Origin of the sequence: Leifsonia sp. NPDC080035 (assembly GCF_040050925.1) — a bacterium.
Taxonomy (GTDB): Bacteria; Actinomycetota; Actinomycetes; order Actinomycetales; family Microbacteriaceae; genus Leifsonia.
This window is the reverse complement of sequence record NZ_CP157390.1, coordinates 3989015-4046442: the sequence shown is the minus strand read 5'-3', so window position 1 is coordinate 4046442 and position 57428 is coordinate 3989015. Positions and strand designations below refer to the sequence as shown.

The following is a 57428-nucleotide window of genomic DNA, read 5'->3' as shown; positions in this document are numbered from 1 at the left end:
CGAGGCCGTCGGCATCGAGCTGGTCGTGCTCGACCTCGCATCGACACCCGCCGATTCCCCGGAGCTCGCGGACGCGTTCGGTCTCTTCGTGCAGTACCCGGGCGCCTCCGGCCGGGTCTGGAACCCGGAGCCGGTGTTCGCCGCCGCAAGGGCCGCCGGTGCGATCGTGGTCGCCGCCGCCGACCTGCTCGCGCTGACGCTGCTCCGCTCGCCGGGCGAGCTCGGCGCGGACGTCGCCGTCGGCACCAGCCAGCGCTTCGGCGTCCCGATGGGCTTCGGCGGCCCGCACGCCGGCTACATGGCCGTGCGCAAGGGTCTCGAGCGGCAGCTCCCCGGACGCCTTGTGGGCGTCTCGCAGGACGCGATCGGCAAGCCCGCCTACCGGCTGACGCTGCAGACCCGAGAGCAGCACATCCGTCGCGAGAAGGCGACCTCGAACATCTGCACCGCCCAGGTGCTGCTCGCGGTAATGGCCGCGATCTACGCCGTCTACCACGGTCCCGTGGGCCTCCGGGCCATCGGCCGCCACGTGCACCTGTCCACCGTGGCCGTCGCCGACGCGCTGCGCGCGGCGGGGGTCGAGGTGCGCTCGCGCTCCTTCTTCGACACGCTGGTGGCCGAGGTGGACGACGCGGCGGCGGTCGTGGCGCGCGCGCATGACCACGGCATCCTGCTGCACGCGGTCGATGCGGGCCTGGTCTCGCTCAGCATGGACGAGGAGGCGGCCGCGGACCTCCGCGACGGCAGCTTCCCGCTCGCCGACCTCATCCGGGTGCTCGGCGGCACGGCCGAGGACGACGTGGAGGCGGTCTTCGGCTCCGACGTCTCCTTCGAGGCCGAGCTGACCCGCAGCTCCGACTACCTCACGCATCCCGTCTTCTCCACGCACCACTCGGAGACCGCGATGATGCGCTACCTCCGCCAGCTGCAGGACAGGGACTACGCGCTCGACCGCGGCATGATCCCGCTCGGCTCGTGCACCATGAAGCTGAACGCGGCGACCGAGATGGAGGCGGTGACCTGGCCCGAGTTCGCCGCGCTGCACCCGTTCGCCCCTGCACAGGACGTCGCAGGCTCGCTCGAGCTCATCGATCAGCTGGAGGCCTGGCTCGCGGACGTCACCGGCTATGACACGGTGTCCCTGCAGCCGAACGCCGGAAGCCAGGGCGAGCTCGCCGGCCTGCTGGCCATCCGCGGCTACCACCGTTCGCGCGGCGACGAGCAGCGCACGGTCTGCCTCATCCCGCAGTCCGCCCACGGCACGAACGCCGCGTCCGCTGTGCTCGCCGGGATGAGCGTGGTCGTCGTCGCCACCGACGAGCTCGGCAACGTCGACCTCGACGACCTGCGCGCGAAGATCGCCGAGCACGCCGACGACCTCGCCGCGCTGATGATCACTTACCCGTCGACGCACGGCGTCTACGAGCACGAGGTCGTCGCGATCACCGACGCTGTGCACGCCGCCGGGGGACAGGTCTACGTCGACGGCGCCAACCTGAACGCCCTGCTCGGCTACGCGCGCTTCGGCGACTTCGGTGGAGACGTCAGCCACCTGAACCTGCACAAGACCTTCTGCATCCCGCACGGCGGCGGTGGTCCCGGCGTCGGCCCGGTCGCGGCGAAGGCGCACCTCGCCCCCTTCCTGCCCGGGCACCCGCTCGCGCAGGACGCGACGCACCCTGTCGCGTCCGGGGGACGGATCGAGCACGGCGGCGGACCGGTCTCCGCCGCGCCGTACGGCAGCCCGAGCATCCTGCCGATCAGCTGGGCGTACGTCCGGATGATGGGCGCGCAGGGCCTGAAGGACGCGACCGGCGCCGCGGTGCTGGCCGCGAACTACGTCGCCGCGCGCCTGCGCGAGCACTTCCCCGTGCTGTACGCGGGGGAGAACGGGCTCGTCGCGCACGAGTGCATCCTCGACGTGCGTCCGCTCACCGAGAGCACCGGCGTGACCGTGGACGATGTGGCCAAGCGGCTGATCGACTTCGGCTTCCACGCGCCCACGATGTCGTTCCCGGTCGCGGGCACGCTGATGGTGGAGCCGACTGAGAGCGAGGACATCGCCGAGCTCGACCGGTTCGTCGCGGCGATGGTCGCGATCCGCGCCGAGGCGGACGCCGTGGCGGCGGGGGACTGGCCGGCGGACGACAACCCGCTGCGGAACGCCCCGCACACCGCGGAGTCCGTCGTCGCCTCCGACTGGACGCACCCGTACAGCCGCGAGCAGGCCGTGTACCCGGTCCCGACCCTCGTCCGCAACAAGTACTGGCCGCCGGTGCGCCGCATCGATCAGGCCTACGGCGACCGTAACCTCTTCTGCGCCTGCCCGCCCCCCGAGGCCTTCGCCTAGCAGGCAACCGCCGAGTACGAAGAAAATCGCCCCGAAACCGCCGAGTACGCAGAGGATCTGCGTACTCGGCGGTTCGTGGTCAGGCGAAGATGGCGGGCCAGAGGGCGACGGCGAGGGGGTAGCCGACGAAGGAGACGATGTCGATGACGACGTGGGCGACGACGAGCGGGGCCACCCGGCCCCAGCGCGTGTAACACCAGCCGAAGACGACGCCCATGATGGCGTTCCCCACGAACGGCCCGAAGCCTTGGTACAGGTGGTAGCTGCCGCGCAGCAGCGCCGCGGCCAGGATGATCGTCCACCGTCCCCAGCCGAGCTGGCGCAGCCGGGTGAAGAGGTAGCCGACGACGATGACCTCCTCCTGCAGCCCGGCCCGCAGTGCGGCGAGCACGAGCACCGGCACCGTCCACCAGTGCGTGTCCAGCGGCGAGGCCTGGACGGTCACCGTCACACCGAGCACCCGCCCGAGCGCATAGAAGAGGATGCCGGGCACGCCGATCGTCAAGAACAGCAGCATCCCGCCGCCGAGATCCCTCCACGGCCGGGTGAGGTCGAAACCGATCCGGCGGAAGCCGCTGCGCTGCGGCTGCCAGAGCAGGTAGATCACCAGGGCGACGGCAAACAGCGGGAACAGGTTGCCGAGCACCTGATAGAGGAAGTCGAACAGCTCCCGACTGGACTGGGACGCGTTCACCTGCGCCGTCTGGTCCGCGAGCGCCTTCCCGCGCGTCGACAGGTCGACGATGTTCACGATCGAGTAGATCGCGGACTGGCCGAGCGAGAGCCCGAGGACGATCGCGATCTCCCACCACATCCTGGCGCGCGCGGAGGGGGCGACCGGGACCTCGCCGGCCCAGGTCTGCTCAGTGCTCATATGTGCATCCTGCCAGGCCCGCGGCTCGGCCCCTGACCGGCGCGGGGATGCGCGCAGACGTGCATTGGAGGCGCGGAAGCGCTCGATCGGTTGCGTTGTATGCGCGAACACGTGCGTTCCGATCCTCCGCACGCAACAATCCTCCGACTGAGTTACCAGTGTGTAACGTTTTGGAGCCCCATTTTGCATTCACTGCTTTCCATACCTAGGGTCGGTGTTATCCCGCGCGGACCAGGGCTCTCGCACGCCTGGACCGTCGCACACTTCGCACAGGAGGAACATTGCACATCAAGGGAAGAAAGGTCAGGTACGCGGTCAGCGCCGTCGCCGTCGCCGGTGTCGCCGCGCTCGCTCTGTCTGCCTGCACCACGTCCGGCAGCACGGGCACCTCGACCGCTGCCAAGGGCGGCACCGTCACGGTCGCTGTCGTGAACGACTTCACCTCGTTCAACTCGCAGACGCCGCAGGGCAACCTCGACACCAACGGTCAGGTCGGCTACCTCAACGGCTCGTACGGAACCGGGTTCCAGTACATCGACAACAACTACAAGATCGTCCACGACGACAAGTTCGGCACGTTCAAGAAGACCTCGGACGACCCGCTGACCGTCAAGTACACGCTGAACAAGAACGACAAGTGGTCCGATGGTCAGCCCGTCACCGCTGACGACATGATCCTCGCCTGGGCGATCGCCTCCGGTCACTACGACTCGGCGAAGTTCGACGACAACGGCAACGTCACGAGCGGTACGCAGTACTTCTCGATCGCCGGTTCCACCGCCGGTGTCGACTCGACCGACTTCCCCGAGGTCAGCGACGACAACACCTCGATCACGCTGAAGTACGCGACGCCGTACGTGGACTGGGAGCTCGTCAACCCGATCGCGCAGCCCGCGCACATCGTGGCCAAGAAGGCGGGCCTCTCCTCGGCCGCCGACCTGACGAAGCTGCTGAAGACGCTGCCGAAGGGCGACCCCGCCGCTCCGGTCGCGCCGAACGCGACGCTGAAGAAGGCCGCCGACTTCGTCAACACCGGTTACGACGTCACCGCGTTCCCGACCGACAAGGACCTGCTGGTCTCCTCCGGCCCGTTCGTCGTGTCGTCGTGGACCCCCGGCCAGTCGCTGACGATGACGAAGAACAAGTACTACGACGGCGGTCTGAAGCCGAACGTGGACAAGATCGTCTTCCGCATCATCCCGGACGCGAACGCTCAGGTCACCGCTCTCCAGAACGGTGAGGTCGACATCATCAACCCGCAGGCCTCTGCCGACACGCTCACCGCGCTCAAGCAGACCACCGCCAAGGTGCTGACCGGCGACCAGGCGTCGTACGACCACCTCGACCTCAACTTCGGTTCGCAGGTCTTCGCCGACCCGAAGGTCCGCGAGGCGTTCCTGAAGACGATCCCGCGTCAGCAGATCCTCGACTCGATCGTCACCCCGGTGAACCCGAAGGCCAAGGTCCTCAACTCGCAGATCTGGCTGCCGAACCAGCAGCCGGAGTACGGCGACAGCGTGAAGAACAACGGTTCCGACGCGTACAGCAAGGTCGACATCGACGGCGCAAAGGCCCTGCTGGCCGGCAAGACCCCGACCGTCCGCATCCTGTACAACACGAACAACCCGAACCGTGTCGACGAGTTCCAGGCCATCCAGGCATCCGCTGCCAAGGCCGGCTTCAAGATCGTCAACGCCGGTTCGCCGGACTGGAGCAAGCTCCTCCCGGGCGGCAACTACGACGCCTCGCTCTTCGGCTGGATCAGCCCGGGTGCGGGTACGGCGCAGATCCCGCAGCTGTTCACCACCAACGGTGGCGGTAACTACAACCGCTTCTCCGCTGCGAACGACGACGCGCTGGCCACCCAGACCACGCTCGACAAGAGCAAGCTGACCGACCTCGAGATGAAGATCGACAAGACGGCCTTCTCCGAGGGTTACGGCCTGCCGCTCTTCCAGCTGCCTGGTGTCTTCGGCGTCAACGCTCGCGTCGACGGTGTGAAGTTCATGGGCAACCAGAACGGCCCGTTCTGGAACTTCTGGGAGTGGTCGGTCAAGTCGTCCACCGCGAAGTAACCAGCTCCAACAGTGAGAGTGCCCGGGTGAACCCCGGGCACTCTCCTGCGGCGGGGCGTCGGCTTCGTGCTGGCGCCCCGTTATCATGTAGTCGGCGGTCGTGACCCGTCCCGCCCCCTCGAATCGCGCCTGGCGAGCCCCATGCTCGTCGCACACCCGTCAAGGCGCGCCCTGTCAGTGAAGGTTTTGAACCTATGGCGAGTTTCATCCTGAGACGCCTTCTCGTCTCAGTGCTCATCATCATCGCCGCATCGTTCCTGATGTACATGCTGGTCGCCTACAGCGCCGACCCGCTCCAGGATCTGCGGGCGAGTAATTCCCCCAACAAGACGCAGCTCATCAATGCGCGCATCCAGCTCCTGCAACTGGACGTCGTCCCGCCGTTGCGCTGGCTGCTCTGGCTCGGTGGGGCCGCGAAGTGCCTCATCCCGTTCGCCAACGCGTGCGACCTGGGCTCCACGATCTCCAACGCCAAGGTGGTCGACATCCTGCCTCAGGCGCTCGGCTCGACGATCCAGCTCGTCACCGTCGCCCTCATCCTCGCGATCCTCCTCGGTGTCACCATCGGCATCGTCACGGCTCTCCGGCAGTACAGCGGACTCGACAACGTCGTCACGTTCCTCAGCTTCTTCCTGTACTCGCTGCCGGCGTTCCTCGTCGCGGTGCTCCTCAAGGAGTTCGTCGCGATCGGGTTCAACAACTTCCTCGCCTCCCCGACCATCCCGTGGTGGGTGGCGGTGCTGATCGGCCTCGTCGCCGGTCTGATCTGGCAATCGCTCATCGGAGGCGACCTGCGCAGGCGGGCGATCACCTTCGTGGTCTCGGGCGTCGCCACCGCCGGCGTGCTGCTGCTGATGAGCGCGACCAACTGGTTCCTGCACCCGGGCCTCGGTCCGGTGGTGATGATCATCCTCATCGCGGCGGCGGTCATCGGCGCCACGGCGCTCACGGCCGGGCTGCAGAACCGACGCGCTCTCATCTCGGCGGCGATCACGGGCGCGGTGTCGCTGGTCTGCTACTTCGCCCTGCAGCCGCTGTTCAGCGTCTCGACGACCGGCACGATCGTCATCCTGGCCATCGTCGCCATCATCGTGAGCCTCGCGATCGGCTTCTTCGTCGGCGGCTACGACCGCGGCCAGAACATGCGTGTCGCGGTGATCGTCGCCGTCGTGTCCGGCTTCTTCATCCTGATCGACCGCTTCATGCAGGCGTGGCCGACCTACTTCCAGGACACCAACGGCCGGCCGATCGCCACCGTCGGCTCCTCGACTCCCGGGCTCGAGGGCGACATGTGGGTGACAGGTCTCGACACCTTCACCCACCTGTTCCTACCGACCATCGCGCTGCTGCTGATCTCGTTCGCGTCGTACACCCGGTACTCCCGCGCCGGAATGCTGGAGGTCCTGAACCAGGATTTCATCCGCACCGCCCGCGCCAAGGGCCTGCCGGAGCGCACCGTCGTCGTGCGGCACGCGTTCCGCAACATGCTGATCCCGATCACGACGCTGGTCGCCTTCGACGTCGGCGCTCTGCTCGGTGGAGCGATCATCACGGAGAAGGTGTTCGCCATCCCCGGTATGGGCTCGCTGTTCAACGCGGGACTCGCGCGTGGTGACCTGAACCCGGTGATGGCGTACTTCCTCGTCATCGCGGCCATGGCCATCCTCTTCAACTTCCTGGCCGACCTGGCCTACGCCGCACTCGACCCGAGAGTGAGGGTCCGCTGATGTCGACCACCGAACCCATGATCGCCGACGAGCTGCAGGAGCCGAGCTCCCCGCCCGTCAGCCAGGGGAAGCTGATCTGGAAGCGCTTCCTCTCGAACAGGATCGCGGTCGCCTCCGCGATCCTGTTCATCGTCATCCTCGTCTTCTCGATCACCGCGATCGGCATCGGTCCGATCCACGGCTGGTGGAAGTACGACTACAAGGAGCTGAACGACCAGGTCGCGCAGGGCACACCCACCTGGGAGCACCCGTTCGGCCAGGACCGCATCGGCAAGGACTACTTCGCGCTCACGATGCGCGGCGTCCAGAACTCGATTCTCGTGATGGTGGTGCTCGGCCTGATCGCGAGCGTCGTCGGCGTGGTCGTCGGCGCGATCGCCGGGTACTTCCGCGGCATCGTCGACGCGATCCTGATGCGCATCACCGACGTGTTCATCGTCATCCCCGCGCTGGTCATCGGCTCCGTCGTCGGCCACATGTTCGGCGGACTGGGCGCGTTCTTCCTAGCCCTGATGCTCGGCTTCTTCTCCTGGATGGGCATCGCCCGTCTGGTGCGCGGCGAGTTCCTCTCGCTCCGCGAGCGGGAGTTCGTGGAGGCGGCCCGTGTCGCCGGCGCGTCGGACATGCGGATCATCTTCAAGCACATCCTGCCGAACGCCATCGGCGTCGTCATCGTCGCCTCGACGCTGATCATGGCTTCGGCCATCCTGCTCGAGACGGCGCTGTCCTACCTCGGCTACGGCATCCAGCCGCCGGATGTGTCGCTCGGCCTGCTGATCAGCTCGAACCAGTCCGCCTTCCAGACCCGGCCGTGGCTGTTCTGGTGGCCCGGTGCGTTCATCGTGACGCTCGCGCTGCTGGTGAACTTCGTCGGCGACGGTCTGCGTGACGCGTTCGACCCGCGCCACCGCCGGTTCAACCTCCGCAAGATGCGCGAGCAGGAGCCGGAGGAGGGCGAGGGCGGAGACGGCGGAGCCCGCACCGGCGTGGCCATCGCGGAGGACGTGCTGTGACCACCGGCCACGGCGTCGCGCAGCTCCAGGTCCCGGGCCTCGGCTCAGGACAGGAGCAGCGCGGCGACCGTGCCGGCCGCCAGCAGCACCAGGGCGACCAGGGTCAGCACATGCCAGCGGATCGCCACGGGCGTCTCGTCGGCCAGGCCGGTCTCGATCGCTCCGCTCTCCTGCTGGCCGAGCCAGCGGCGGCGCACGATCTCGGCCGCCGTGCCGGACTCGGTCGACAGCAGGTCGCCGGGACGGCGCACGCTGTCCTCGACGCGCGGCCGGCCGACCGCGCCCTTCGTCTCGCGGCGGGTGGCGCGCAGGGTGCTCGCGGTGCCGGGCGCCGGAGCGGACCAGACCGGGAACCTGTGGCCGGGCGTGTACAGCGTGAGCGCGTACTTCGTGTCCACGTGGATGAGCGCCTGCCACGGGATGCGGACGGTGCGCGACACGTTCACCACCTCGATGCCCTCGTCTCCGACGGTGAGCTTCGGTCGCCAGAGCATGGCCCAGCCCAGCAGGGCGAACAGGCCGCACGGCACGATGTACAGCACCCTGGCGTCGTGCACACTGACCAGCAGTCCGATCGACAGGGCGGCGGCGGCCGCCCAGATCAGGACGGCAAGGACCCGGTTGAACCGGGACACGAAAATCTCGCGCTCGGCGGGGGAGACGTAGGGCATGGGTCCATGCTCTCATCCCTCCCGATCGCCCCCGAAAGGAACCACGAATCATGACCGAGACCACCACCGGTCAGGCGGGCGTCGTCACCGACGCGCCCGTGCTGCAGGTCAAGGACCTCTCCGTCGACTTCGGCGTGGACAACGTCTGGATCCCGGCGGCCAAGAAGCTGAACTACGAGATCAAGGCCGGCGAGGTGCTGGCGATCGTCGGCGAGTCCGGCTCGGGCAAGAGCGCGAGCTCGATGGCGATCCTCGACCTCCTGCCCGAGAACTCCCGCGTGCAGGGCTCCATCAAGCTGGAGGGCCGCGAGCTCACCGGCCTGACGCCTCAGCAGATGCGTCGCGTCCGCGGCCGGCAGGTGTCGGTGATCTTCCAGGAGCCGATGACCGCGCTCAACCCCGTGTACACGGTCGGCTTCCAGATCATCGAGACGCTGCGCATCCACTTCGGGATGTCGCCGCACGAAGCGAAGGAGCGCGCCCTCGAGCTGCTCGACATGGTCGAGCTGCCGGACCCGGTGAAGGCCTTCAACTCGTACCCGCACCAGCTCTCCGGCGGCCAGCGTCAGCGCGCCATGATCGCGCAGTCGATCTCGTGCGACCCGAAGCTGCTCATCGCGGACGAGCCGACAACGGCGCTCGACGTGACGGTGCAGGCCGAGATCCTGGAGCTGATCCGCAGCCTCCGCGACCGGCTGGACAGCGCCATCCTGCTGATCACGCACGACATGGGCGTCGTCGCCGACCTGGCGGACAACATCGTGGTCATGCGCAAGGGCGACATCGTGGAGGCCGGGACGGTGGCCGAGGTGTTCGCCGCTCCGCAGCACCCGTACACGATCGCCCTGCTCGAGGCCGTTCCGCACCTCGGCCAGCGCGAGGACGAGGAGATCGACACGACCGCCGCCCTCGCCGCGGGCACGGAGCACCCGGACGCCGAGTACATCGAGCGCATCCGGGCCAACGAGCGCATCGCCGCCGCCGAGCACGAGAAGGCGGAGATGGACAAGCGGAAGGTCGTCGTCGACTTCCAGAAGGTCGCCATCGAGTACCCGAAGCACGGCCGGGTGCCGGCGTTCCGCGCCGCGACGGACATCGACCTCACCATCCACGAGGGAGAGGTCGTCGGCCTGGTGGGCGAGTCCGGCTCGGGCAAGACCACGCTCGGCCGCGCCGCGATCGGCCTGCTGCCCATCCACTCGGGCAAGCTCGTCGTCGCCGGCCAGGACATCAGCAACGCGGGCCGGGACGACATCCGCAAGCTGCACCGCAACGTCGGCATCGTCTTCCAGGACCCGTCGTCGTCGCTGAACCCCCGACTGCAGATCGCCGACTCCATCGGTGAGCCGCTGCGCCTGGCGAAGGGCCTCAAGGGCGCGGACCTGGCGAAGGAGGTGGACCGGCTCCTCGACAGCGTCGAGCTGCCGCGCGCATACCGCAGCCGTTTCCCGCACGAGCTCTCCGGCGGCCAGAAGCAGCGCGTCGGCATCGCCCGCGCGCTCTCGCTGAAGCCGCAGGTGCTCATCGCCGACGAGCCGACCAGCGCGCTGGACGTGTCGGTGCAGGCTCGCGTGCTGGAACTGATGCAGCAGCTGCAGAGGGAGATGCAGTTCGCCTGCCTGTTCATCACCCACGACCTGGCCGTCATCGACGTGCTCGCCGACCGCATCGCGGTGATGCACCACGGCAACCTGGTCGAGGTGGGAACGCGCGACGAGATCCTGCGCTACCCGAAGGAGGCGTACACGCAGCGCCTGCTCGCGGCCGTGCCGCTGCCGGACCCCGACCAGCAGCGCGCCCGCCGTGCCCTGCGCCTGGAGCTGCTGGCCGCGGGCTCGGACGAGGTGGTCCCGGTCAACGAGGGGCTGCCGCAGGAGCCGGAGCCCCCGGTGGCCCAGGGGCTGTAGTCCTCGAAAGCATCGCACGCAGGCGGCGTGGCCCTCGGGCCGCGCCGCCTGCGGCGTCTCCGGCGCGCTCATGGCGGTCAACGCCGGAGATTCGGGTACGCGGCGGTCGGAAGACCGTTGGAACGGAGGATTTCAGCGGTTGGACGAACTGTTCTCCGGAGTTGTTGCCGCCGGCCCCGGAGACGGTCAGAAGTAGGCCACGCAGATCGCGTGGTACTCGGGCTCGGCCGGACGCCCGTCATCATCGACGAATGACCACGTGAGCGTGTGCCGCCCGCTCGTGTAGGCGTGCGATCCGGACTCAGCGGGACGTACGTCAAAGCCGAATGCCTCCACCGTGTTTCCCTCGCGGACGACGAGACCGACGGGGGACTCGCTGCTCCAGGCGACCTCGACGACACCCGCCCCGCAGCCCAGCGTCCGACTCTCGCTGTCGGCGGCCGCTGGGGCCGCGGCTGGGCGTGCGGGGCGGGCCGTGTCGACGCTCCCGGCCGAGACGGCCAGCGACGCCATTGCACAGAACGCCGCGGCCACGGCCGGGATGATGTTGCTTTGCACGCCACTGACATATGGCATACGTTTTAAAAACATCGGACATTGTTTGAGATGAGCTGGGCATTCGGCTGCCGCGAACGAGGCTGCCCTCTCGCTGGGATAGAATGGACCGTTCCCCGAAAACCTCCTGACGAGAGTCGAGCCTTCACGCATGTCCGAGAACGCCGTCGCCCACCGCGACGATCTGCGCAATGTCGCGATCGTCGCCCACGTCGACCACGGCAAGACCACGCTGGTCGACGCCATGCTCCGGCAGACGAACTCGTTCGGCGACCACGAGCACGTCGAAGAGCGCGCCATGGACTCCAACGAGCTGGAGCGCGAGAAGGGCATCACGATCCTCGCCAAGAACACGGCGATCTCGTACAAGGGCAAGCACGCCCCGAACGGCCCGATCACCATCAACGTGATCGACACCCCCGGCCACGCCGACTTCGGCGGCGAGGTCGAGCGCGGCCTGTCCATGGTGGACGGCGTCGTGCTTCTGGTGGACGCGAGCGAGGGCCCGCTGCCGCAGACCCGCTTCGTGCTGCGCAAGGCGCTGGAGGCGAAGCTCCCCGTCATCCTCGCGGTGAACAAGACCGACCGCGGCGACGCACGCATCGAGGAGGTCGTCGGCGAGAGCCAGGACCTGCTGCTCGGTCTCGCGAGCGACCTGGCCGACGACGTGCCCGACCTCGACCTGGACGCGATCCTCGACGTCCCCGTCGTCTACGCCTCCGGCCGCGCCGGCGCGGCCAGCCGGAACCAGCCCGCCAACGGCGAGCTGCCCGACAACGACGACCTCGAGCCGCTGTTCGAGGCCATCCTCGAGCACATCCCGGCCCCGAGCTACGACCCGGAGGCGCCGCTGCAGGCGCACGTCACCAACCTGGACGCCTCGCCGTTCCTCGGCCGCCTCGCGCTGCTGCGCATCTTCAACGGCACGCTTCGGAAGGGCCAGACGGTCGCCTGGGTCCGTCACGACGGCGACGTGCACAACGTGCGCGTGACCGAGCTGATGATCACGAAGGCGCTCGACCGCTACCCGGCCGAGTCCGCCGGCCCCGGCGACATCGTCGCCGTCGCCGGCTTCGCCGACATCATGATCGGCGACACCCTGGCCGACCCGGACGACATCCGCCCGCTCCCGGCCATCCACGTCGACGAGCCCGCGATCTCGATGACCATCGGCACCAACACCTCGCCGCTCGTCGGCAAGGTGAAGGGCCACAAGCTGACCGCGCGCATGGTGAAGGACCGCCTCGACCGCGAACTGGTCGGCAACGTGTCCCTGCGCGTGCTCGACATCGGCCGTCCGGACGCCTGGGAGGTGCAGGGCCGCGGCGAGCTCGCGCTCGCCATCCTCGTCGAGCAGATGCGCCGCGAGGGCTACGAGCTCACGGTCGGCAAGCCCCAGGTGGTCACCAAGAAGGTCGACGGCAAGACCCACGAGCCGTACGAGCACCTGACGATCGACGCCCCCGAGGAGTACCTCGGCGCGATCACGCAGCTGCTCGCCGCGCGCAAGGGCCGCATGGAGAACATGACGAACCACGGCACGGGCTGGGTGCGCATGGAGTTCATCGTCCCCTCGCGCGGTCTGATCGGCTTCCGGACCGAGTTCATGACCACCACCCGCGGCACCGGCATCGCCAACGCGATCGCGCACGGCTACGACGAGTGGGCCGGCCCGATCGTCACCCGCAGCAACGGCTCGATCGTCGCCGACCGCGCGGGCGTCGTCACGCCGTTCGCGATCATCGCCCTTCAGGAGCGCATGAGCTTCTTCGTGAACCCCACCGAGGAGGTCTACGAGGGCATGGTCATCGGCGAGAACTCGCGCGCCGACGACATGGACGTGAACATCACCAAGGAGAAGAAGCTCACCAACATGCGCTCCTCCACGGCCGACACGTTCGAGTCGATGACGCCGTCCCGTCAGCTGACGCTCGAGGAGTCGCTCGAGTTCGCCCGCGAGGACGAGTGTGTCGAGGTCACGCCGGACGCCGTCCGCATCCGCAAGGTGGAGCTGGACGCGACCGCCCGAGGCCGCGCCGCCGCGCGTCTCAAGCGCCAGGACGCCTGACCCGCGACCACTCGGTCCACTCGGGCCACAGGCCGCCGAGCACAGGAAGAACGCTCCGAATCCGCGGGATCCGGAGCGTTCTTCCTGTGCTCGGCGGCCGATAATCGAGGTATGAGACGGTCGCGGTGGTCAGCGGTGCTGCTGGCGGGCGCGCTGGCGCTCGGCGGGACGGCCGCGCTCGCGGGGTGCAGCGTCCAGACCCTGGTCAAGGATGTGAGCGGCGGCAACGTCGACCTCGGCGGCGACACGGTCCCCGCCGGCTTCCCCTCGACGGTGCCCCTCTACGGTGGCAGGGTCGTCTTCGGCGCGTCCGTCGGCTCCGGTGACGGGAAGGTCTGGAACGTCACCGTGAAGGTCCCGGCCGCCGACGCGTACAAGCGGATCGCCGAGCAGCTCGCCGGCGCCGGCTTCGCCGGCCGGTTCGGCAGCACGGCGCCCGACGGCGGAGGGACCGGCGCCTTCGCGGACGACCGCTACGGTGTCCTCGTGGTGGTGACCGACGCCGGAAGCAACGGCTGGGTCGCCAACTACTCGGTCTCGAAGGCGGCCGTCCCGACGCCGACGCCCACCCCGACCCCGGCTAGCTGAACAGTCCCGCGCCCACGAAGGACCCCTCGCGGGCGCCAGGCGGCACAGCGAAGATCGCCGAGCCGACGTGCTTGAGGTACTCGTTCATCAGGTCGTTCTTGGCGAGCCGGTTCTGGATGGGGATGAACTGCTTCCGCGGGTCGCGCTGGAAGGCGATGAAGAACAGGCCGGCGTTCAGGCGGCCGAGCTCGTCGTTGCCGTCGACGAAGTTGTAGCCGCGGCGCAGCAGCTGGGCGCCGTCGTTCATCGTGGGATGCGCGAGCCGCACGTGCGAGTCCGGGTCGATCTTCGTGCCGCCGGTCCTCGCCAGCGCCAGGAAGTTCGGCTCCGTGAACTCGGTGCCGCCGGAGAGCGGGGCGCCCTCGCCCTTGTCGCGGCCGACGATCCGCTCCTGCTCGCCGAGCTGCTGCCGGTCCCAGGTCTCGATGACCATGCGGATCTTGCGCGCGACGAGGTACGAGCCGCCGGTCATCCACTCCGCGCCGTCGCCGGCGGACGCCCAGACCTGGTCGCGGACAACGCCCTCGTCCTCCGACTTGATGTTGGCCGTGCCGTCCTTGAAGCCGAACAGGTTGCGCGGGGTCGCCTGGCTGCGCGAGGTGGAGGAGGTGCGGCCGAAGCCGAGCTGCGACCAGCGGATGGCCGCACGGCCGAACGCGATGCGGGAGAGGTTGCGGATGGCGTGCACGGCCACCTGCGGGTCCTCGCTGCAGGCCTGCACGCAGAGGTCGCCGCCGGTGAGCGCGTCCAGCAGGGCGTCGCCGGGGAAATGGGGGAGGTCGACGAGGGCGGCGGGGCGGCGGGACGCGATCCCGAACCGGTCGGCGCCGCTCGCATCCACGAACAGCGAGGGCCCGAAGCCGAAGGTGAGCGTCAGGCCGCCCGGCGGGAGGTCGAGCGCCTCGCCGGTGTCGTCGGGGGGCGCGTCGGACGGGCCGGACGCCGGGCCGTACTTCCCGGCCGGCCGGCCCTGCGTCATCCGGGCGGCGGCAGTCGTCCAGTCCTGCAGCAACTCGATGAGGCCATCGCGGTCGAGCCCGGCGGCGACGTCGAAGGCGGCGAAGTGCAGCCGGTCCTGCACGGGAGTCGTGATGCCGGCCTGGTGGTCGCCGTAGAACGGGTACGTCGTCGCGGAGCCCGCGGTGCCGCCGACGACCGCCCGGTCGACGGCGACGCCGGCTCCGAACCCGACGACGCCCGCGCCGACCGCGGCCCCTGCCAGCCCGAGCATCCCGCGCCGGGAGAGGCCACTGCTGGGTGCGCCGGAGCGCCCGGTGGGACCGCCGTTCTCGGCGGCCTCCGGGCGCTCGGTGTCGTTGCTCTCGGTCACCGGCCTACTTGACCAGGATCGAGGTCAGCCGACTCAGCGGCTCGCTGACCGCGTTCACCGCGTCGGACAGCTCCTTGACCTGGGCGGTCGTCAGCTCGGTGTAGCTCACGTAGCCGCTGCCGGAGGTGTACTTGGCGAGCAGCCCGTCGATGGTCGTGAACTCGGTGTCCAGCGTCTTCGCGGCCGACTTCCCCGTGCTGCCCTTCTGCAGCAGGATGTCGCGGACGTTCCCATAGGCGACCTCCGCGCCCTCGACGTTGGCCTTGAAGTCCCACAGGTCGGTGTGCGAGAAGATCTCCTCCTCGCCGCTGATCTTGCTGCGCGAGACCTCCTCCATCAGGCCGCTCGCGCCGTTGGAGATCTGGTCGAGGGTGAGCGTGAAGTCCTTGGCGTAGACGAGGTCGTAGAGCTTCTGGGTGTCGGCGACGAGCCGGTCGCCGAGCTGCTTCCGGGTCGCCGCGTCGGACGGCGTGTAGCCCGCGGGTGCCCACAGGTCCTTCTCGATGCGGTGCCAGCCGGTCCAGTCCTGCCCCTGCTCGAGGTCCGCCTCGCGCAGGTCGAGGGCGGGGTCGATGTCCCCGAACTGCTCGGCGGTCGGCTCGATGCGCTCGTAGAACGCGCGGGCGGCGGGATACTGCGTCTTCGCGGCGGCGTCGTCGCCGGACGCGTAGGCGGCCGCGAAGGTCTTCGTCGCGGTCAGGAGCTGACCGGTCTGGTCCTTCACGTAGCTCGTGTAGTTGGTCACCGCCTGGTCGACCTGCTTGCTCTCGCTCGCGGTCTTGGTGTCGGCGGAGCCCTTGCTGACGGTGAACGCCTTTAGTGAGCTCGGGTTGCCGACCATCCCCTTCTTGCACGCGGTGAAGTAGTCGCCCTCGGTCAGCTGCACCACGTAGTTGACCGTGGTGCCGGGGCCGATGTTCTCCTTCTCGCCCGCGATGCGCAGCTTGTCGGAGGCGAGCACCTCGAACTCGTTGACATCGGATCCCGTGTTGGTCACCTGGAACGTGATCGGGCCGGCCGGGGCGGTGGCGGTGGCGACCGTGCAGGACGAGTCGGTGAGCGTCACCGCGATGGCCTCGGCCTCGGCGGTGGCCTTGTTCGGTACGCAGCCGGTCAGGGCGAGGGCGACGGCGGCCGTGCCTGCCAGCGAGACGGCGATGGTGCCGAGCGGGTGGAGTCGGGGCATGGGGATGCTGTGCTTTCTGTTCGTGCGGCGGGCGCTGCTGATGCGGTGAGGGTGCGTCCGCCGCGCTCAGGAGGCGACGGGAGTGTGCTGCGTCGCCACCGGTGCCGGTTTCGCGGCCGCCGGGCGGCGGGACGAGCGGTGCTGACGCAGGTAGAAGAACGCGACCACGACGATGTAGCCCACCCAGGCGACGACCTGGAGCCAGGTCGGCGACGGGTTGAAGTTGAGGATGCCGGCGAGCGCGGTGCCGTACCAGCTGGAGGCGGGGATGATCGCGCTGATGTCGTACGCGTGCACGTTGGCGCCGGGAAGCACGCCCGCCTCCTGCAGGTCGCCGAGGCCGTACGCGAGCACGCCGCCGGCGACGATGATCAGGAAGGCGCCCGTCCAGGTGAAGAACGAGCCGAGGTTGATGCGGACCATGCCGCGGTAGAGCAGGAAGCCGAGCACCGCCGCCGTGATCAGTCCGAGGACCGCGCCGAGCACCGGCTCCCAGCCGCCGCCGACGCTGGCGACGGTGGCCCAGACGAACAGGGCCGTCTCGATGCCCTCGCGGCCGACGCTGAGCATGGCGAGGATCACGACGCCCCAGCCGGCGCCCACCAGCACGGAGTCCAGCCGGCCCTGCAGGGTCGACTTCATCGTGCGGGCCGTCTTGCCCATCCAGAAGATCATCCAGGTGACGAAACCGACCGCGATGAGCGAGAGCGTGCCGCCCACGATCTCCTGCGCCTCGAAGCTCATGCCGTAGGGGCCCCAGGTGAGCATGGCGCCGATCCCGAGCGGCACGACCAGCGCGATGCCGACCCCGATCCAGAGCTTGGAGAGGACGTCCCGTCGTCCGACCTTCACGACGTAGGCGATCAGGATGGTGACGATGAGCGCCATTTCGAGGCCTTCGCGGAGGCCGATGAGGTAGTTCGCGAGCACAGGGGACCTTGTTCGGATCGGTGTGGGGGATTGGTAAGGCTAACCTTACCTGCTCGACTCTAGATCAGCGTCGTCGAGGTGTCCAGCTAGGATTCGAGAATGCTCAGCCGGATCCTGAACGTCGTCCTGCTCGTGCTCGCGGGTGCGGTCCTCGGCGCGATCGGCACGGTCGCCCACCAGATCGACGTCACCTGGGGCGTCAGTATCCCGCTCGGGCTGATCGGCTCCCTGATCGCGTACACCGCGCTGCTGGTCGGCCTGCGGCTGCTGGCGAGCAGCCGCGTCCCCGCCCTCCTTGCCGCGCTCGGGGCCATCGCCGCCATCCTGCTGTTCACGCAACAGAGCGCCGGAGGCTCCGTGCTGATCCCGAACAACCTGGCCGGTCAGATCTGGCTGGTGGCGCCCATCCTGATCGCCGCGGTCGTCGTCGCCTGGCCGGACGTCCGGCCGCGGACCGCGGCGGGCGCCAAGACGTCATAAGCTAGGGGAGAAGCTCCCGCTCTCGCGAAGGGATTGAAGAAGCACCGTGACCTACGTCATCGCCCTCCCGTGTGTCGATGTGAAAGACCGGGCCTGTATCGACGAATGCCCCGTCGACTGCATCTACGAGGGTGAACGGTCGCTGTACATCCACCCCGACGAGTGCGTCGACTGCGGCGCCTGCGAGCCGGTCTGCCCGGTCGAGGCGATCTACTACGAGGACGACCTCCCCGAGGAGTGGGCGGACTACTACAAGGCGAACGTCGAGTTCTTCGACGACATCGGCTCGCCCGGCGGCGCCGCGAAGGTCGGCGTGATCGCGAAGGACCACCCGCTCATCGCCGCCCTGCCCCCGCAGGCGCACTGACGTGGCGCTGAAGGAGCTCCCGGACTACCCCTGGGATCTCATGGCGCCCTACGCGGAGCGCGCACGCGCGGCAGTGCCTTCCGGTGCGGGCGGCGGCATCGTCGACCTCTCGATCGGCTCGCCGGTCGACCCGACTCCCGACCTCATCCGGGAGGCGCTCGCCGCGGCGACGGACGCGCACGCCTACCCGCAGACCGTCGGGACGCCCGCGCTGCGCGAGGCGATCGTCGACTGGTTCGCGCGCAGGCGCGGCGTGCCGGACCTGACCGTGGACAACGTCCTGCCGACCATCGGCTCCAAGGAGCTGGTGGCCTTCCTGCCGTTCATGCTCGGGCTCGGCGAAGGGGATGTGGTGGTGCACCCGCGCGCCGCCTACCCGACCTACGCGATCGGCGCTGCGATGGCCGGCGCGGACGCGCTCGCCAGCGACGATCCCGCCGAGTGGCCGGAGAACACGCGGCTGGTGTGGCTGAACAGTCCGGGCAATCCGGATGGCCGGGTGCTGTCGGTGGACGAGCTGCGGGCCGCCGTCGCTCGCGCCAGGGAGCTCGGAGCGTACCTGGCCAGCGACGAGTGCTACGCCGAGCTCGGCTGGGACGCGCCCTGGACTGATCCGGACGGTGGTGGTTCGCGTATCCCGAGCGTCCTCGACCCGCGCGTCATCGGCGACGATCGCCGGAACGTCCTCGCCGTGTACTCGCTCAGCAAGCAGTCGAACCTCGCCGGCTATCGCGCCGCGTTCGTCGCCGGCTGCCGCACCGTCGTCGGTCGTCTGACCACCGTGCGCAAGCACGCCGGGCTCATGCTCCCCGCACCGCTGCAGGCCGCCATGGTCGCCGCGCTCGGCGACGACGAGCACGTGCGCGCGCAGCGCGAGCGCTACCGCGCCCGGCGGGAGCTGCTGGTGCCCGCGCTGCGGGCGGCGGGGTTCCGTATCGACAACAGCGAGGCGGGCCTCTACCTGTGGGCGACGGAGGGACGCGACGCCTGGGACAGCATCGGCAGGCTCGCCGACCTCGGCATCCTCGCCGGGCCCGGCCACTTCTACGGGGACTTTTACCCCGAGCACGTGCGGCTCTCGCTCACCGCCACGGACGAGCGGATCGCCGCGGCGGCCGAGCGACTGCGCGCCTTTGGAGAGACCCTCTAACCGCATCCCCGTCCCTTTGCGCGATGCGACAGTTGCTGTGCTCGCCTACTAGGCTGTACTGGCACGACTTCATTTGCGGCGCTGCCACGATCGGCGCGCGAAGCACCCGACTAACCCCAACCAGGAGGCGTTGTGAGCGGACTCGGCACCGAGAAGGCATCGGTGGAGCAGGGCGGCCCGGCCCGCGAGGAGGCGGCCGTCGCCGAGCTGCGATACCCGGGCGGTGTCGCCGAGTTCCCGATCCTGCCGAGCACGCAGGGCGCCTCGGGCATCGACCTCTCGTCGCTCACGAAGCAGACCGGGCTCACCAGCCTCGACTACGGGTTCGTCAACACCGCGGCCACGCGCTCCGAGATCACCTATATCGACGGCGATGCGGGCATCCTGCGCTACCGCGGCTATCCGATCGAGCAGGTCGCGGAGAACTCCACGTTCCTCGAGGTGGCCTGGCTGCTCATCCACGGCGAGCTGCCGACCGCCGCGGAGCTGGCCGACTTCGACGACCGCATCCGCCGTCACACGCTGCTTCACGAGGACCTGCGCCGGTTCTTCGACGCGCTGCCGCACGACGCGCACCCGATGTCGGTGCTCTCCAGTGCCGTGTCCGCGCTGTCGACCTTCTACCAGGACTCGCTCAGCGTGCACGACCCGGAGCAGGTGGAGCTCTCCACCATCCGGCTGCTCGCCAAGCTCCCGGTCATCGCCGCGTACGCCCACAAGAAGAGCCTCGGTCAGGCGTTCCTGTACCCGGACAACTCGCTGAGCTTCGTCGACAACTTCCTCCGTCTCAACTTCGGGACGCTCGCCGAGCCGTACGAGGTGAACCCGGTGCTCTCCCGTGCGCTGGAGCGTCTGCTGATCCTGCACGAGGACCACGAGCAGAACGCGTCCACCTCCACCGTGCGCCTCGTCGGCTCCACGCAGGCCAACCTGTTCGCGTCGGTCTCCGCGGGCATCAACGCCCTCTACGGTCCGCTGCACGGCGGCGCGAACGAGGCGGTGCTGCAGATGCTCGCCGGCATCCGCGACTCCGGTGAGAGCGTGCAGAAGTTCGTCGAGCGGGTGAAGAACAAGGAGTCCGGCGTCAAGCTGATGGGCTTCGGCCACCGCGTCTACAAGAACTTCGACCCGCGCGCCAAGCTGGTCAAGCAGTCTGCGGACGAGGTGCTCGCCGCGCTTGGCGTCCACGACCCGCTGCTCGACATCGCCAAGGAGCTGGAGGAGGTCGCGCTCGCCGACCAGTACTTCATCGACCGCCGCCTGTACCCGAACGTCGACTTCTACACCGGCGTCATCTACAAGGCGATGGGCTTCCCGACGCGCATGTTCACCGTGCTGTTCGCGATCGGGCGCCTCCCGGGCTGGATCGCCCACTGGCGCGAGATGATGCTCGACCCGGCGACCAAGATCGGCCGCCCGCAGCAGCTCTACGTCGGCAGCGCAGAGCGCTCCTGGCCGCAGCGCTAGCCTCGGCCGCCCTCACCCCCCTCACCGGGTGAGGGTGAGCGTCTGCGAGGCGGCGGCGCGGACGGCGCGGGCGCTGAACGGCCACGGCCGGGCCGCGCCCTTCGCCCAGAGATCGGCCTGGTCGGCGTAGTGCGGGTCGAAGGCGTGGCCGGATGCTCCCGTCAGGTTCACCCAGGTGCTGCGGTCGAAGTCGGCCAGGTCGACCACCATCCGCATCGACGGCACCCGGTCGACCTGGTAGCCGACGGACGCATCCCAGCCCGTCGCGTCGACGATGCTCGAACCGCCGCCGACCGGGTAGGGGCCGCGGTTGAACAGCCACTCGATCGGCGCGACGCCGGAGACCCCGAACGACGCGTTGGTGAGCTCCAGCGTGTGCAGGCGGTCCCAGCGCCAGGATGACGGGTCGCCGCCCAGGCGGTCGCGGGTCTGGGCCCACGCCCGGTTCGCCGCGTACTCGACCATCTCGTCGAGGCCCGCGACGCCCAGCTTCGCGTCCGTCCACCACGCCGAGTCCGGCTCACGGACCAAGTCCGCGACGACCCGGAACCACCTGTCGCCTCCGGTCGGGGCGGTCGAGGCCGGCATCTTGCGGGCGAACGCGTCCGCGAGCAGGTTCTTCCAGAACACCGCGAAGTACGCCGCCGCGGCGCTGTCGGCGTCGTCGTGGAGGTCCCAGCTGGCCAGCAGCGCCGCGGCCTGGGCGACGCCGGAGCTCGGGTCCGCCTTCTCGCCGACCGCGACGATCAGCGGCGCGAGTGTCGCCGCGTTCGCGTCGTAGGTGTCGGCCTGGATGGCGGACATGTCCTTCGCGGTCACCTTCGTGCCGCCCGCGAGCAGCTTCTGCAGCCGCAGCTCGATCTGGTTGGCGCGGTAGCCCGCATCCCAGTCGCGGGTGATCATCTCCGGGTAGCCGGAGCCGACCGCCGCGTTGTTGGCGGTGACGATGTAGCCGGAGGGCGGGTTCAGCTCGCTCGGCAGTCGCTCGTACGGGATGGTGCCCACCCAGCCGTACGTGCTCGTCCAGCCCGGCACGGGGACGGTGCCGTCGCCCTTCGCGCGGACCGGGATGCTGCCGGGCGCCTGGTAGCCGATGTTCCCGTCCACGTCGGCATAGAGCAAGTTTTGCGACGGCACCTGGAACGCGGTGGCCGCCTTCCGGAAGCTCGCCCAGTCGTGGGCCGTGTCGAAGGCGAAGATCGCGCCCGCCGTCGGCCCCGGGGTGAGCGCCGTCCACTGCAGGGACAGCTGGAATTTCTGGGCGGGAACGCCGAGCTTGCCTGCCTGGTCCTTCGCGATGGCGCCGTAGCCGTCGCTGAGGTCGGTGACGATGGGCCCGTGTCGGGTGGAGCGGACCCGGAGCCGGACGTCCTTCCCGCCGGCGACCCTGATGGTCTCGGTCCGGACCGTGAGGGGCACCTGCGTGCCGTCGTACTCGTAGGTGTCGCCGGTGACCTTCTCGACGTACAGATCCGCGACGTCCGGCCCGAGGTTCGTGAAGCCCCACGCGATGCGGTCGTTGTGCCCGATGATCACACCGGGGAAGCCGGAGAAGCTGTAGCCCGCCACATCGAACGGGCACGCCGGTCCGACGGTCCGGCAGTGCAGGCCGACCTGGTACCAGACGGAGGGCATCGAGGCACCGAGGTGCGGGTCGTTCGCGAGCAGGGGCTTGCGGGTGGCCGTGTGGGCGCCTGCGACGACCCAGGAGTTGGATCCGATGTCGTCCCCGGCCGGGCCCATCATCGTCGGCAGGGCGTCGACGCTCTCGGCGACCTGCTGCAGCTTCGCGCGGTATTCGGCGACCGGAGCCGCGGCGAGCGCCGACGCGTCCGCGCCGGAGCCCTGGGACGAACCGGCGTCGCCGCCGCCGCGGACGGGCTTCGCGTCCTGGGTTACGGCCGACGTGTCGCCGCCGCCGAGCCCGGTGATCGTCGGGTGGCCGCCGTAGTCGTATCCCGGGTGCAGCTGCGCGACCTGTCCGGGCGTCAGCTTCGTCGCCAGCAGCGCGCGGTCGATCTCGTCCTCGAGGTTGGAGCGCAGGTCCCAGGCCATCGCCTTCAGCCAGGCCACGGAGTCGGCCGGCGTCCACGGCTCGGGGGAGTAGCCGGGGTTCTGGATGCCGAGGATCGCATACTCCAGCGACAGCTCCGCGCCGTGGTGGTTCTTCAGGTAGGCGTTCACGCCGTCGGCGTAGTCCTGGTAGTAGCGCAGCGTGGTGGGGTCGAGCAGCTTCACCTCCTGCTCGGCCACGCGCCGCCAGCCGAGGGTGCGGATGAACGTATCCGTCGGCACCTGGCTCGCACCGAACAGCTCGGAGAGCCGGCCCGAGGTGACGTGGCGGCGGAAGTCCATCTCCCAGAACCGGTCCTGGGCGTGCACGAAGCCCTGCGCGCGGAACAGGTCGTCGGCGGTGGTCGCGGTGATCTGCGGGACGCCGGCGGAGTCCCTGGAGACCGTCACCGGTGCGCTCAGGCCGGCGAGGCGGAGGGTGCCCGAGGTCTGCGGGAACGACCGGGTGACCGTCCAGACGCCCACGCCGCCGGCGATCACGACCAGAACCAGCACCGCGGCGAGCAGGATCCCGAACGCCCGCAGGATCCGGTGGTGCAGCCTCAGCCGGGGGGTGTCGTCGCCCACGAACGCTCCTCACGCCTCAACAATGAACGCATTCCTTTGGACTGTAACGTACGGCGGTGACGCGACCACCGGGCCCTCCGCGAGGCGTCAGCGCGAGGTGAGCGCCGACCAGGCCATCCGCTCCAGCACCGGGCGCACCGTCGCGGCCGCGGTGTGCGCCGTCCCGACCCGGGCGGAGTGCGGCGTGGAGTTGATCAGCCCGAAGGTGGCCTGCACGCGAAGCCGCAGCTCCTCCGGCTCCACCGCGGGATGCAGGGCGCCGAGCACGCGCATCCAGACCTCGATGTAGCGGCGCTGCAGCCGTCGCACCTCGCGGCGCTCGGCGTCCGGCAGGGCGTCGAGGTCGCGGTCCTGCACGCGGATCGTGTCCGCCTCGGTGAGGGCGAACTCGACGTGGAACGCGATGAGGGCGCGCAGGGCGGACGCCGCATCCGTCGCGTCCTCCTCCACGGACGTGCCGCCCGCGAGCAGGCTCTCGCTGACGCCGACGAGCAGCGCGGCGAGCACAGCCTGCTTGGAGGGGAAGTGCCGGTAGACCGCGGGACCGCTCACGCCGGCGGCGGCGCCGAGGTCCTCGATCGAGACGCCGTTGAAGCCGCGCTCGGCGAACATGCCCGCCGCCGCGACGAGCAGCGCGGCGCGCCGATCGGCCTTCGCCTGGCTGCGCTGCGTCGGCCGGGCGAGCGGCGCCTCCTCGGCGGTGGCGGGCTCGGTCATGGCGCTCTCTCCTGGATGGACGCATCGGGCGGTCGCGCCGGGTGCTGGACATTCGGGTTAATGAACACTAACCTAAATTCGAGTTAGCGACCACTAACTCATGTCGATGGAGACAGCAGATGCCAACAGCCACACGCACGGCGAGCGCGACCGACGAGCGCTTCGAGCAGAACGACGCCGCACAGCGCGCGCTTGTCGACGACCTGCGCGAGCGGCTCCGCGTCGCCGCGGCGGGCGGACCGGAGCGCGCCCGTGAGCGGCACGTCGCCCGCGGCAAGCTGCTGCCGCGCGACCGGATCGACGCCCTGCTCGATGAAGGCAGCCCGTTCCTGGAGATCGCGCCGCTCGCCGCGACAGGGATGTACGGAGACGAGAGCCCTGCCGCCGGGCTGATCGCCGGAATCGGGCTCGTGGCGGGCCGCCACGTGATGATCGTCTGCAACGACGCCACGGTCAAGGGCGGCACCTACTACCCGATGACGGTGAAGAAGCACCTCCGGGCGCAGGAGGTCGCGCTGGAGAACCGCCTCCCGTGCGTGTACCTCGTCGACTCGGGAGGCGCGTTCCTGCCGATGCAGGACGAGGTGTTCCCCGACCGCGAGCACTTCGGCCGCATCTTCTACAACCAGGCCCGGCTGTCGGCGGCGAAGATCCCGCAGATCGCGGCGGTGCTCGGCTCGTGCACCGCCGGCGGCGCGTACGTGCCCGCGATGAGCGACGAGACGGTGATCGTGCGGGGCCAGGGCACCATCTTCCTGGGCGGCCCGCCGCTGGTGAAGGCCGCCATCGGCGAGGTGGTCACGGCGGAGGAGCTGGGCGGCGGCGACCTGCATGCACGCACCTCCGGCGTCGTCGACCACCTGGCGGAGAACGACGAGCACGCGCTCGCCATCGTGCGCGAGATCGTCGCGACGCTGCCGCCGCCTGCCTCCCCGGCCTGGGACGTGCTGCCGGCTCGGGAGCCGGAGGCGGACCCCGGCGAGCTGTACGGCGTCGTCCCGGTCGACGTGCAGGCGCCGTACGACGTGCACGAGGTGATCCACCGCCTCGTCGACGCGGGCGGGTTCAGCGAGTTCAAGCCGGAGTACGGGACCACCCTCGTCACCGGCTTCGCGCGCATCCACGGCCATCCCGTCGGCATCGTCGCCAACAACGGCGTGCTCTTCAGCGAGTCCGCGCTCAAGGGCGCGCACTTCATCGAGCTGTGCGACCAGCGCGGGATCCCGCTGCTGTTCCTGCAGAACATCTCCGGCTTCATGGTCGGCCGCGACTACGAGGCAGGCGGCATCGCCAAGAACGGCGCCAAGATGGTGACCGCCGTGGCGACCACCCGGGTGCCGAAGCTCACCGTCGTGATCGGCGGTTCCTTCGGCGCCGGCAACTACTCGATGTGCGGCCGGGCCTATTCGCCGCGGTTCCTGTGGATGTGGCCGGCGGCGCGCATCTCGGTCATGGGCGGCCAGCAGGCCTCGAGTGTGCTCGCGACCGTCAAACGGGACCAGCTGGAGGCGCGCGGCGAGGACTGGAGCGCGGACGACGAGGCTGCCTTCCGTGCCCCGATCGCCGAACAGTACGAGGAGCAGGGCAACCCGTACTACTCCACCGCCCGGCTCTGGGACGACGGCGTCATCGACCCGGCGGACACCCGCACGGTGCTCGGCCTCGCCCTCGACGTCTGCTCCCGTTCCCCGCTCCCCGACACGGCCTTCGGCCTCTTCCGGATGTGATCGCGATGGCCGTCCCCTTCCGCACCGTGCTCGTCGCCAACCGCGGCGAGATCGCCTGCCGGATCATCCGCACCCTCCGCCGGCTGGGCATCCGCTCGGTCGCCGTGTTCAGCGACGCCGACCGCGAGGCGCCGCACGTCGCGCTCGCCGACACCGCCGTGCGGATCGGCCCCGCCGCCGCGCGCCGGAGCTACCTGGACGTGGACGCGATCGTGGCCGCCGCGCGCGCGACCGGTGCCGAGGCCGTGCATCCCGGCTACGGCTTCCTCTCCGAGAACCCCGCGCTCGCCCGTGCATGCGCGGACGCGGGGATCGTCTTCGTCGGACCCGGCGTGCACGCGCTCGAGGTGATGGGCGACAAGATCGCCGCGAAACGGGAGGTCGGCGGCTCCGGCGTGCCGACCATCCCCGGCATCGCCGAGCCCGGGCTCGACGACGCCGCGCTCATCGAGGCGGCGGACCGGATCGGGTTCCCGGTGCTGGTCAAGCCGTCCGCGGGCGGCGGCGGCAAGGGGATGCAGGCCGTGCGCGGTCGCGACGAGCTGCCGGAGGCGCTCCGTGCTGCCCGCAGGGTCGCGGCGGCAGCCTTCGGCGACGACACGCTGTTCCTCGAGCGCCTGGTCGACGCGCCCCGCCACATCGAGGTGCAGGTGCTCGCCGACAGCCGCGGCGGCGTCGTGCACCTCGGCGAGCGCGAATGCTCGCTCCAGCGCCGCCACCAGAAGGTGATCGAGGAGGCCCCATCGCCGTTGCTGGACGCAGCGACCCGCGAGCGGATCGGCGAAGCCGCGTGCCGCGTCGCGGCCAGCGTCGACTACGTCGGAGCGGGGACCGTCGAGTTCCTCGTCTCCGCTCAGGCGCCGGGCGAGTTCTTCTTCATGGAGATGAACACGCGCCTGCAGGTCGAGCACCCGGTCACCGAGCTCGTCACGGGGCTCGACCTCGTCGAGTGGCAGCTGCGTATCGCCGCGGGCGAGCCGCTCGGGTTCGGCCAGCGGGACGTGCGCCTCACCGGCCACGCGATCGAGGCGCGCGTCTACGCCGAGAACCCGGAGCGCGGCTTCCTGCCCGGCGACGGCACCGTGCTCGCGCTGCGCGAGCCGGCCGGCGACGGCATCCGCGTCGACAGCGGGCTGGCTGTCGGCGTCCCCGTCGTCACCGACTACGACCCGATGCTCGCCAAGGTGATCGCCTGGGCCGAGGACAGGGACACCGCGATCGCACGGCTGGACCGCGCGCTCGCATCCACGAGCATCCTCGGCGCCGTGAGCAACGTCGCCTGGCTGCGCGACCTGCTCGCCGATGAGGATGTGCGTGCCGGGAGCATGGACACGACGCTCATCGACCGCCGCTTCTCCGAGCTGTCCCCGGCCGGGGCCGGCACGGAGGAGCTCGTCGCCGCGGCGCTCGTCGCCCACCACGACCGCATGGCCCGTCCGCCCGCTGGCGTCGGGCCGCTGTGGGGCGCGCCCTCCGGCTGGCGCCTCGGCGACGCGCGCGCAGTCTCCTACGACGTCGACGGCAGCCGGGTGGAGGTGCGCGGCTCGACCGTCCAGGTGGACGGGATCCCGCACACCGCCTCGCTGCGTCTCCTCGACGGGGAGCCGGCGGTCGCCCTCCTCACCCTCGACGACGTCACGACGCGCTTCGACATCGCCCGCGACGGCGACACCGTGTGGCTCGCCGCGGGCGGCCGTGCCCGGCCGCTTCGCCTGCGCGACGCGGCCGCCCGCGTCGCCGACGCGCTCGCCGCGCTGGACCGCGCCGAGGCGGCCGCGCATCCCGAGGTCCACTCGCCCATGCCCGGCACCGTCGTCGCCGTCCCGGTCGCCGACGGCGCGACCGTGGAGGCGGGGGAGACCGTGGCCGTCGTCGAGGCCATGAAGATGGAGCACCGCCTCGTCGCCCCCGTCGCCGGCGTCGTGCGTCTCCGCGTCGCCACCGGCGACCTCGTCAGACTCGACCAGCTCGTCGCGAGCGTCGACGCCGAGGAGGACGCGACGGCGACCGCCGGCGACACCGACCAGAACGTCCCGCCCACCACGGCGGACACCCCCGAGCCGACACCATCGGCCACCGCATCCTCACGGACCGTCACCACAACAGACAGGAACCTCCCATGACCATGCAGATGTCCCGTCCCGCCTCCGACAGCGACGTCGCGGGCTTCGAGCTCACCGAGGACCAGCGCCGCCTGCGCGAGACGGTGCGCGACTTCGCCGACACCGTCGTCGCGCCGGCCGCCTACGAGTACGACACCAAGCGCAGCCTGCCGTACGAGATCATCGCCGAGATGGGCAGGATGGGCCTGTTCGGCCTCCCGTTCCCCGTCGAGTACGGCGGCCAGGGCAAGGACTACCTCTCGCTCTGCCTCGCGGTCGAGCAACTCGGCCGGGTCGACCAGTCGATCGGTGTCACCCTGGAGGCGGGCATCGGCCTCGGCGCCATGCCGATCTTCCGGAACGGCTCGGAGGAGCAGAAGCAGCAGTGGCTGCCGATGCTCGCCAGGGGCGAGGCGCTCGCCGGGTTCGGGCTGACCGAGGCGGACGCGGGTTCGGACGCCTCCGGCACGAAGACCACCGCGGAGCTGGTGGACGGCGAGTGGGTCATCAACGGGACCAAGCAGTTCATCACCAACTCGGGCTCGGAGATCACCAGGCTCGTCACGATCACCGCGGTGACGGGCGAGCAGCAGCGCGCCGACGGCTCGATCAAGAAGGAGCTGTCCGCGATCATCGTCCCGACGGGTACGCCCGGCTTCGTCGCCGAGCCCGTCTACGACAAGGTCGGCTGGCACACGTCGGACACGCACCCGCTCACCCTCACGGACGTGCGGGTGCCGGAGGCCAACCTGCTCGGCGAGCGCGGCCGCGGCTATGCGAACTTCGTCGCGACGCTCGACGAGGGCCGCGTCGCGTTCGCGGCGCTCTGCACGGGCGCCGCCCAGGGCTGTCTGGAGGAGGCGATGCGCTACGCCAAGAGCCGCAATGTCTTCGGCCGCCCGATCGGCTCCAACCAGTACATCGCGTTCAAGATCGCCCGGATGCAGGCCCGTGTCCACGCGGCGCGCCTCGCCTACTACGACGCCTGCTTCAAGCTGATGGCGGGCGTGCCGTTCAAGATGGAGGCCTCGATCGCGAAGCTGGTCGGCAGCGAGGCGGCGATGGACAACGCCCGCGACGCGACGCAGATCTTCGGCGGCTACGGGTTCCTCAACGAGAGCCCGGTGGCGCGGCACTACCGCGACTCCAAGATCCTGGAGATCGGCGAGGGCACCTCGGAGGTCCAGCTCATGGTGATCTCCCGCGCGCTGGGCTTCGAGTCCTGACCGCACCCCACCCGCCGAGTACGAAGAACATCTGGCGACTCGGCGGGATTCGGGCTATTTTTCGCGTACTCGACGGTTGGAGAGGGGAGAGGGACGGGTGATCGACAAGACGGTGGGGAGCGCGGGGGAGGCGGTGGCCGACATCGCGGACGGCAGCTCGCTGGCGGTCGGCGGCTTCGGCCTCTGCGGCATCCCGAGCGCGCTCATCCACGCGCTGCTGGAGGCGGGGACCACCGACCTCGAGGTGGTCAGCAACAACTGCGGCGTCGACGACTGGGGCCTCGGCCTGCTGCTCGCCGAGCACCGCATCCGCAAGATGATCAGCTCCTACGTCGGTGAGAACAAGGAGTTCGCCCGGCAGTTCCTCTCCGGCGAGCTGGAGGTGGAGCTGACGCCGCAGGGCACGCTCGCCGAGAAGCTGCGGGCGGGCGGTGCCGGCATCCCGGCGTTCTACACGCCGGCAGGCGTCGGCACGCAGATCGCCCTCGGCGGGCTGCCGCGCCGCTACGCCGCGGACGGCTCGGTGGCCGTGGCGAGCGAGGCGAAGGAGGTGCGCACCTTCGACGACGCGGAGTATGTGCTCGAGCGCTCGCTCCGCCCCGACTTCGCACTCGTGCACGCGGCGAAGGGCGACCGGCACGGCAACCTCGTCTTCCACGCGGCGGCGATGAACTTCAACCCGCTCGCGGCGATGGCCGGCCGGATCACGATCGCCGAGGTGGAGGAGCTGGTCGAGCCGGGCGAGATCGCACCGGGGGAGGTGCACCTGCCGGGGATCTTCGTCCAGCGCGTCGTGCACGCGCCGGACGTCGAGAAGCGCATCGAGCGCCGCACGGTCGCGGCGCCACAGGAGCAGCAGGAAGGGAGCGCACGATGAGCCTCACCCGCACCGAGCTCGCCGCCCGGGTGGCCCGCGAGCTCGAGAACGGCCAGTACGTGAACCTCGGCATCGGGATGCCCACCCTGATCCCCAACTACATCCCGGAGGGCGTCGAGGTCATCCTGCACTCCGAGAACGGCGTGCTCGGCGTCGGGCCGTACCCGGCTGACGCGGACGTCGATCCCGACCTCATCAACGCGGGCAAGGAGACGGTGACGGTCAAGCGCGGTGCGGCCTACTTCGACTCGTCGCTCTCGTTCGGGATGGTGCGCGGCGGCCACGTGGACGTCGCTGTGCTCGGCGCGATGGAGGTCTCGGCGTCCGGCGATCTGGCCAACTGGATGATCCCGGGCAAGATGGTCAAGGGGATGGGCGGGGCGATGGACCTCGTCTTCGGCGCCAAGCGGCTGATCGTGATGATGGAGCACGTCGACAAGGAGGGGCGGCCCAAGATCCTCGCCGAATGCACCCTGCCGCTGACCGGCACGGGCTGCGTCGACCGGATCATCACCGACCTGGCCGTCATCGACGTGACGCCGGACGGCCTCGTTCTGCGCGAACTCGCGCCGGGCGTGACCGTCGACGAGGTGGTCGCCGCCACCGGCGCGCCGCTCGCGGTCGATCCGCTCGCCGCCGGACCGGAGGAGGCGTCGTGAAAGAGGTCGAGCAGCGCGGGCTGTACTACGAGGAGTTCGAGCTGGACACCCGGTACCTGCACCGCCCCGGTCGGACGGTCACCGAGGCCGACAACGTCCTCTTCACCACGCTGACGATGAACACGCAAGCCCTGCACCTGGATGCGGCGTGGTCGGCCAGGCAGCCGTTCGGGGAACGGCTGGTCAACTCGATGTTCACCCTGGCCACCCTGGTTGGGGCGTCCGTGGCCCAGCTGACGCAGGGTACGATCGTCGCGAACCTCGGCTTCAGCGAGGTGGCGTTCCCGCATCCCGTCCATCACGGCGACACGCTCTACTCGGAGTCGGTCGTGACGGCCAAGCGGCTCTCCGCCTCCCGTCCCGGCCAGGGCATCGTCACGCTCGAGCACACCGCCCGCAACCAGGACGGCGTCGTCGTCGCGACGGCGACCCGCCAGGTGATGGTGTGGTGCAAGGACGCGCACGCCGAGGCGGCGGGGGCGTGAGCGGCTTCGCATACGGCCCCGCGCTGCTGTTCTGCCCGGCCGACCGGCCGGAGCGCTACGCGAAGGCGCTGGAGCGGGCGGATGCGGTGATCATCGACCTGGAGGACGCGGTGGACCCCGAGCGGCGCCCGGCGGCGCGCGAGGCGCTCGCCGCGTCCGGCCTCGACGCCGCGCGCGTGATCGTGCGCGTGAACCAGGCCGGGACGGACGACCACGCGGCGGACCTCGCCGCGCTCGCCGGGACCGCGTACCGCACCGTGATGCTGCCGAAGGCGGAGCGCGTCGACGATCTCGCCGCGCTCGCCGGCTTTGAGGCGATCGCGCTGTGCGAGACCGCGGCCGGCGTGCTCGCGGCTCCCGAGCTCGCCAGGCACGAGGCGGTCGTCGCGCTGATGTGGGGTGCGGAGGACCTGGTCGCCTCGCTCGGCGGCACGTCGAGCAGGCACGCCGACGGCGGCTACCGGGATGTCGCCCGGCACGCGCGCTCCGCGGTGCTGCTGGCGGCCGGTGCGGCGGGGAAGGCCGCGATCGACACGGTGCACCTCGACATCGGGGACACGGCCGGGCTCGCGGCCGAGGCGGAGGACGCGGTGGCGGTGGGATTCGCGGCGACCGCGTGCATCCATCCGTCGCAGGTCGTGGTCATCCGCGCCGCCTATTCGCCGACGCCGGAGCAGCTCGCCGAGGCCCGCGCGCTGCTCGCCGCGGCGGACGCCGCGGGCGGGGGAGTGTTCCGTCACGAGGGGCGGATGGTGGACGGCCCGGTGCTCGCTCACGCCCGCGCTCTGGTGCGCCGGAGCGCCGTTTCGGCTTCGTGATGAAACTGTGACCAACGGTTTCGGCGGCGTTCACCGATTCTGACTCGGCGTGTCGGAGGGATGCCGTACTCTGCAAGTAACGTCAGGGAACGCGACGTTCTCGAATCGATTCGATGAGCCGCACGAATCGGTCGGAGAGGGGCCGGTCGGAGAGGGGGGAGCATGCCACAGCTTCTTCCCCTGCGCCTGCTGGAGTCGGTCGGACTCCGCGCACCCGCTCCCGCGATCGTCGCTGACGATTCCGCTGGCGGTGAGATCACACCCCGTGAGTCGGCTGCAGAGTCGGCCCCCGTGGCACGCCCGGCTCCGGCCGTCGCCGTCCCGCGTGGCGAGGAGCCGTCCACCGACACCGGCGGCCCCCTCGACATCGACCCCGCCCTGGAACGCACCGGCCCGCTGTCGATCCTCGCCCCGCGCCGCATCGGCGAGAGCGACCTCGCGGTGTACCCGCTGTCGCTCGGCGCCAGTGTCTTCGGCTGGACCGCCGACGGCGACACGTCGCTCGCCATCCTCGACCGGTTCGCGGCCCTCGGCGGCGACTTCATCGACACGGCGGACAGCTACGTCGGCGGCCGCAGCGAGGTCCTGATCGGCAAGTGGATGCGCGAGCGCGGCAACCGCGACGACCTCGTCGTCGCCACCAAGGTCGGCCGCCACCACGAGAACCCGGGGCTCGGTTCCGTCAGCATCGTGCGCGCCGTCGAGGCCTCGCTGGAGCGGCTGCAGACCGACCGCATCGACGTCCTCTACTTCCACGACGACGACCCCGAGGTGCCGCTGGAGGACAGCCTGGCGACCGCGGAATGGCTGATCGAGACGGGCAAGGTGCGCTACCTGGCCGCCTCCAACTTCTCGGCGGACCGCCTGATCGAGGCGCGCATCCTCGCCTCGGCCGGCCTGCCCAAGTTCATCGCGATCCAGACGCAGTACAACCTGATGCATCGCGCCGAGTTCGAGAGCGCGCTGCGCATCGTCGCAGCGGCCCAGGGCCTCGCCGTCATGCCGTACTACGCGCTGGCGAACGGGTTCCTCACCGGCAAGTACCGCTCGAAGGCCGACCTCACGGCGGACGCCAGGAGCGTGCGCGCGTCGGCGTACGTCAACCGCAAGGGCATGCGCGTGCTCGCGGTGCTCGACCGCATCGCCGCCGAGCACGGCGTCACCCCGGCGAGCATCTCCATCGCCTGGCTGCTCGCCAAGCGCACGATCGTCGCGCCGGTCGCCAGCGCGAGCCGGCCGGAGCAGGTGGATGCGCTGATGGCCGCGGCGGGCATCCGCCTCACCCGCGCCCAGATGCTCGACCTCGACCGCGTCTCCGAGTAGCCCGGACGCCCCCGCTCGCGCACGCGCACGGCGAGGGGCACGTCGTTGTCGCTTCCGGGCGCCGAAAGCGACGACAACGTGCCCCTCGAACCGGGAACTACGCCTCGCCGAGGATGCGGTCGAGCGAGCGGTGCAGCGCCGCGCCCGCCGCGATCGGGTCGCCGACGTAGCCGCCAGCCAGGGCGCCGTCGCGGGCGAGGATGAGGTCGTCGGCGGCGTCGCCGGGCCGCGGGTGACCGATCTGCCGGAACAGCTCCTCGATGCGCTTCGCATACCAGTCGCGGTGCGTGGTGACCGCGACGCGGACCGGGTTGGTCTCGTCGGCGAACTGCGCTGCGGCGTTGATGAACGGGTCGCCGCGGAAGCCGGGCCGGACCGCCTCGTCGTTGATCCAGTCGACCAGGGCGCGGGCGATGTCGCGCGGGTCGGCGTTCTGCCGTTCTTGCTCGGCGAACCACTCGCGCACCTGGCGGTCGCGGCCCTCGACGTAGGCGATGATGAGCAGATCCTTCGACCGGAAGTGCTTGTAGAACGTGGCCTTCGTCACTCGCGCGCCGGCGATGATCCTGTCCACCCCGACGGTGTGGATGCCCTCCTGGTAGAAGAGCTCGTCCGCGGTGGCGAGGATCTTGAGCTTCGACGGCGCTGGCGGCCGGATGGTCGCTCGGGCACTTACGACCATCCGGCACGACTCCTTCGGTCAGGGGCGGATCACACGCCCTCAGTTGGTCACGAGAACCACCTGGGTCGGTCCAAGGGGGACGACCGACCCAGGCGGTGAGATCAGTATATAGGTAGACAGACCAGTCTGTTTGTCCTCATTTTCGTTCTCTCCGGGATTCCACAGCGTCTGGCGTAGGGTGGAGGGGATGAACAGCGCAGTCGACCTCCCTCTCGGTCTGGCCGACCTCACTTTCGCCGCATCCGGTGAGGCGCTGGTCAGGCGGACCGTGCTCCCGAGCGGCGTCCGCGTCCTGAGCGAGCAGGTCCCCGGCGCGCGCAGCGCCACCCTCGGCTACTGGGTCGCCGTCGGATCGCGCGACGAGACGGGCGAGGTGCCGGGCAGCCTCGGGTCGACGCACTTCCTCGAGCACCTGCTCTTCAAGGGCACGCCGACCCGGACGGCGCTGGACATCGCTGTCGCCTTCGACTCGGTCGGCGGCGAGCACAACGCGATGACGGCCAAGGAGTACACCTGCTACTACGCCAAAGTGCAGGACAGGGACCTCCCAATGGCCGTCGAGGTGATCGGCGACATGCTCACCTCCTCGCTGCTGGACCCCGCGGAGTTCGAGAACGAGCGCGGTGTGATCCTTGAGGAGCTCTCGATGGCGGAGGACGACCCCGCCGACGTCGCCAACGACCGGTTCTTCTCCGCCGTCCTCGGCGACCACCCGCTCGGCCGGCCGATCGGCGGCCGTCCGGAGACCATCCGCGCGGCCGAGCGCGACGCCGTGTGGACGCACTACCGCGCCAATTACCGTCCGCAGGACCTCGTCATCACCGCGGCGGGGGCCGTCGACCACGATCTGCTCGTGAGCGGCGTGAAGCGCGCGCTCGCGGCGGCGGGCTGGGACCCGGAGCTCGCCGCGAGCCCCGTCGAGCGCCGCAGCACCACCGCGGTCCCTGTCGTGCGCGGCGCCGAGGTCGTCACGGTCGAGCGTCCCACCGAGCAGGTGAACCTGCTGATCGGCGTGCCAGGCATCCTCACCACCGACGAGCGCCGCACGACCATGAGCGTGCTCAACTCGGTCCTCGGCGGCGGGATGTCGAGCCGGCTGTTCCAGGAGGTCCGCGAGAAGCGCGGCCTCGCCTACTCCGTCTACTCGTTCTCCGGCGCCTACTCGGACGCCGGAGTCTTCGGGCTCTACGCGGGCTGCGCGCCCGCGAAGGCCCGGCAGGTCGCCGAGCTGATGCTCGACGAGCTGCGCCGCCTCGCCGGCGACGGCGTCACCCCGGAGGAGCTGCGCCGCGCTGTCGGCCAGCTGTCGGGAGGCGCCGCGCTCGCGTTGGAGGACTCGGACACCAGGATGTCGCGTCTCGGCCGCGCCGAGATCAGCCTGGGCGAGTTCGCCGACCTCGATGAGAGCCTCCGCCGTCTGCACCTCGTCACCGCCGACGACGTGCGCGACCTCGCCGCCGATCTGGCGGGGCGACCGGTCTCCATCTCCGCGGTGGGGAGCGTCACCGACGACATGTTCGCCGGTCTCGCGTCCTGATCCGCCGCCGAAACATCCCGATCCGAAAGGTCATACCCGGTGCCCCACTACCTCTACCTCGTGCGCCACGGCGAGCAGCAGGACGCCGAGCACGGCATGCCGGACGGCCCGCTCTCGCCGCGCGGGAAGCGTCAGGCGCAGCTCATCGCCGACCGGCTGAGCGGCGTCCCATTCACGGCGATGTACCACTCGCCGCTCAACCGCGCAGCGGAGACGGCCGAGATCATCGCCGAGCGCATGCCGGCGCTCACGCCGGAGCCGTCGAGCCTGCTCTTCGACTGCATTCCCTCGGGCCCGACGCCGGACATGCCGAAGGCGTTCGAGTCGTTCTTCGGCCCGGTGACCGAGGCCGAGATCGAGGCGGGACGCGCGCAGATGGAGGACGCGGTGCACGAGTTCCTGACGCCCGCGATGGGCGACAGGCACGACCTGCTCGTCACCCACAACTTCGTGATCGGCTGGTTCGTCCGCCATGTCTTCGACGCCCCGGCCTGGCGCTGGCTCGGCCTGAACCAGGCCAACTGCGGGCTCACCATCATCCGGGTGCGCTCGGCGAAGCCGCCGGTGCTCGTGGTGCACAACGACCTCGGCCATCTCCCTGTGGAGCTGCGCACCGGCCTCCCGGAGCTCCAGCCCGTCTGAGCCCCGACCTCCTGCTCCGTCCGCATAAACCGGTCGGTCTGGTACCGACGGGTGGGGTTTCGGCCCTGAGGGTTTCTCTTCGTCGATGCGGACACGAAGGCGCGCTTCCGATGGCATTTGTAGAATCGGCCCATCGTCGCCTAAGTCCCGCACCGTCCCGTCGGGCAACAACCTCGTGAAGCGTGGCAGCCCGTTGGAGTCGGGCCGGCGGAGGGCGGCCCGGGGCACGGCAGCGGTCAGAGGACCTTGCGGAACCAGTCGGTTGCGTTCGGGTTGTCGTTGTAGGGCTGGATGTTCTCGTAGCCGTGCGAGCGGTACAGGCCGCCCGCAGCCTCCAGGCTGGCGTTCGTGTCGAGGACGATCTCGGTCGCCCCGAACCCGCGGGCCCGGTGCTCAAGCTCGGCGAGGATGGCGCGGCCGAGGCCGCGGCCCCGGTGCTCCGGCGCGACCCAGAGGTGCTTGATCTCGTAGCGGACGGCGGGGGAGCCCTCCTCGGCGTCGGCGAGCGGCACGCGCAGTTCGCGGATGCCGCCGCAGCCGGCCTCGCCGTCCTCGTCGTATGCGAGCAGGAACACGCCGTTCGGTGCGACGAACTGGCCGGGGTCGGGGAACGTGGTGCGGTATGCGCCCTGCGCGGCAGGGAAGGTCGCCGCCCGCTCGGCGAAGTACGCGGCGAGCATCCGGTGGGCGGTCGCATCGGTGACGGAGACATCGGCAAAGGACACCATTCCCGTAAGCGTAAACCCGTGCGGGGCGTCGGGTCGCGCGGCATCCGCGCGAGGGCGCGCCGGGTAGGGTGGACGGGTGACTATTCGCGTGGCCGTCGCCGGTGCGACCGGCAAACTGGGCAGCGTCGCCGTGCGTCTGATCGAGCAGTCGGACGACCTGGAGCTCGTCGCGAGGCTGGACTCGCGCTCGCCGCTGGAGGACATGCTCGGCGCCGACGTCCTCGTCGACATGACGCTCCCGCAGGTGAGCCCGAGCATCGTCGCCTTCGCCGTCGACAACGGCCTGAACGTGCTCATCGGCACCTCCGGCTGGTCGGCCGATCGCATCCTCGACCTGGAGCGCCGCGTCGCAGCGCACGAGGGCAGGGGCGCGGTCGTCATCCCCAACTTCTCGCTCGGCTCCGCGCTCGGCACCGCGTTCGCGACGGTGGCGGCGCGCTTCTTCGACTCGATCGAGATCATCGAAGCGCACGGCGCCGGCAAGGTCGACTCACCGTCGGGCACCGCGGTGCGCACCGCCGAGCTCATCGGCGCCGCCCGCGCCGACCGCGGCCCGGTGGATGCGCCGCACACCGACCAGCGCGCCCGCGGCCAGCAGGTCTCGAGCGTCCCCATCCACAGCCTGCGGATGCGCGGGGTCGTCGCCGAGCAGCAGGTGATCTTCGGCGGCCCGGGGGAGACGCTGACCATCCGCCACGACACCGTCGGCTCCGAGGCGTACGAGACCGGCATCCTGCTCGCGCTGCGCGCGGCCGCCACGACCACCGGCGTCGTCGTCGGTCTCGACAAGCTCGTCGACCTCGGCATCGCCGAGCCCGACGGCGAGCCACCGCACGACACCGTGCGCGAGCGTTAGAGGAACGCCGTGCGCAACCGTCTCGCCGCCATCGTGATGGCGATCATCCTGCTCGTCTACCTCGTGCTGGTGTTCCAGCGTGCGATCCTGCTGATCGCCTCCGGGGAACCGGTCGGGATCGCGATGGGCATCGCCCTGCTGGCGCTGCCGGTGATCGCCGCCTGGGCGATCGGACGGGAGCTGCTCTTCGGCGCCCGCACCGAGAAGCTGGTCACGCTCATGGCCGCGGAGGGCACGCTGCCGGTGGACGACCTGCCGCACCGGGCGAGCGGACGCCCCCTGCGCGACGCGGCGGACGAGGAGTTCCCGCAGTTCAAGGCCGAGGTCGAGGAGCAGCCGGAGAGCTGGCGCGCCTGGTTCCGGCTCGGCCTCGCCTACGACGCGAGCGGTGACCGCCGCCGGGCGCGCGAAGCACTGCGCCACTCCATCCGGCTCTACCGCGCGGAGCAGCGGACCGCGGCCTGACCGTTCGGCCCCGCGCCGGCGCGGCGTGCCTCAGGCCGCGCGGGCGAGGAGGCGGGCGACCGCGTCCTGGACGGTCCGGTCGGCGAAGACGAAGCCGTCGGCGAGCAGGCGCTCCGGGACGACGCGCTGGTCGGAGAGCAGCAGCTCGTTGCCGGCCTCGCCGAGGCCGAGCTTCACGGCGAACTCCGGCAACGGCAGGCCGTATGGACGGTGCACGGCGGCCGCGAGCGCGCGCAGCACGGCCGCGGCGGTGGCGGGCGTCGGTCCCACCACGTTGACAGGGCCGGAGAGCTCGGAGCCGAGCAGGTGCACGATCGCCGCCGCCTCGTCGCGGAGGCTCACCCACGGCCAGTGCTGGCCGCCGCCGGCGATGGGGCCGAGCAGTCCGAGCCTCGCCATCGGCAGCAGGGGCGTCATCGCGCCGCCGGGTCCGACGACGACACCGGTGCGCGCGGTCACGACCCGGGTGCGCTCCGGCGCGAGGTGCGCCGCGGCCTCCCACGCCTCGACGACGTCGGAGAGGTAGCCCGTGCCCTTCGTCGCCTGCTCGGTGAGGGTCATCCCGGGCCGGTCGCCGTAGTAGCCGACCGCGGAGCCGCTCACGAACACCGAGGGTGGGTCGGCGGCCTGGCGCATGGCGTCCGCGAGGGTGCCCGTCGCCTCCAGGCGCGAGGCGAGAATGCGGCGCTTGTGCGCCGGTGTCCAGGGCAGCCGGTTGAGCGAGGCGCCGGAGAGGTTGACCACGGCGTCGGCGCGATCCATGAGCGCGACGTCGATCATCCGGGTCGACGGCGACCAGTGGAACTCGTTCGGCGCGGCCGGGTCGCGCCGGACGAGGCGGAGCACCTCGTGCCCCGCCTCGTCGAGCTGCCTGACGAGCTCGGTGCCGATCAGGCCGGACGCGCCGGCGACGAGCACCCGCATCGACTAGGCCAGCGTTGCTTCGATGGTGATCGGGATGCCGACCAGTGCGCGCGAGACCGGGCAGGTGCGCTTCGCCTCGTCGGCGAGGCGCTGGAAGTCCTCGGCGGCGAGCCCGGGGACGCGGGCGCTGACGAGCAGGTGGCTGCCGGTGATGCCCTGTGCCGGGTCGAAGGTGACGGCGGCCGTCGCCTGGATGCTCTCCGGCGGGGTGCCGAATCCGGCGAGCACGTTCGAGAAGGCCATCGAGAAGCAGGCGGAGTGCGCGGCGCCGAGCAGCTCCTCCGGAGTGGTGACCTCCGCGCCGCCCTCGGAACGGGCCTTCCAGTTGACGTCGAGGGATGCGGCGTGGGACGAGTCGAGCGAGACCGTGCCGGACCCGGACTTCAGATCGCCCGTCCAAACGGTGGTGGATTCGCTGGTGACTGCCATGGGACCTCCCTGTTCTCCGCCCGCGACCGCGCGCGGTCCGACCAGGATACTGGCGGCCCTCCGACGCTCGGCCGGCGTTCGGGGGATTCCCGGTTTTCGCGCGCCGGGCCCCGGATCAGCCGGTCGCCTCGCCGCGGCGGATGATGCGCGTCCGCACCAGCAGCACGTACAGCTGGCAGCCGAGGCAGTACCCGAACACGGCATTCAGGAAGGCGGCGACGAAGGCGAGTGCGGCGGCGACCGGCACGGCGACAGGCATGCCGGCCGCGGCCAGCACGAGGCCCGCTCCTGTCACGACGAGACCCACGCCCTGGGCGAACGTCGGCGGTGCCGGGTCCTCGGTCTCGGCCGGTGGCCCGAGACGGGGTCGCACCAGGCGCCGGTAGAGGACGCCGTACGGATGCCGCTGCACCCCGGCGAAGGCTCCCCAGGCGAACAGCGCCGCGATGGCGATCAGCAGCAGGATGGCCGCGATGGCCGCTCCGGTGAGCCAGAGGAACAGCACGACCAGCAGCAGCACGGCGGTGATGCCGGCGCCGAAGCGGGGGGAGCGCGGGTCGATCGCGCGCGGACGGGTGTCGGTCATGGCGTCTCCGTGAGGATGCGGTCTATGGCTCCGCGGACGTCCGCGGGGCGGGCGGGGCCGCCGATGCGGCCGCGCACGGTGCCGTGCGCGTCGAGCAGCAGCGTGGTCGGGGTCTGCAGCACGCCGAACCGGGTCGCGAGCTCGGGTCGCGCCGCGAGGTCGACGTCCAGGTGCTCGACGCCGGGATGCTCGGCGGCGATCCCGCTGAGCACCCGCGCGGTGCCGGGGCACTGCGCGCAGTACGCCGTGGAGAACTGCAGGAAGGTCGCGCGATCCCCGAACGCGGACGCTCCCACTTCGGACGGCGCGAGCCGTTCCGCGCGTCGGGCACGGCGCACCCGCCCGGCGGTGGCGCGCAGGACCACCCCCGTCGCGGCCGTCAGCGCGACGAGGCCGAGCAGGAGGAGCAGTGCGCCGATCGCCGTCATGGTGCGGGTGACACTACGCGCGGGCGGGCGGCGGCGCAGCGTTTGTGTCCGATCGTGACGCGCCGCGCAGGTTATCCCCACCGCGGCCTCCCTGGCCGAGCCCGCGGGGAGGCGGGGCGAGCGCCCGACCCGATAGCCTAGGAGCCATGGCTCAATCCGCGAATCCGTTCGGCCAGGTGCTCGTCGCCCTGGTCACGCCCTTCACCGCCGATGGCGAGGTCGACTGGGCCGGCGTGGAGAAGCACATCGACGATGTCATCACCGCGGGTGCGGACGGCATCGTCGTGACCGGCACCACGGGCGAGACCTCGACCCTCACCGACCCGGAGAAGCTGCGGCTCGTCGAGGTCGGCAAGTCGGTCGCGGGCGGACGGGCCAAGATCATCACCGGCGGCGGTTCGAACGAGACCGCGCACGCCATCCAGCTCTACCGGCAGAGCGAGAAGGCCGGCGCGGACGGCGTCATGGTCGTCACCCCGTACTACAACAAGCCGACCCAGGCCGGCATCCTCACCCACTTCCGGATGATCGCGGACTCCACCGACCTGCCGGTGATCCTCTACGACATCCCCGGCCGCACCGGCGTCCCCATCAAATACGAGACCATCCTGCGGATCGCCAAGCACCCGAACGTCCTCGCCATCAAGGACGCGAAGGGCGACTTCAGCGAGGTCAGCCGGGTGCTCAACCAGACCGACCTGCTCTACTTCTCCGGCGACGACGCCAACGTGCTCCCGCACCTGGCGATCGGCGCGAGCGGGCTCATCGGGGTCACCGCGAACATCGCGCCGACGCCCTACCGCCAGATCGTGGATGCGGTCAACGCGGGCGACCTGACCACCGCGACCGCTGCGCACAAGAAGCTGGAGCCGCTCGTGCGCGCCGTGATGACCCACGTGCCCGGCACCGTCGCGGCGAAGTACATCCTGCACGGCCTCGGCCGCATCCAGAGCCCGCGCGTCCGGCTGCCGCTGGTCGGCCCGGAGGAGTGGGAGGCCGCGCAGATCGAGGACGAGCTGGATCTGGTCAAGGACATCCCCGGCGTCGACTTCTCCAACTTCCGTCCCGACCGCAACGCCGCCGCGGGCGGCGCACTGCCGAAGATCGCCGGGACCACACGCTGACGGCCGAAGCGGCCGATACCATCGCGGGCGCCTGCGCCCGCACCGAACGACAATGAAATAGGAGGGCACATGCCCAACCTCGTCTCCGAGCCCCCGGCACTCGAGCCGGGAACGCTCCGGATCATCCCCACCGGCGGTCTCGGCGAGATCGGCCGCAACATGACCGTCTTCGAATACGAAGGCAAGCTCCTCATCGTCGACTGCGGCGTCCTGTTCCCCGAGCAGGACCAGCCGGGCGTCGACCTGATCCTCCCCGATTTCGCGCCGGTGCGCGACCGGCTGGACGACGTGCTCGGCGTGGTGCTCACGCACGGCCACGAGGACCACATCGGCGCCGTCCCGTACCTGCTCAAGCTGCGCGCGGACATCCCGCTGATCGGCTCAGGGCTCACCCTGGCGCTGGTGGAGGCGAAGCTCAAGGAGCACCGCATCCAGCCGTTCACCCTCACGGTGAAGGAGGGCCAGCAGGAGAAGCTCGGCCCGTTCGACCTCGAGTTCGTCGCGGTCAACCACTCCATCCCCGACGCCCTCGCCGTCGCGATCAGCACCCCGGCCGGGGTGGTCCTGCACACGGGCGACTTCAAGATGGACCAGCTGCCGCTGGACGACCGACTCACCGACCTGCGCGCGTTCGCCCGCCTCGGCGAGAAGGGCGTCGACCTGTTCCTGGCCGACTCGACCAACGCCGACGTGCCCGGTTTCACCCCGCTGGAGCGCTCGATCGGGCCGGTGCTCGACACCGTGATCGCTCGCGCCCCGCGCCGGGTCATCGTCGCGAGCTTCTCCAGCCACGTCCACCGTGTGCAGCAGGTGCTCGACGCCGCGGCCGCGAACGGCCGCCGCGTCGCCCTGCTCGGCCGCTCGATGGTACGCAACATGACGATCGCCGCCGAGCTCGGTTACCTGAAGGTGCCGGAGGGCGTGCTCATCGACTACAAGAAGGCCGCCGACCTGCCGGACGACGAGATCGTCTACATGTCGACGGGATCGCAGGGCGAGCCGATGGCCGTGCTCGCCAGGATGGCGAACCTCGACCACCAGATCGAGGTGGGCCACGGCGACACGGTGATCCTCGCCTCCAGCCTCATCCCCGGCAACGAGAACGCGGTCTACCGCGTCATCGACGGCCTCACCAAGCTCGGCGCCAACGTCGTGCACAAGGGCAACGCCAAGGTGCACGTCTCCGGGCACGCTGCGGCGGGCGAGCTGCTCTACTGCTACAACATCCTGAAGCCCAAGAACGTGATGCCGGTGCACGGCGAGTACCGCCACCTGGTCGCGAACGCGCGCCTGGCGATGGACACCGGGGTGCCCGAGCGGAACACGATCCTGGCCGAGGACGGCTCTGTCGTGGATCTGCGCGACGGCGTCGCCCGCATCGTCGGCCAGCTCGACCTCGGCTTCGTGTACGTCGACGGCTCCAGCGTCGGCGAGATCACGGACGCGGACCTCAAGGACCGCCGCATCCTCGGCGAGGAGGGCTTCATCTCGATCATCGTGGTCGTGGAGGCCGCGAGCGGTCGAATCGTCACCGGCCCCGAGATCCACGCCCGCGGTTTCGCGGAGGACGACGCGGTGTTCGATGCCGTGAAGCCGAAGATCGCCGCGGCGCTGTCGGAGGCCGCGCACAACGGCGTCCGTGACTCGCACGCGCTCTCGCAGGTGGTCCGCCGCACGGTCGGCCGCTGGGTGAACACCAGCTACCGCCGCCGGCCGATGATCGTCCCGCTCGTCATCGAGGCGTGACGCGGCGGTTCTGACATAGTGGATCGCGTGGCGCCGGGGGTCGGCGCCACGCTCTTCTGAGAGGCAGCACATGGGGGTCATGCGACGCTGGGTCTTCCCGATCGTCCGCATTCTGCTGGTCGCCGCGATCGCGGTCGCGCTGGTGAAGCTGGCGTTCTTCCCGTCGGGGGAGGCCGAGGCGGATCCGGCGACGCCGAGCGCCCAGCTCGGCGATCCGGTCACCGCCGTCGCCACCGGCACGATCGTGAACGACGTGACGGTGAGCGGCTCGATCGTCGCCGACCCCGCCGTCCCGGCGCGCGCGACGTCGGCGGGCACCGTGAACAAGGTCCAGGTCTCCGTCGGCCAGAAGGTGGCCGCGGGCGACATCCTCTTCGACGTGAAGATCGAGACGCCGCGGGAGCCGGTCGCGAGCACTGCGCCGGACGGGTCGCAGACCCTCGAGGATCGCGAGCCGCTGGTCCGCTACGAGGAGGTGACGGCTCCGATCGCCGGTGTCGTCAGCGAACTGCCGGTGCTGAGCGGGCAGGCGGTCGCGATCGGCGACACCGTCGGCGCCGTCGCTCCTCCCACCTTCTCCGCCACCGCGGCGCTGCCCGCCGAACAGCAGTACCGGCTGGTGAACCGGCCGACGGAGGCGAAGGTCACAGTCAAGGGCGGCCCAGCGCCGTTCACCTGCACCGGCCTGTCCATCACCACACCGCCGGCGGCCGCCTCCGACGCCGCCGGGCCCTCGGGCGGGGGAGCGGGCGGGGCGGCAGGCGGCGACGGCGCCCAGGGCGTCGCCGGCGCGGCGTCGAACACGACCGTCCGCTGCGCGATCCCGGCGAACGTCACGGTGTTCCCCGGACTCACCGCCGGCATCACCATCTCGGCGGGGAAGGCGGAGAACGTCCTCACCGTGCCGACCACGGCGGTGAAGGGCTCCGCCCAGACCGGCGTGGTCTACGTCCAGGATCCGAAGGGCGGCGAGCCGAAGGAGGTCCCGGTCACGCTGGGACTCACCGACGGCACCTCGGTCGAGATCCGCGCCGGCCTGAAGGAGGGCGACAACATCCTCGAGTTCGTCCCGGGTGCGCCTGCACCGGACGAGAACGGCTACACGGCGGTCGGTCCGTGAGCCTGCTCCGGCTCCGCGGCGTGACCAAGACGGTCCGCATCCCGGACGCCGAGCCGCTGACCATCCTGCACGGCGTCGACCTCGAGGTGGCGGCGGGGGAGCGGGTCTCCGTCGTCGGCCGGTCCGGATCCGGCAAGTCGACACTGCTGAACATCCTGGGGCTCCTGGATGCGCCGAGCGCCGGGGAGTTCGACTTCGACGGCGTGCCCGTGGCCCGGCTGGGATCCGGCGCGCGCGACCGCAGGCGCGGCGCCGACGTTGGCTTCGTCTTCCAGCAGTTCAACCTGCTCGCCGGGCGCTCTGCACTCGAGAACGTCGTCACCCCGCTGCTCTACGCGAGCGGCAAACGGTTCTGGCGGCGACGCGCGATCGCCGCCGAGATGCTCGAGCGGGTCGGCCTCGGCCATCGCCTTGATGCGCGTCCCGAGGTGCTCTCCGGCGGCGAGCAGCAGCGCGTCGCCATCGCCAGGGCGCTCGTACGGGCGCCGCGACTGATCCTGGCCGACGAGCCGACGGGGGCGCTGGATGTGGAGACCGGCGGCAGTGTGATCGACCTGTTGGAGTCGGTCGCCGCCGAGAACGCGTCCGCGTTGGTCGTCATCACGCACGACCCCGCGGTGGCGGCACGGGCCGCGACGCGCTACCGGCTGGACGCGGGACGGCTTGCCCCCGCAGCCGTGGAGACCGCGGCGTGAGGGCGGTCGAGGTGGTCTGGGGCGCGCTCGTCGAGGCCTGGCAGGAGTTGCGCATCCACCGCACGCGCGTGCTGCTCTCCCTGATCGGCGTCGGCGTCGCGGTCTGCGCGCTGAGCTCGGTGGTCGGCCTCGCGAACATCGCCCAGCAGTCGATCGTCGAGAACAACGACCGCTACGGCGGCCGTCCGGCGCTGATCGCGATGACCCCGTCCGACGGCGGCGCCGACCGCGAGAGGACGGCCGGTGCCTGGCGGACGGTGGTCGAGCGGCACGCCATCCGCTACACGTCGGCGGTGCAGCAGGCGGGGATGCAGGTGCAGTTCCGCGACGGCGCCGGCGAGGTGAGCACCACGCTCGTGGACCCGGACTACGCGACCATGCACCGCACGGTCGTGCAGGAAGGGCGCTGGTTCTCCGGCGCTGACGAGAAGCTGCTCGCGCCGACGCTCGTGGTCAACGAGCCGTTCTGGGACCGTCTCGGTGTCCGCTCGATCGACGAGCATCCGACCGTGACCGTCCTCCGCGGCGACCAGAAGGTCACGGCCGTCGTCGTCGGGATGGTCAGGATGCCCGACTACGGCGACATGCCGAGCGCCTTCGCGCTGGGTGCGACGGCTGGGCTGCTGGTGGACACCAGCTCGGTCGACTACGGGCCGCCGTGGTTCGAGGCGTGGGTGTCGCCGGAGCTCGGCGACTCCCTGGTGGCGGCGATGAAGACGGAGTTCGGTCAGCTGCTCGGCCCGGACGCGGTCTCCGTCGACCGGCGCGACTACCTCGCCACCCAGACCGAGGACCCGCTCGCGTTCCTCAAGCTGCTCGTGATCGGCATCGCGATGCTCATCCTGCTGCTCGGCGCCCTCGGTCTCGTCAACATCGCGATGGTGACCGTGCGCGGCCGGATCCGGGAGATCGGCGTGCGCCGCAGCTTCGGCGCGACCGGGGCACGGGTCTTCGTCGCGGTGATGCTGGAGAGCGTCGTCGCGACCGTCGTCGCGGGGGCGGCCGGGGTCGCGCTGTCCATCCTCATCGTCAAGAGCCCGTGGCTGGAGGAGCTGATCGGCCACGGGATGGTCACGGAACCACCGCCGTTCCCGGTGGAGGCCGCGGTGTTCGGGCTGGTGTCGGCGACCGTCGTCGGGGCGATCGCCGGGCTGCTTCCCGCGCTCGTCGCGGTGCGGGTGAAGGTGATCGACGCCATCCGCTACTGACCGCCGATTTCGCGGCTCCGTGGCGCGGGAACGCCGCGATGCCGGGGGTGCGAGTTACCGTGGTCGCTATGGCTACGAGCACCAAGTCGACATCGCGCGCCCGGAATTCCGGGCGCGGCGGCTCGACCGCGCGCAAGCCGGCCGCGAAGACCGCGACGCAGAAGACCGTCGCGTACCCGGCCGCCGACGGCGCGCCGAGCCCGCTCGTCCGCGCCTGGATGGGCCTGGCGCACCTCACCGGTGCCGCCTTCCGCGCGCTCGGACCGGAGAAGCTGAGCAAGGAGGAGCGCCGAGACGGCTTCCCCTTCTTCCTCGTACTGCTCGCGGTCGCCGGCGCCGTCGTGGAGTGGTTCCTGATCAACGACCAGGTCGCTCGGACGCTGGACGCGTGGACGTTCGGCGGCCTGTTCGGCCGCGTCGCCTTCGCCCTTCCGGTCGTGATGGTGCTGTTCGCGGCCTGGCTGTTCCGCCATCCGAGCTCCGTGCACGACAACACCCGCATCGGCATCGGGCTCGGGATCCTGCTGCTGATGATCTCCGGGCTCTGCCACCTGTTCAGTCACCATCCGACGCCGAGCGACGGCATGTCGTCGCTCGCCCAGGCGGGCGGGGTGCTCGGCTGGCTGATCGCCGCGCCGCTGTCGCTGCTCATCACGCCGTACGGTGCGGGCGCCGTGATCATCGCGCTGCTCGTCCTCAGTCTCTTCATCATCACCAAGACGCCGCCGAACAAGCTGCCCGCGCGCATCCGCGAGCTCTACTCCTACCTCTTCGGCGCGCAGCTGCCGACGGAGGAGGAGCGCCAGGAGGCGAAGGACGCCAAGACGCGTCAGGTGGAGCTGGACGGCGTGGACGACGAGCCGGAGGCGGACGCCGCGCTGCCCTGGTGGCGGCGTAACAAGTCCCAGCGCGAGGAGGATCCGGACTACGACGCTCCGGCCGACCTCACCGAGGTCTTCGGCGAGCCGAAGCGCGGCAAGGGCGAGTTCGCCTCGGCCCTGGAGCCCGACCCGGCGAGCGACCACTACAAGACCGAGGTGCTCGGCGAGCTGACCAACGCGGAGCGCGCCCTGCAGCGCTTCACCGGCGAGGTGCCGCCGACCGCGGCCGCCGCACCGCTCGCGCCCGCTGCGGCCGCCGCGGGCGCTGCGCCCGCCGTGCCGACCGCGCCCGCCGTACTGCCCGGCTTCCAGGCGGGTGCCGACGACTTCGATGCCACCGCGTCGGTCGAGGCGGATGCGCAGCCGGCCGCGCCGTACAACCTGCCGTCCGCCTCGATGCTCTCCGCCGGCACGCCGCCGAAGACGCGCTCGAGCGCGAACGAGGAGATCGTCGCGGCCATCACCGAGGTGCTGACGCAGTTCGGCGTCGACGCGAAGGTGACCGGCTACTCCCGCGGCCCGACGGTGACGCAGTACGAGATCGAGCTCGGCCCCGGCGTGAAGGTGGAGCGCGTGACGGCGCTCAGCAAGAACCTGTCGTACGCGGTCGCGAGCAACGAGGTGCGCATCCTCTCGCCCATCCCGGGCAAGAGCGCGATCGGCGTGGAGATCCCGAACTCCGACCGCGAGATCGTGTCGCTCGGCGACATCCTCCGCTCGCCGGCCGCTGCCAAGAGCACGCACCCGATGACCATCGGCGTCGGCAAGGACGTCGGCGGCGGCTACGTCGTGGCGAACCTCGCGAAGATGCCGCACCTCCTGGTGGCCGGCTCCACCGGCTCGGGCAAGTCGAGCTTCGTGAACTCGATGATCACGAGCCTCCTGATGCGCGCGAAGCCGTCGGACGTGCGCATGGTGCTCATCGACCCGAAGCGCGTCGAGCTGACCATCTACGGCGGCGTCCCGCACCTCATCACACCCATCATCACGAACCCCAAGAAGGCCGCAGAGGCGCTGCAGTGGGTCGTGAAGGAGATGGATATGAGGTACGACGATCTGGCGAGCTTCGGCTTCCGCCACATCGACGACTTCAACAAAGCCGTCGTGAACAACGAGATCGTGCTGCCGGAGGGGAGCGAGCGCAAGCTCAAGCCGTACCCCTACCTGCTGGTCGTCGTCGACGAGCTCGCCGACCTGATGATGGTCGCGCCGCGCGACGTCGAGGACTCGATCGTCCGCATCACCCAGCTCGCGCGCGCGTCCGGCATCCACCTGGTGCTGGCGACCCAGCGGCCGTCGGTCGACGTCGTCACCGGTCTCATCAAGGCCAACGTGCCGTCGCGCCTCGCGTTCGCGGTCACCAGCGTCACGGACTCGCGCGTCATCCTCGACCAGCCCGGCGCCGACAAGCTGATCGGCCAGGGCGACGGGTTGTTCCTGCCGATGGGCGCCTCCAAGGCGCTGCGCGTGCAGGGCGCCTGGGTGAACGAGGACGAGATCCAGAAGGTCGTGGAGCACGTCACCCGTCAGGCGCGGCCCGAGTACCGGCAGGACGTCACAGCCGGAGCCGAGAAGAAGCAGATCGACTCGGACATCGGCGACGACCTGGAGCTGCTGCTGGCGGCGGCCGAGCTGGTCGTCTCCTCCCAGTTCGGATCGACCTCGATGCTGCAGCGCAAGCTTCGCGTCGGCTTCGCCAAGGCCGGTCGGCTCATGGACCTGCTGGAGTCCCGGGAGATCGTCGGTCCCTCCGAGGGGTCGAAGGCGCGCGACGTGCTCGTGACGCCGGAGCAGCTGCCGGACGTGATGGCACGGCTGCGCGGCGAGGAGCCGCCGTCCGGAGGCGCTGCGTCTGCGGGGACGGCCGCGCCTGCCGGCCCGAGTGCGCCCGCGGCGCCGGCTGGTGCAGTGGCCGTTCCTGCGCCTTCCGTCCCGTCCGACGGCGGTGACCGGTACGGCGACGACCCGGTCGCCGCGATGACCGAGGGTTATCCTGAGGTGGACGGCGACTCGGACGAGGACGCCTGGCAGCTGACCGGCAGGGAGTAGAGGGACGCGATGTCGGCCTCGGACACACCGCCGCCGGCATCGGCGGGGGGAAGCACCCGGCGGGTGAGCAACTGGAACCTGCCCAACGTGATCACGGTGGTGCGCATCCTGCTCGCTCCCGTGTTCGTCTGGATGCTGCTCGCGGACGCCGGGCACGACGGCCCCCTGCGGTGGGCGGCGGCCGTGCTCTTCGTCCTCGCGATCGCGACGGACGGCGTCGACGGCGCCATCGCGCGCAGGAACGACCTCGTCACCGACCTCGGCAAGCTCCTCGACCCGATCGCGGACAAGGTGCTCACCGGGGGAGCGCTGATCGCGCTGTCCATCCTCGGCGAGCTGCCGTGGTGGGTGACGGTCGTCATCCTGGTGCGGGAGATCGGTATCACCGTGTACCGCTTCGTCGTCATCCGTCAGGGCGTCATCGCGGCCTCGCGCGGCGGCAAGATCAAGACCATCGTGCAGTCGGTCGCCATCTCGTTCGCGCTGTTCCCGCTCTGGACCGTGCTGGGGGACTGGATCTTCTGGGTCAACGGCATCCTGATGACGGCCGCGGTGATCCTCACCGTGGTGACGGGCTTCGACTACCTCTGGCAGGCGTACCGGGGCAGGAAGGCCAAGCGTGCCGCGCGCTGACCCCACGGTGCTGCTGGTCCGCGCGCTGATCGAGCGCGGGCTGACCGTGGCGGTCGCAGAATCGCTGACCGGCGGCGGCCTCACCGAGGAGCTGACAACCGTGCCGGGCGCATCGGCCGTCGTCCTCGGCGGCGCGGTCGTCTACGCGACCGAGCTGAAGCACACGCTGCTCGGAGTGGACGCCGACCTGCTCGCCGCGGAGGGGCCGGTGCATCCGGAGGTGGCGCGCCAGCTGGCCGCCGGGGTGCGCGAGCGTCTCGCCGTCGGCGGCAGGGCGGCCGATCTCGGCCTCGCGACGACCGGGGTCGCCGGTCCGGACCCGCAGGGCGGCCGCGCGGTCGGAACGGTCTACGTCGGGATCTCGTCGCCCGCCGGCACCCGGGCGGTCGAGCTCGCGCTGGCCGGCGACCGCGCCGCGATCCGCGCGCAGACCGTCGAACGGGCCGTCGCCGAGGCGCTCGCGGAGCTCGGAATCGGTGCGCCGGACGCCCCCGGATGACGCGGGAATACGCGGCGTTACGGTCTCGTTACACCCGTTTGCATTAACAACAAAAGCCCAGTCGTCACGGATATCGTGAGTGTCACGGATGCGGTACATTGGCATCCACCATTGGTCGGCAGGGTAGAAGAAGGAGGCTCCGAATGATTCTTGTACGTCAGGAAATCGGCGACGTGCTCAGGGACTTCCGCCTGCAGAAGGGCCGTACCCTCCGCCAGGTCGCGAGCAAGGCGAGTGTCGCCCTCGGCTACCTGAGCGAGGTCGAGCGGGGACAGAAGGAAGCGTCGAGCGAGATCCTCGCCTCGGTCGCCGACGCGCTGGACACGCCGGTGTCGGTCATCATGCGCGAGGTCGGAGACCGCATCGCGGTTCTCGAGGGCATCGAGCCCGTCATCCCGGACACGGTCCCGGATGAGTTCGTCTCGGCGCTCGACGCCAACCTGGTCGCCCGCTGATTCCCATAACAAGCTCACGGACGCCCCGCCTCGTGCGGGGCGTTCGTCCGTCTAAGGTGATGTCATGAAGCTCAGCGAGTTCCAGCGCGCGATGGCCGACGAGTTCGGCACCGGCTACGGACAGGCGCTGCTGTCGGACCTCGTGCTCGGTGAGCTCGGGGGCAGGACGGGGAAGGCCGCGATCGACGCCGGCATCCCGCCGCGCGAGGTGTGGATCGCGCTCTGCAAGGAGATGGGCGTGCCGCAGTCGCACTGGTACGGCGCGGGGAAGCCGGCGCCGAAGCGCTGAGACGGCGACACGCCGTCCGAAAATGTCTCGAAGATATGTTCGGACACTGAGTAGACTCCTGCACAGCGGCAATCGAAAACGAGTTGTCCACGAATCGGGCATCCGACTCTTCGGGTGTCGGACGTTCCCCATACAGTCGAACTCGTCAGCGAAGCCCACGAAGGAGAACCGCAATGCCATCACCCGCAGACCGCGAGAAGGCGCTCGAGACCGCGCTCGCGCAGATCGATCGTCAGTTCGGAAAAGGCTCGGTCATGCGACTGGGCAGCGACGAGCGCGCCCCCGTCGAGATCGTCCCGACCGGGTCGATCGCGCTGGACGTCGCGCTCGGGATCGGCGGCCTGCCGCGTGGCCGCATCGTGGAGATCTACGGCCCGGAGTCCTCGGGTAAGACCACGCTGACGCTGCACGCCATCGCCAACGCGCAGCGGGCCGGCGGCATCGCGGCCTTCATCGACGCGGAGCACGCGCTCGACCCGGAGTACGCCCGCAAGCTCGGCGTCGACATCGACGCGCTGCTCGTCTCGCAGCCCGACACCGGTGAGCAGGCGCTCGAGATCGCCGACATGCTGGTGCGCTCCGGCTCCATCGACCTCATCGTCATCGACTCCGTGGCCGCGCTCGTTCCCCGCGCCGAGATCGAGGGCGAGATGGGTGACGCGCACGTCGGTCTGCAGGCCCGCCTCATGTCGCAGGCGCTGCGTAAGCTGACCGGTGCGCTGAGCTCCACGAACACCACGATGATCTTCATCAACCAGCTCCGCGAGAAGGTGGGCGTGTTCTTCGGAAGCCCGGAGACCACCGCCGGTGGTAAGGCGCTCAAGTTCTACGCGTCGGTGCGACTCGACATCCGCCGCATCGAGACCCTGAAGGACGGGACGGACGCCGTCGGCAACCGCACCCGCGTCAAGGTCGTCAAGAACAAGATGGCCCCGCCCTTCAAGCAGGCCGAGTTCGACATCCTGTACGGCATCGGCATCTCCCGCGAGGGCAGCCTGCTCGACTTCGGAGTCGAGCACGGGCTCGTGAAGAAGTCGGGTGCCTGGTACACGTACGAGGGCGACCAGCTCGGCCAGGGCAAGGAGAACTCGCGCAACTTCCTCATCGCGAACCCGGACATCGCCGCCGAGATCGAGACGAAGATCAAGATCAAGCTCGGCATCGTGCCCGACCCGAACGCCGTGGCGGAGACCGACGCGGCGGTGGGTTCCATCGAGGAGAAGCTGCAGGCCCGCAAGGGCGCGTGAGTCGCCGAGTGACGCGCACGAGGAGGTCTTCATGGTCGTGAGGTTCCCGTCCGGGTCACAGGGGGATCCGGGGGAGGACGCAGCAGACGCGTCCTCCTCGGGCCCCGACGAGCGTCTGGCGCCGGTGACTCCGTTGCGTCGTGCCACAGGCGCGGGGGCCGCTGGCCGTGGCTCGCGTGGCGCTTCGGTGCCGAGGCCGGTGGCGGAGCTGCCGTTCGCGGGCGCAAGTACCGGAGCGTTAAGCGGCGACGGTGACCGTGGCGCAGCGCCCGGTGCCGCCGGCTCCGCGCGCGGCGCGGCCGCGAACCGCCGGGCGAAGGCGGCGGATGCCGAGAGCGCGCATCCCGCCGGTCGTGGCCCGCGGTGGAACAACACCTGGGGCGACGAGGATGCGGCGGCGCCGGCCGTTTCGGAGCCCACCGACGAGGAGACCGAGCGGCAGGGCCGCAAGGCTAATGCGGTGACGATCCGTCAGCTTGCGCGCCGGGGGATGTCCCGGTGGGAACTCGAGCGGGTGCTGCTGAAGCGGGAGATCGAGCCGGAGGTCTTCGGTCCGGAGCTCGACCGGCTGGAGGCGCTCGGGGTCATCGACGACGCGTCGCTCGCGACGAGCCTCGCCTTCACGCAGCACAGCAGGAAGGGGCTCGGCCGCTCGGCGATCGAGCTCGACCTCAAGCGCAGGCATATCGCGCCGGAGCTGATCGAGGCGGCCCTCGCCGACATAGAGGACGAGGACGAACTGGAGATGGCGACGGAGCTCGCGATCAAGAGGATCGGTCAGCTCTCCTCGTACGACGACGAGACGGCGCGGCGCCGGCTGCACGGCTTCCTGGCGCGCAAAGGCTACGGATCGGGCATCGTCCGGCAGGCGATGGACGCGGCCTTCGCGACCCGCCGTCGCCGGGGCGTCCGGTTCGAGTGAGGCGTACGCGGCGGCGTTCACCGGGTGGGAGACGGCGCCCACGAGCTGGTTCATCCACTCGGAGGGGCGATAAGTAGAATTGTCCGCATCATGAGCATCATCGAACAGCGCAGCGTCATCGAACCGTCCTCCGCGGCGGTCGCGCCGGACGGGCGTGCCCGCACCTACGAGGTGCGCACGTTCGGGTGCCAGATGAACGTGCACGACTCCGAGCGGCTGAGCGGCTCCCTCGAGGCGGCGGGCTACGTGCCGGCCGACGGCGCGGAGCCGGACATCGTCGTCATCAACACCTGTGCCGTGCGCGAGAACGCGGACAACAAGCTCTACGGGAACCTCGGCCACCTCGCCGGTGTCAAGCGGCGCCACGAGGGGATGCAGATCGCCGTCGGCGGCTGTCTCGCGCAGAAGGACAAGAACGTCATCCTCGAGAAGGCGCCCTGGGTGGACGTCGTCTTCGGAACGCACAACATGGGCTCGCTGCCGAGCCTGCTCGAGCGTGCCCGGCACAACGATGCGGCTGAGATCGAGATCCTCGAGTCGCTGGAGACCTTCCCGTCGACGCTCCCCACCAAGCGCGACTCCTCCTACTCGGGGTGGGTGTCCATCTCGGTGGGCTGCAACAACACCTGCACGTTCTGCATCGTGCCGTCGCTGCGCGGCAAAGAGAAGGACCGTCGCCCCGGCGACATCCTCGGCGAGATCCAGGCTCTAGTCGACGACGGCGCGATCGAGGTCACGCTGCTCGGCCAGAACGTCAACTCCTACGGCGTCGAGTTCGGCGACCGGGCGGCGTTCTCGAAGCTCCTGCGTGCCGCAGGCGAGATCCGCGGCCTCGAGCGCATCCGCTTCACGAGCCCGCACCCTGCCGCCTTCACCGACGACGTGATCGACGCGATGGCGGAGACGCCGAACGTCATGCCGCAGCTGCACATGCCGCTGCAGTCCGGCTCCGACCGCATCCTGCGGGCGATGCGTCGGTCCTACCGCTCGGAGAAGTTCCTCGGGATCCTCGACCGCGTGCGGGCGAAGCTGCCGGACGCCGCGATCAGCACGGACATCATCGTGGGCTTCCCCGGTGAGACCGAGGAGGACTTCCAGGAGACGCTGCGCGTCGTCGAGGCGGCGCGGTTCGCCTCCGCCTTCACCTTCCAGTACTCGATCCGACCCGGCACCCCGGCGGCGACGATGGCCGACCAGGTGCCGAAGGAGATCGTCCAGGACCGCTACGACCGGCTGATCGCCCTGCAGGAGCGGATCTCGCTGGAGGAGAACGAGAAGCTGGTCGGCCGCGAGGTCGAGCTGCTGGTCGCCAACGGCGAGGGACGCAAGGACGCCGACACCCGTCGCCTGAGCGGTCGCGCCCGCGACAGCCGGCTCGTGCACTTCGAGCTGCCCGCGGGCTCGGAGACGCCGCGCCCCGGCGACGTCGTGACGGTGCGGATCACCCAGGCGGCCCCGCACTACCTGATCGCCGACTCCGACGGCACGCCGCTGGCGATCCGGCGCACCTCCGCGGGCGACGCCTGGGACCGTGCCGAGGCCGAGTCCTGCGCTGTGCCGACGCACGGCTCTGGGCAGGGCTCCGCCGCCGGCGGTCGCGTGTCCCTCGGCCTGCCGACGCTGCGGACGCGTGAGCCGCTCACCTCGCCGGGCGTCGGCACGATGCCGATCTACGACCCGACGGACGGGCAGCGCTGACCGCCGAGCGGTCCGGCGGGCCCGCGGGCGACGGCCGGCCCGACGGCACGTCCGCAGGAGCGGACGACGGCCGCGGTGGCCCTGGCGTCGTCGTCGTCGTCGGGGCGACCGGCACCGGCAAGACCGAGCTGTCGCTGGGGCTGGCGGAGGCCATCCGTCGGCGCGGCGGCGAGGTCGAGATCGTGAACGCCGACGCCATGCAGCTGTACCGCGGCATGGACATCGGCACCGCGAAGCTCCCGCGGTCCGAGTGGCGCGGCATCCCGCACCACCTCTTCGATGCGCTGGATGTCACCGACGAGGCAACCGTCGCGTGGTACCAGCCGGAGGCGCGCGCCACCATCGACGCGATCCGCGGCAGGGGCGCGACCCCGATCCTGGTCGGCGGCTCCGGCCTCTACGTCTCCAGCGTCGTCTTCGACTTCCGCTTCCCCGGCACCGACCGCGAGGTCCGCGCTCGGCTGGAGGCCGAACTCGCCGAGGTCGGGCCGGGGATGCTCTACCGCCGACTGCGCGACGTCGACCCGGAGGCGGCGCGCCGCATCGGCTCCAGCAACGGACGGCGGATCGTCCGGGCGCTCGAGGTCGCTGCGATCACGGGGGAGCCGGTCAGCGGCGCGCTGCCCGACGAGCCGCAGCCCTGGCGTCCGCTGACGATCCTCGGGCTCGCCGCTCCGCGCGACGAGCTGGTCCGCCGCCTCGACGAACGCGTCGAGCGGATGTGGCGGGACGGCCTGCTCGACGAGGTCGAACGGCTGCGCCCGCTCGGCATCGAGCGGGGCGTCACCGCGAGCCGTGCGATCGGGTACGCCCAGGCCATCGCCGAGCTCCGCGGCGAGCTCACCCGCGAGGAGGCGATCGCCCAGACCCAGCAACTCACGCGGCGCTACGCACGGCGGCAGGTGAGCTGGTTCAAGCGCTACCCGGGCATCCACTGGCTCGACTACGACGACGACAATCTCGTCGCCGCGGCGCTCGATAGGCTGTGAGCATGGCGACGCTCCACTTCACCAAGGGTCAGGGGACCGGCAACGACTTCGTGCTGTATGCGGACCCCGACGGCCGGAACCCGCTGAGCGCCGCAGAGATCGCGGAGATCTGCGACCGTCACTTCGGCGTCGGGGCGGACGGTGTCATCCGTGCGGTCCGCTCCACGCACCTCCCGGAGGGCGCCGAGGCGCTCGCGGAGGACGACGCCGCCGAGTGGTTCATGGACTACTACAACGCCGACGGCTCGCCCGCCGAGATGTGCGGCAACGGCATCCGCGTCTACGTGCGCTTCCTGCTGGAGACCGGCCTCGTCGAGCTCGCCGACGGCGACACCCTGCCGATCGGGACGCGCTCCGGCGTGCGCGACGTGCAGCGCAATCTGACCGGGTTCCAGGTCGACCTCGGCCGCTGGCGGCTGGACGGCGGCGAGCCCCTCGTCCGCGCCAAGGAGCTGCCGGTGGCGCGTCCGGGCCTCGGCATCGACATGGGGAACCCGCACGTGGTCGTCGCGGTGGCCGACGAGTCGGAGCTGGAGGCCGCCGACCTCAGCTACATCCCGCACGTCGAGCCCACGCCCGAGCACGGAGCCAATGTCGAGTTCGTCGTGCCGCACGAGCCGCTCGTCAAGGACGGCATCGGCCGCATCCGGATGCGCGTCCACGAGCGCGGCAGCGGCGAGACGCTCTCCTGCGGCACGGGAGCGGCGGCCGCAGCGCTCGCGGTCCGGCACTGGGCGGGCGCGGGGGCGCCGGACCAGTGGCGCGTGGATGTGCCGGGCGGCACGGTCGGAGTCCGCATGTTCCCGACCGAGGACGGCGAGCACGTCGCACTCTCCGGTCCCGCCGAGCTCGTCTACACGGGCACCCTCGAGCTCGCCTGACGCGAGGCGGGGAGGCGAGCGGAGCGGCGTCGGACGCGCGCTACGACGCGCGGCGGGCGCGCAGCACCCGGAATCCCTTCGAGATGGCGGCGCGCGTGGTGGTCAGCTCCGGGAACGTTGCCTCCATCCAGCGGTGCAGCGAGTCGCTGCCGAGGTTCCGCTGCACGACGAGCCACGCATCCGAGCCCGGCTCCAGCCGCGGCAGCCAGCGCTCCAGGATGTTGTGGAGCTCGTTCTTGCCCACCCGGATCGGCGGATTCGACCAGATCGTGGTGAAAGCGATGTCATCGGGAACATCGTCGGGCGACACTGCGTTGATATTCTCGAGACCGAGCTTCTGCGCGTTCCTGCGCACCACATCCAGGGCTCGGGTGTTGACGTCGACCGCCCAGACGGTCGCATG

52 protein-coding genes and 1 pseudogene (2 of these 53 running past the window's edge) are annotated in these 57428 nt (G+C 70.5%); 38 read left to right on the top strand and 15 right to left on the bottom strand.

Features of this window, described 5'->3' with window-relative positions:
- Positions 1 to 2350, top strand: partial view of an aminomethyl-transferring glycine dehydrogenase gene (gene gcvP / locus AAME72_RS19590; RefSeq protein WP_348788195.1) — the 3' portion only. It extends 548 nt beyond the left edge of the window; 2350 of the gene's 2898 nt are visible here — the last part of the coding sequence; its start codon lies beyond the left edge, outside the window; the stop codon is at positions 2348 to 2350.
- Positions 2351 to 2429: 79 nt separating this feature from the next.
- Here the strand turns inward: gcvP and AAME72_RS19585 are convergent, their stop codons facing one another.
- A complete protein-coding gene (locus tag AAME72_RS19585) occupies positions 2430 to 3224 on the bottom strand; it encodes a CPBP family intramembrane glutamic endopeptidase (RefSeq protein WP_348788194.1) in 795 nt (264 codons plus the stop codon).
- Between the two features lie 281 nt (positions 3225 to 3505).
- Between AAME72_RS19585 and AAME72_RS19580 the strand changes: the two genes are divergently transcribed.
- From AAME72_RS19580 to AAME72_RS19570, 3 genes are all read left to right on the top strand, one after another.
- Positions 3506 to 5299, top strand: coding sequence for an ABC transporter family substrate-binding protein (locus AAME72_RS19580; protein WP_348788193.1), 1794 nt, complete (start codon positions 3506 to 3508; stop codon positions 5297 to 5299).
- Positions 5300 to 5493: 194 nt separating this feature from the next.
- Complete coding sequence (locus AAME72_RS19575) at positions 5494 to 7026, top strand: ABC transporter permease (RefSeq protein WP_348788192.1); 1533 nt, start codon at positions 5494 to 5496, stop codon at positions 7024 to 7026.
- Positions 7026 to 8039, top strand: coding sequence for an ABC transporter permease (locus AAME72_RS19570; protein WP_348788191.1), 1014 nt, complete (start codon positions 7026 to 7028; stop codon positions 8037 to 8039). The genes AAME72_RS19575 and AAME72_RS19570 overlap by 1 nt, the downstream gene beginning before the upstream one ends.
- Before the next feature lie 44 nt (positions 8040 to 8083).
- Here the strand turns inward: AAME72_RS19570 and AAME72_RS19565 are convergent, their stop codons facing one another.
- Positions 8084 to 8710: a PH domain-containing protein gene (locus AAME72_RS19565; RefSeq protein ID WP_348788190.1), complete on the bottom strand. Its 627-nt coding sequence runs from the start codon at positions 8708 to 8710 to the stop codon at positions 8084 to 8086.
- Positions 8711 to 8760: 50 nt separating this feature from the next.
- Here AAME72_RS19565 and AAME72_RS19560 point away from each other — a divergent pair, with 50 nt between their 5' ends.
- Positions 8761 to 10617, top strand: coding sequence for an ABC transporter ATP-binding protein (locus AAME72_RS19560; RefSeq protein ID WP_348788189.1), 1857 nt, complete (start codon positions 8761 to 8763; stop codon positions 10615 to 10617).
- Between the two features lie 186 nt (positions 10618 to 10803).
- Here the strand turns inward: AAME72_RS19560 and AAME72_RS19555 are convergent, their stop codons facing one another.
- Positions 10804 to 11175 (bottom strand): hypothetical protein, encoded by a 372-nt coding sequence (locus AAME72_RS19555; protein ID WP_348788188.1) that lies wholly within the window; start codon positions 11173 to 11175, stop codon positions 10804 to 10806.
- A 148-nt stretch (positions 11176 to 11323) separates the two neighbouring features.
- On the opposite strand from AAME72_RS19555, the gene typA reads away from it, so the two are divergent.
- Both typA and AAME72_RS19545 read left to right on the top strand, forming a co-directional pair.
- Positions 11324 to 13240: a translational GTPase TypA gene (gene typA / locus AAME72_RS19550; RefSeq protein WP_348788187.1), complete on the top strand. Its 1917-nt coding sequence runs from the start codon at positions 11324 to 11326 to the stop codon at positions 13238 to 13240.
- Between the two features lie 111 nt (positions 13241 to 13351).
- On the top strand, positions 13352 to 13828 hold the full coding sequence (locus AAME72_RS19545; protein WP_348788186.1) for a hypothetical protein: 477 nt from the start codon (positions 13352 to 13354) through the stop codon (positions 13826 to 13828).
- Here AAME72_RS19545 and efeB read toward each other — a convergent pair.
- The 3 genes from efeB to efeU all read right to left on the bottom strand — a co-directional run bounded on the left by efeB (position 13821) and on the right by efeU (position 17274).
- Positions 13821 to 15158 carry an iron uptake transporter deferrochelatase/peroxidase subunit gene (gene efeB, locus AAME72_RS19540; RefSeq protein WP_348788185.1) on the bottom strand — a complete coding sequence of 446 codons (1338 nt, stop codon included), beginning with the start codon at positions 15156 to 15158 and terminating at the stop codon, positions 13821 to 13823. The two genes, AAME72_RS19545 and efeB, sit on opposite strands and share 8 nt — an antisense overlap.
- 4 nt (positions 15159 to 15162) lie before the next feature.
- The gene (efeO, locus tag AAME72_RS19535) at positions 15163 to 16344 is read right to left on the bottom strand and encodes an iron uptake system protein EfeO (RefSeq protein WP_348788184.1); all 1182 of its coding nucleotides are present in this window, start codon (positions 16342 to 16344) and stop codon (positions 15163 to 15165) included.
- Positions 16345 to 16410: 66 nt separating this feature from the next.
- Positions 16411 to 17274: an iron uptake transporter permease EfeU gene (efeU, locus tag AAME72_RS19530; protein ID WP_348788183.1), complete on the bottom strand. Its 864-nt coding sequence runs from the start codon at positions 17272 to 17274 to the stop codon at positions 16411 to 16413.
- A gap of 99 nt (positions 17275 to 17373) precedes the next feature.
- On the opposite strand from efeU, the gene AAME72_RS19525 reads away from it, so the two are divergent.
- The 4 genes from AAME72_RS19525 to AAME72_RS19510 all read left to right on the top strand — a co-directional run bounded on the left by AAME72_RS19525 (position 17374) and on the right by AAME72_RS19510 (position 20738).
- Entirely contained in the window at positions 17374 to 17754 is a 381-nt protein-coding gene (locus tag AAME72_RS19525) for a hypothetical protein (protein WP_348788182.1), read from the top strand.
- Between the two features lie 46 nt (positions 17755 to 17800).
- Positions 17801 to 18121 (top strand): ferredoxin, encoded by a 321-nt coding sequence (fdxA, locus tag AAME72_RS19520; protein WP_348788181.1) that lies wholly within the window; start codon positions 17801 to 17803, stop codon positions 18119 to 18121.
- Position 18122: 1 nt separating this feature from the next.
- Entirely contained in the window at positions 18123 to 19271 is a 1149-nt protein-coding gene (gene dapC, locus AAME72_RS19515; RefSeq protein WP_348788180.1) for a succinyldiaminopimelate transaminase, read from the top strand.
- Between the two features lie 207 nt (positions 19272 to 19478).
- Positions 19479 to 20738 (top strand): citrate synthase, encoded by a 1260-nt coding sequence (locus AAME72_RS19510; protein WP_348790179.1) that lies wholly within the window; start codon positions 19479 to 19481, stop codon positions 20736 to 20738.
- Positions 20739 to 20759: 21 nt separating this feature from the next.
- On the opposite strand, the gene AAME72_RS19505 is transcribed toward AAME72_RS19510, so the two are convergent.
- Positions 20760 to 23378, bottom strand: coding sequence for a penicillin acylase family protein (locus AAME72_RS19505; protein ID WP_348788179.1), 2619 nt, complete (start codon positions 23376 to 23378; stop codon positions 20760 to 20762).
- Positions 23379 to 23465: 87 nt separating this feature from the next.
- Complete coding sequence (locus AAME72_RS19500; RefSeq protein ID WP_348788178.1) at positions 23466 to 24095, bottom strand: helix-turn-helix domain-containing protein; 630 nt, start codon at positions 24093 to 24095, stop codon at positions 23466 to 23468.
- A 119-nt stretch (positions 24096 to 24214) separates the two neighbouring features.
- On the opposite strand from AAME72_RS19500, the gene AAME72_RS19495 reads away from it, so the two are divergent.
- The 8 genes from AAME72_RS19495 (at position 24215) to AAME72_RS19460 (ending at position 33312) form a co-directional block, all read left to right on the top strand.
- The gene (locus AAME72_RS19495) at positions 24215 to 25822 is read left to right on the top strand and encodes a carboxyl transferase domain-containing protein (protein ID WP_348788177.1); all 1608 of its coding nucleotides are present in this window, start codon (positions 24215 to 24217) and stop codon (positions 25820 to 25822) included.
- A gap of 5 nt (positions 25823 to 25827) precedes the next feature.
- A complete protein-coding gene (locus tag AAME72_RS19490; protein ID WP_348788176.1) occupies positions 25828 to 27945 on the top strand; it encodes a biotin carboxylase N-terminal domain-containing protein in 2118 nt (705 codons plus the stop codon).
- On the top strand, positions 27942 to 29150 hold the full coding sequence (locus AAME72_RS19485) for an acyl-CoA dehydrogenase family protein (protein WP_348788175.1): 1209 nt from the start codon (positions 27942 to 27944) through the stop codon (positions 29148 to 29150). The genes AAME72_RS19490 and AAME72_RS19485 overlap by 4 nt, the downstream gene beginning before the upstream one ends.
- 97 nt (positions 29151 to 29247) lie before the next feature.
- Positions 29248 to 30027 carry a CoA transferase subunit A gene (locus AAME72_RS19480; protein WP_348788174.1) on the top strand — a complete coding sequence of 260 codons (780 nt, stop codon included), beginning with the start codon at positions 29248 to 29250 and terminating at the stop codon, positions 30025 to 30027.
- Positions 30024 to 30686, top strand: coding sequence for a CoA transferase subunit B (locus AAME72_RS19475; protein ID WP_348788173.1), 663 nt, complete (start codon positions 30024 to 30026; stop codon positions 30684 to 30686). Before AAME72_RS19480 ends, AAME72_RS19475 begins: the two co-directional genes overlap by 4 nt.
- Positions 30683 to 31171, top strand: coding sequence for a MaoC family dehydratase (locus tag AAME72_RS19470; protein ID WP_348788172.1), 489 nt, complete (start codon positions 30683 to 30685; stop codon positions 31169 to 31171). The genes AAME72_RS19475 and AAME72_RS19470 overlap by 4 nt, the downstream gene beginning before the upstream one ends.
- Positions 31168 to 31989 carry a CoA ester lyase gene (locus AAME72_RS19465; RefSeq protein WP_348788171.1) on the top strand — a complete coding sequence of 274 codons (822 nt, stop codon included), beginning with the start codon at positions 31168 to 31170 and terminating at the stop codon, positions 31987 to 31989. Before AAME72_RS19470 ends, AAME72_RS19465 begins: the two co-directional genes overlap by 4 nt.
- Positions 31990 to 32151: 162 nt before the next feature.
- Positions 32152 to 33312: an aldo/keto reductase gene (locus AAME72_RS19460; RefSeq protein ID WP_348788170.1), complete on the top strand. Its 1161-nt coding sequence runs from the start codon at positions 32152 to 32154 to the stop codon at positions 33310 to 33312.
- A 97-nt stretch (positions 33313 to 33409) separates the two neighbouring features.
- Here the strand turns inward: AAME72_RS19460 and AAME72_RS19455 are convergent, their stop codons facing one another.
- The gene (locus AAME72_RS19455; RefSeq protein ID WP_348788169.1) at positions 33410 to 33994 is read right to left on the bottom strand and encodes a TetR/AcrR family transcriptional regulator; all 585 of its coding nucleotides are present in this window, start codon (positions 33992 to 33994) and stop codon (positions 33410 to 33412) included.
- A gap of 187 nt (positions 33995 to 34181) precedes the next feature.
- Between AAME72_RS19455 and AAME72_RS19450 the strand changes: the two genes are divergently transcribed.
- Positions 34182 to 35531: a pitrilysin family protein gene (locus AAME72_RS19450; RefSeq protein ID WP_348788168.1), complete on the top strand. Its 1350-nt coding sequence runs from the start codon at positions 34182 to 34184 to the stop codon at positions 35529 to 35531.
- Positions 35532 to 35570: 39 nt separating this feature from the next.
- Complete coding sequence (locus AAME72_RS19445; RefSeq protein ID WP_348788167.1) at positions 35571 to 36173, top strand: histidine phosphatase family protein; 603 nt, start codon at positions 35571 to 35573, stop codon at positions 36171 to 36173.
- Positions 36174 to 36409: 236 nt separating this feature from the next.
- On the opposite strand, the gene AAME72_RS19440 is transcribed toward AAME72_RS19445, so the two are convergent.
- Positions 36410 to 36901 carry a GNAT family N-acetyltransferase gene (locus AAME72_RS19440; protein ID WP_348788166.1) on the bottom strand — a complete coding sequence of 164 codons (492 nt, stop codon included), beginning with the start codon at positions 36899 to 36901 and terminating at the stop codon, positions 36410 to 36412.
- Positions 36902 to 36977: 76 nt separating this feature from the next.
- Between AAME72_RS19440 and dapB the strand changes: the two genes are divergently transcribed.
- On the top strand, positions 36978 to 37757 hold the full coding sequence (gene dapB, locus AAME72_RS19435; protein WP_348788165.1) for a 4-hydroxy-tetrahydrodipicolinate reductase: 780 nt from the start codon (positions 36978 to 36980) through the stop codon (positions 37755 to 37757).
- Positions 37758 to 37793: 36 nt separating this feature from the next.
- Positions 37794 to 38222, top strand: coding sequence for a tetratricopeptide repeat protein (locus AAME72_RS19430; RefSeq protein ID WP_348790178.1), 429 nt, complete (start codon positions 37794 to 37796; stop codon positions 38220 to 38222).
- 30 nt (positions 38223 to 38252) lie between these two features.
- Here AAME72_RS19430 and AAME72_RS19425 read toward each other — a convergent pair whose 3' ends face one another.
- From AAME72_RS19425 to AAME72_RS19410, 4 genes are all read right to left on the bottom strand, one after another.
- Positions 38253 to 39146 (bottom strand): TIGR01777 family oxidoreductase, encoded by an 894-nt coding sequence (locus AAME72_RS19425; protein ID WP_348788164.1) that lies wholly within the window; start codon positions 39144 to 39146, stop codon positions 38253 to 38255.
- Positions 39147 to 39149: 3 nt separating this feature from the next.
- A complete protein-coding gene (locus AAME72_RS19420) occupies positions 39150 to 39575 on the bottom strand; it encodes an OsmC family peroxiredoxin (protein WP_348788163.1) in 426 nt (141 codons plus the stop codon).
- Between the two features lie 115 nt (positions 39576 to 39690).
- Positions 39691 to 40161 (bottom strand): DUF4395 domain-containing protein, encoded by a 471-nt coding sequence (locus tag AAME72_RS19415; protein WP_348788162.1) that lies wholly within the window; start codon positions 40159 to 40161, stop codon positions 39691 to 39693.
- A complete protein-coding gene (locus tag AAME72_RS19410; protein ID WP_348788161.1) occupies positions 40158 to 40589 on the bottom strand; it encodes a thioredoxin family protein in 432 nt (143 codons plus the stop codon). The genes AAME72_RS19415 and AAME72_RS19410 overlap by 4 nt, the downstream gene beginning before the upstream one ends.
- Positions 40590 to 40735: 146 nt before the next feature.
- Here AAME72_RS19410 and dapA point away from each other — a divergent pair, with 146 nt between their 5' ends.
- From dapA to dapF, 15 genes and pseudogenes are all read left to right on the top strand, one after another.
- Positions 40736 to 41713, top strand: coding sequence for a 4-hydroxy-tetrahydrodipicolinate synthase (dapA, locus tag AAME72_RS19405; RefSeq protein WP_348788160.1), 978 nt, complete (start codon positions 40736 to 40738; stop codon positions 41711 to 41713).
- A gap of 69 nt (positions 41714 to 41782) precedes the next feature.
- A complete protein-coding gene (locus tag AAME72_RS19400) occupies positions 41783 to 43459 on the top strand; it encodes a ribonuclease J (protein WP_348788159.1) in 1677 nt (558 codons plus the stop codon).
- A gap of 70 nt (positions 43460 to 43529) precedes the next feature.
- Positions 43530 to 44579 (top strand): efflux RND transporter periplasmic adaptor subunit, encoded by a 1050-nt coding sequence (locus AAME72_RS19395; RefSeq protein ID WP_348788158.1) that lies wholly within the window; start codon positions 43530 to 43532, stop codon positions 44577 to 44579.
- The gene (locus tag AAME72_RS19390; protein ID WP_348788157.1) at positions 44576 to 45274 is read left to right on the top strand and encodes an ABC transporter ATP-binding protein; all 699 of its coding nucleotides are present in this window, start codon (positions 44576 to 44578) and stop codon (positions 45272 to 45274) included. The genes AAME72_RS19395 and AAME72_RS19390 overlap by 4 nt, the downstream gene beginning before the upstream one ends.
- Entirely contained in the window at positions 45271 to 46482 is a 1212-nt protein-coding gene (locus AAME72_RS19385) for an ABC transporter permease (RefSeq protein ID WP_348788156.1), read from the top strand. Before AAME72_RS19390 ends, AAME72_RS19385 begins: the two co-directional genes overlap by 4 nt.
- A 68-nt stretch (positions 46483 to 46550) precedes the next feature.
- Entirely contained in the window at positions 46551 to 49412 is a 2862-nt protein-coding gene (locus AAME72_RS19380) for a DNA translocase FtsK (protein WP_348788155.1), read from the top strand.
- Between the two features lie 9 nt (positions 49413 to 49421).
- The gene (gene pgsA, locus AAME72_RS19375) at positions 49422 to 50045 is read left to right on the top strand and encodes a CDP-diacylglycerol--glycerol-3-phosphate 3-phosphatidyltransferase (protein WP_348788154.1); all 624 of its coding nucleotides are present in this window, start codon (positions 49422 to 49424) and stop codon (positions 50043 to 50045) included.
- On the top strand, positions 50032 to 50544 hold the full coding sequence (locus AAME72_RS19370) for a CinA family protein (RefSeq protein WP_348788153.1): 513 nt from the start codon (positions 50032 to 50034) through the stop codon (positions 50542 to 50544). Before pgsA ends, AAME72_RS19370 begins: the two co-directional genes overlap by 14 nt.
- Before the next feature lie 143 nt (positions 50545 to 50687).
- Complete coding sequence (locus AAME72_RS19365) at positions 50688 to 50999, top strand: helix-turn-helix transcriptional regulator (protein WP_348788152.1); 312 nt, start codon at positions 50688 to 50690, stop codon at positions 50997 to 50999.
- A gap of 64 nt (positions 51000 to 51063) precedes the next feature.
- Positions 51064 to 51288: a DUF3046 domain-containing protein gene (locus tag AAME72_RS19360; RefSeq protein ID WP_348788151.1), complete on the top strand. Its 225-nt coding sequence runs from the start codon at positions 51064 to 51066 to the stop codon at positions 51286 to 51288.
- Between the two features lie 173 nt (positions 51289 to 51461).
- Positions 51462 to 52535: a recombinase RecA gene (gene recA / locus AAME72_RS19355; RefSeq protein ID WP_348788150.1), complete on the top strand. Its 1074-nt coding sequence runs from the start codon at positions 51462 to 51464 to the stop codon at positions 52533 to 52535.
- A 187-nt stretch (positions 52536 to 52722) separates the two neighbouring features.
- Positions 52723 to 53457, top strand: coding sequence for a regulatory protein RecX (locus AAME72_RS19350; protein WP_348788149.1), 735 nt, complete (start codon positions 52723 to 52725; stop codon positions 53455 to 53457).
- Between the two features lie 90 nt (positions 53458 to 53547).
- Complete coding sequence (miaB, locus tag AAME72_RS19345) at positions 53548 to 55155, top strand: tRNA (N6-isopentenyl adenosine(37)-C2)-methylthiotransferase MiaB (protein WP_348788148.1); 1608 nt, start codon at positions 53548 to 53550, stop codon at positions 55153 to 55155.
- A 95-nt stretch (positions 55156 to 55250) separates the two neighbouring features.
- A pseudogene (miaA, locus tag AAME72_RS19340) lies at positions 55251 to 56144 on the top strand (tRNA (adenosine(37)-N6)-dimethylallyltransferase MiaA); the annotation flags it as partial.
- A gap of 2 nt (positions 56145 to 56146) precedes the next feature.
- Complete coding sequence (gene dapF / locus AAME72_RS19335; protein ID WP_348788147.1) at positions 56147 to 57025, top strand: diaminopimelate epimerase; 879 nt, start codon at positions 56147 to 56149, stop codon at positions 57023 to 57025.
- A gap of 40 nt (positions 57026 to 57065) precedes the next feature.
- Here the strand turns inward: dapF and AAME72_RS19330 are convergent, their stop codons facing one another.
- A protein-coding gene (locus AAME72_RS19330; RefSeq protein ID WP_348788146.1) for a methyltransferase crosses the window boundary here: on the bottom strand, positions 57066 to 57428 show its 3' portion. The gene runs 249 nt beyond the window's last position; the window shows 363 of its 612 coding nt (coding positions 250-612); its start codon lies off the right edge, out of view; it ends in the stop codon at positions 57066 to 57068.

Coding starts and splice junctions, on each gene's coding strand:
- AAME72_RS19585 (WP_348788194.1), bottom strand. CDS start 3,224: ATGAGCACTGAGCAGACCTGGGCCGGCGAGGTCCCGGTCGCCCCCTCC.
- AAME72_RS19575 (WP_348788192.1), top strand. CDS start 5,494: ATGGCGAGTTTCATCCTGAGACGCCTTCTCGTCTCAGTGCTCATCATC.
- AAME72_RS19570 (WP_348788191.1), top strand. CDS start 7,026: ATGTCGACCACCGAACCCATGATCGCCGACGAGCTGCAGGAGCCGAGC.
- AAME72_RS19565 (WP_348788190.1), bottom strand. CDS start 8,710: ATGCCCTACGTCTCCCCCGCCGAGCGCGAGATTTTCGTGTCCCGGTTC.
- AAME72_RS19560 (WP_348788189.1), top strand. CDS start 8,761: ATGACCGAGACCACCACCGGTCAGGCGGGCGTCGTCACCGACGCGCCC.
- typA (WP_348788187.1), top strand. CDS start 11,324: ATGTCCGAGAACGCCGTCGCCCACCGCGACGATCTGCGCAATGTCGCG.
- AAME72_RS19545 (WP_348788186.1), top strand. CDS start 13,352: ATGAGACGGTCGCGGTGGTCAGCGGTGCTGCTGGCGGGCGCGCTGGCG.
- efeO (WP_348788184.1), bottom strand. CDS start 16,344: ATGCCCCGACTCCACCCGCTCGGCACCATCGCCGTCTCGCTGGCAGGC.
- AAME72_RS19525 (WP_348788182.1), top strand. CDS start 17,374: ATGCTCAGCCGGATCCTGAACGTCGTCCTGCTCGTGCTCGCGGGTGCG.
- AAME72_RS19500 (WP_348788178.1), bottom strand. CDS start 24,095: ATGACCGAGCCCGCCACCGCCGAGGAGGCGCCGCTCGCCCGGCCGACG.
- AAME72_RS19495 (WP_348788177.1), top strand. CDS start 24,215: ATGCCAACAGCCACACGCACGGCGAGCGCGACCGACGAGCGCTTCGAG.
- AAME72_RS19490 (WP_348788176.1), top strand. CDS start 25,828: ATGGCCGTCCCCTTCCGCACCGTGCTCGTCGCCAACCGCGGCGAGATC.
- AAME72_RS19485 (WP_348788175.1), top strand. CDS start 27,942: ATGACCATGCAGATGTCCCGTCCCGCCTCCGACAGCGACGTCGCGGGC.
- AAME72_RS19475 (WP_348788173.1), top strand. CDS start 30,024: ATGAGCCTCACCCGCACCGAGCTCGCCGCCCGGGTGGCCCGCGAGCTC.
- AAME72_RS19460 (WP_348788170.1), top strand. CDS start 32,152: ATGCCACAGCTTCTTCCCCTGCGCCTGCTGGAGTCGGTCGGACTCCGC.
- AAME72_RS19455 (WP_348788169.1), bottom strand. CDS start 33,994: ATGGTCGTAAGTGCCCGAGCGACCATCCGGCCGCCAGCGCCGTCGAAG.
- AAME72_RS19450 (WP_348788168.1), top strand. CDS start 34,182: ATGAACAGCGCAGTCGACCTCCCTCTCGGTCTGGCCGACCTCACTTTC.
- AAME72_RS19440 (WP_348788166.1), bottom strand. CDS start 36,901: ATGGTGTCCTTTGCCGATGTCTCCGTCACCGATGCGACCGCCCACCGG.
- AAME72_RS19430 (WP_348790178.1), top strand. CDS start 37,794: ATGGCGATCATCCTGCTCGTCTACCTCGTGCTGGTGTTCCAGCGTGCG.
- AAME72_RS19425 (WP_348788164.1), bottom strand. CDS start 39,146: ATGCGGGTGCTCGTCGCCGGCGCGTCCGGCCTGATCGGCACCGAGCTC.
- AAME72_RS19420 (WP_348788163.1), bottom strand. CDS start 39,575: ATGGCAGTCACCAGCGAATCCACCACCGTTTGGACGGGCGATCTGAAG.
- AAME72_RS19415 (WP_348788162.1), bottom strand. CDS start 40,161: ATGACCGACACCCGTCCGCGCGCGATCGACCCGCGCTCCCCCCGCTTC.
- AAME72_RS19410 (WP_348788161.1), bottom strand. CDS start 40,589: ATGACGGCGATCGGCGCACTGCTCCTCCTGCTCGGCCTCGTCGCGCTG.
- dapA (WP_348788160.1), top strand. CDS start 40,736: ATGGCTCAATCCGCGAATCCGTTCGGCCAGGTGCTCGTCGCCCTGGTC.
- AAME72_RS19400 (WP_348788159.1), top strand. CDS start 41,783: ATGCCCAACCTCGTCTCCGAGCCCCCGGCACTCGAGCCGGGAACGCTC.
- AAME72_RS19395 (WP_348788158.1), top strand. CDS start 43,530: ATGGGGGTCATGCGACGCTGGGTCTTCCCGATCGTCCGCATTCTGCTG.
- AAME72_RS19380 (WP_348788155.1), top strand. CDS start 46,551: ATGGCTACGAGCACCAAGTCGACATCGCGCGCCCGGAATTCCGGGCGC.
- pgsA (WP_348788154.1), top strand. CDS start 49,422: ATGTCGGCCTCGGACACACCGCCGCCGGCATCGGCGGGGGGAAGCACC.
- AAME72_RS19365 (WP_348788152.1), top strand. CDS start 50,688: ATGATTCTTGTACGTCAGGAAATCGGCGACGTGCTCAGGGACTTCCGC.
- AAME72_RS19360 (WP_348788151.1), top strand. CDS start 51,064: ATGAAGCTCAGCGAGTTCCAGCGCGCGATGGCCGACGAGTTCGGCACC.
- recA (WP_348788150.1), top strand. CDS start 51,462: ATGCCATCACCCGCAGACCGCGAGAAGGCGCTCGAGACCGCGCTCGCG.
- miaB (WP_348788148.1), top strand. CDS start 53,548: ATGAGCATCATCGAACAGCGCAGCGTCATCGAACCGTCCTCCGCGGCG.
- dapF (WP_348788147.1), top strand. CDS start 56,147: ATGGCGACGCTCCACTTCACCAAGGGTCAGGGGACCGGCAACGACTTC.